Annotated in this window: 48 protein-coding genes (1 of these 48 only partly in view); 22 read left to right on the top strand and 26 right to left on the bottom strand. The window is 57.1% G+C overall.

The window, feature by feature from the left end; all coding sequences use genetic code 11:
- Nucleotides 1-34: 34 nt before the first annotated feature.
- Nucleotides 35-307 (bottom strand): type II toxin-antitoxin system RelE/ParE family toxin, encoded by a 273-nt coding sequence (locus A8710_RS05260; protein ID WP_068858445.1) that lies wholly within the window; start codon nt 305-307, stop codon nt 35-37.
- A gap of 5 nt (nt 308-312) precedes the next feature.
- Nucleotides 313-594, bottom strand: coding sequence for a CopG family ribbon-helix-helix protein (locus tag A8710_RS05265; RefSeq protein ID WP_068858446.1), 282 nt, complete (start codon nt 592-594; stop codon nt 313-315).
- 60 nt (nt 595-654) lie between these two features.
- Between A8710_RS05265 and A8710_RS05270 the strand changes: the two genes are divergently transcribed.
- Complete coding sequence (locus tag A8710_RS05270; RefSeq protein ID WP_068858447.1) at nt 655-1,848, top strand: glutathione S-transferase family protein; 1,194 nt, start codon at nt 655-657, stop codon at nt 1,846-1,848.
- 10 nt (nt 1,849-1,858) lie between these two features.
- Here A8710_RS05270 and A8710_RS05275 read toward each other — a convergent pair whose 3' ends face one another.
- Genes A8710_RS05275 through A8710_RS05285 form a run of 3 tightly spaced genes read right to left on the bottom strand, consistent with a single transcriptional unit; the run spans nt 1,859 to nt 5,439 of the window.
- Nucleotides 1,859-3,037, bottom strand: a complete 1,179-nt coding sequence (locus tag A8710_RS05275) for a MalY/PatB family protein (RefSeq protein ID WP_068858448.1) — start codon at nt 3,035-3,037, stop codon at nt 1,859-1,861.
- Entirely contained in the window at nt 3,037-5,181 is a 2,145-nt protein-coding gene (gene ovoA, locus A8710_RS05280) for a 5-histidylcysteine sulfoxide synthase (RefSeq protein WP_068860604.1), read from the bottom strand. The genes A8710_RS05275 and ovoA overlap by 1 nt, the downstream gene beginning before the upstream one ends.
- A 42-nt stretch (nt 5,182-5,223) precedes the next feature.
- Nucleotides 5,224-5,439 carry a DUF2970 domain-containing protein gene (locus tag A8710_RS05285; RefSeq protein ID WP_068858449.1) on the bottom strand — a complete coding sequence of 72 codons (216 nt, stop codon included), beginning with the start codon at nt 5,437-5,439 and terminating at the stop codon, nt 5,224-5,226.
- Nucleotides 5,440-5,561: 122 nt separating this feature from the next.
- Here A8710_RS05285 and recC point away from each other — a divergent pair, with 122 nt between their 5' ends.
- The 4 genes from recC (at nt 5,562) to A8710_RS05305 (ending at nt 16,155) form a co-directional block, all read left to right on the top strand.
- A complete protein-coding gene (recC, locus tag A8710_RS05290) occupies nt 5,562-9,158 on the top strand; it encodes an exodeoxyribonuclease V subunit gamma (RefSeq protein WP_319822945.1) in 3,597 nt (1,198 codons plus the stop codon).
- Nucleotides 9,155-12,916: an exodeoxyribonuclease V subunit beta gene (recB, locus tag A8710_RS05295; RefSeq protein WP_068858451.1), complete on the top strand. Its 3,762-nt coding sequence runs from the start codon at nt 9,155-9,157 to the stop codon at nt 12,914-12,916. Before recC ends, recB begins: the two co-directional genes overlap by 4 nt.
- Entirely contained in the window at nt 12,913-15,021 is a 2,109-nt protein-coding gene (gene recD, locus A8710_RS05300) for an exodeoxyribonuclease V subunit alpha (protein ID WP_094078673.1), read from the top strand. Before recB ends, recD begins: the two co-directional genes overlap by 4 nt.
- Nucleotides 15,022-15,147: 126 nt before the next feature.
- Entirely contained in the window at nt 15,148-16,155 is a 1,008-nt protein-coding gene (locus A8710_RS05305) for a 3-oxoacyl-ACP synthase III family protein (protein WP_068858453.1), read from the top strand.
- Here the strand turns inward: A8710_RS05305 and A8710_RS05310 are convergent.
- The 4 genes from A8710_RS05310 to A8710_RS05325 are packed head-to-tail and all read right to left on the bottom strand — an operon-like array spanning nt 16,124 to nt 19,956.
- Complete coding sequence (locus A8710_RS05310; RefSeq protein ID WP_068858454.1) at nt 16,124-17,317, bottom strand: NAD(P)/FAD-dependent oxidoreductase; 1,194 nt, start codon at nt 17,315-17,317, stop codon at nt 16,124-16,126. The genes A8710_RS05305 and A8710_RS05310 overlap by 32 nt on opposite strands.
- Nucleotides 17,314-18,219 carry a fatty acid desaturase family protein gene (locus tag A8710_RS05315; RefSeq protein ID WP_068858455.1) on the bottom strand — a complete coding sequence of 302 codons (906 nt, stop codon included), beginning with the start codon at nt 18,217-18,219 and terminating at the stop codon, nt 17,314-17,316. Before A8710_RS05315 ends, A8710_RS05310 begins: the two co-directional genes overlap by 4 nt.
- Nucleotides 18,216-19,604: a cytochrome P450 gene (locus A8710_RS05320; RefSeq protein WP_068858456.1), complete on the bottom strand. Its 1,389-nt coding sequence runs from the start codon at nt 19,602-19,604 to the stop codon at nt 18,216-18,218. The genes A8710_RS05315 and A8710_RS05320 overlap by 4 nt, the downstream gene beginning before the upstream one ends.
- Nucleotides 19,605-19,635: 31 nt before the next feature.
- A complete protein-coding gene (locus A8710_RS05325; protein WP_068858457.1) occupies nt 19,636-19,956 on the bottom strand; it encodes a 2Fe-2S iron-sulfur cluster-binding protein in 321 nt (106 codons plus the stop codon).
- 104 nt (nt 19,957-20,060) lie between these two features.
- Between A8710_RS05325 and A8710_RS05330 the strand changes: the two genes are divergently transcribed.
- Nucleotides 20,061-21,074 carry a helix-turn-helix domain-containing protein gene (locus A8710_RS05330; RefSeq protein WP_068860606.1) on the top strand — a complete coding sequence of 338 codons (1,014 nt, stop codon included), beginning with the start codon at nt 20,061-20,063 and terminating at the stop codon, nt 21,072-21,074.
- Nucleotides 21,075-21,132: 58 nt separating this feature from the next.
- On the opposite strand, the gene A8710_RS05335 is transcribed toward A8710_RS05330, so the two are convergent.
- Nucleotides 21,133-22,317 carry a pyridoxal phosphate-dependent aminotransferase gene (locus tag A8710_RS05335; RefSeq protein ID WP_068858458.1) on the bottom strand — a complete coding sequence of 395 codons (1,185 nt, stop codon included), beginning with the start codon at nt 22,315-22,317 and terminating at the stop codon, nt 21,133-21,135.
- Nucleotides 22,318-22,389: 72 nt separating this feature from the next.
- Nucleotides 22,390-23,265: an MBL fold metallo-hydrolase gene (locus A8710_RS05340; RefSeq protein WP_068858459.1), complete on the bottom strand. Its 876-nt coding sequence runs from the start codon at nt 23,263-23,265 to the stop codon at nt 22,390-22,392.
- 98 nt (nt 23,266-23,363) lie between these two features.
- Between A8710_RS05340 and uvrB the strand changes: the two genes are divergently transcribed.
- Entirely contained in the window at nt 23,364-25,394 is a 2,031-nt protein-coding gene (uvrB, locus tag A8710_RS05345; RefSeq protein ID WP_068858460.1) for an excinuclease ABC subunit UvrB, read from the top strand.
- Between the two features lie 332 nt (nt 25,395-25,726).
- Here the strand turns inward: uvrB and A8710_RS05350 are convergent, their stop codons facing one another.
- The 6 genes from A8710_RS05350 to A8710_RS05375 form a co-directional block, all read right to left on the bottom strand.
- Nucleotides 25,727-26,803, bottom strand: coding sequence for an SMP-30/gluconolactonase/LRE family protein (locus tag A8710_RS05350; protein ID WP_068858461.1), 1,077 nt, complete (start codon nt 26,801-26,803; stop codon nt 25,727-25,729).
- Nucleotide 26,804: 1 nt separating this feature from the next.
- Nucleotides 26,805-27,554, bottom strand: a complete 750-nt coding sequence (locus A8710_RS05355) for an SDR family oxidoreductase (protein ID WP_068858462.1) — start codon at nt 27,552-27,554, stop codon at nt 26,805-26,807.
- Between the two features lie 25 nt (nt 27,555-27,579).
- Nucleotides 27,580-28,272 carry a histidine phosphatase family protein gene (locus tag A8710_RS05360; protein ID WP_068858463.1) on the bottom strand — a complete coding sequence of 231 codons (693 nt, stop codon included), beginning with the start codon at nt 28,270-28,272 and terminating at the stop codon, nt 27,580-27,582.
- Nucleotides 28,273-28,274: 2 nt separating this feature from the next.
- Complete coding sequence (locus A8710_RS12315; RefSeq protein WP_068858464.1) at nt 28,275-29,363, bottom strand: phosphotransferase family protein; 1,089 nt, start codon at nt 29,361-29,363, stop codon at nt 28,275-28,277.
- A 6-nt stretch (nt 29,364-29,369) separates the two neighbouring features.
- The gene (locus tag A8710_RS12320) at nt 29,370-30,191 is read right to left on the bottom strand and encodes an SDR family oxidoreductase (protein ID WP_068858465.1); all 822 of its coding nucleotides are present in this window, start codon (nt 30,189-30,191) and stop codon (nt 29,370-29,372) included.
- Nucleotides 30,192-30,287: 96 nt separating this feature from the next.
- Entirely contained in the window at nt 30,288-31,520 is a 1,233-nt protein-coding gene (locus A8710_RS05375) for an acyl-CoA dehydrogenase family protein (RefSeq protein WP_068858466.1), read from the bottom strand.
- An 89-nt stretch (nt 31,521-31,609) separates the two neighbouring features.
- On the opposite strand from A8710_RS05375, the gene A8710_RS05380 reads away from it, so the two are divergent.
- Entirely contained in the window at nt 31,610-32,572 is a 963-nt protein-coding gene (locus A8710_RS05380; RefSeq protein ID WP_068858467.1) for a LysR family transcriptional regulator, read from the top strand.
- Nucleotides 32,573-32,589: 17 nt separating this feature from the next.
- Here A8710_RS05380 and A8710_RS05385 read toward each other — a convergent pair whose 3' ends face one another.
- The 4 genes from A8710_RS05385 to fabA all read right to left on the bottom strand — a co-directional run bounded on the left by A8710_RS05385 (nt 32,590) and on the right by fabA (nt 37,160).
- Nucleotides 32,590-33,564: a sulfite exporter TauE/SafE family protein gene (locus tag A8710_RS05385; protein WP_068858468.1), complete on the bottom strand. Its 975-nt coding sequence runs from the start codon at nt 33,562-33,564 to the stop codon at nt 32,590-32,592.
- Nucleotides 33,565-33,751: 187 nt separating this feature from the next.
- Nucleotides 33,752-35,272 (bottom strand): flavin-containing monooxygenase, encoded by a 1,521-nt coding sequence (locus A8710_RS05390; protein WP_068858470.1) that lies wholly within the window; start codon nt 35,270-35,272, stop codon nt 33,752-33,754.
- 136 nt (nt 35,273-35,408) lie between these two features.
- Nucleotides 35,409-36,623: a beta-ketoacyl-ACP synthase I gene (gene fabB, locus A8710_RS05395; RefSeq protein WP_068858472.1), complete on the bottom strand. Its 1,215-nt coding sequence runs from the start codon at nt 36,621-36,623 to the stop codon at nt 35,409-35,411.
- A gap of 12 nt (nt 36,624-36,635) precedes the next feature.
- Nucleotides 36,636-37,160 (bottom strand): bifunctional 3-hydroxydecanoyl-ACP dehydratase/trans-2-decenoyl-ACP isomerase, encoded by a 525-nt coding sequence (gene fabA / locus A8710_RS05400; protein ID WP_068858474.1) that lies wholly within the window; start codon nt 37,158-37,160, stop codon nt 36,636-36,638.
- 211 nt (nt 37,161-37,371) lie between these two features.
- Here fabA and A8710_RS05405 point away from each other — a divergent pair, with 211 nt between their 5' ends.
- The 6 genes from A8710_RS05405 (at nt 37,372) to hemH (ending at nt 43,547) form a co-directional block, all read left to right on the top strand.
- On the top strand, nt 37,372-39,315 hold the full coding sequence (locus A8710_RS05405; protein ID WP_068858476.1) for a heme lyase CcmF/NrfE family subunit: 1,944 nt from the start codon (nt 37,372-37,374) through the stop codon (nt 39,313-39,315).
- 1 nt (nt 39,316) lies between these two features.
- A complete protein-coding gene (locus tag A8710_RS05410; RefSeq protein WP_082968682.1) occupies nt 39,317-39,877 on the top strand; it encodes a DsbE family thiol:disulfide interchange protein in 561 nt (186 codons plus the stop codon).
- Nucleotides 39,874-40,356 carry a cytochrome c-type biogenesis protein gene (locus tag A8710_RS05415; RefSeq protein ID WP_227512992.1) on the top strand — a complete coding sequence of 161 codons (483 nt, stop codon included), beginning with the start codon at nt 39,874-39,876 and terminating at the stop codon, nt 40,354-40,356. Before A8710_RS05410 ends, A8710_RS05415 begins: the two co-directional genes overlap by 4 nt.
- On the top strand, nt 40,353-41,630 hold the full coding sequence (gene ccmI / locus A8710_RS05420; RefSeq protein WP_068858480.1) for a c-type cytochrome biogenesis protein CcmI: 1,278 nt from the start codon (nt 40,353-40,355) through the stop codon (nt 41,628-41,630). Before A8710_RS05415 ends, ccmI begins: the two co-directional genes overlap by 4 nt.
- A gap of 105 nt (nt 41,631-41,735) precedes the next feature.
- Nucleotides 41,736-42,383, top strand: a complete 648-nt coding sequence (gene adk / locus A8710_RS05425; RefSeq protein ID WP_068858482.1) for an adenylate kinase — start codon at nt 41,736-41,738, stop codon at nt 42,381-42,383.
- A gap of 105 nt (nt 42,384-42,488) precedes the next feature.
- A complete protein-coding gene (hemH, locus tag A8710_RS05430) occupies nt 42,489-43,547 on the top strand; it encodes a ferrochelatase (RefSeq protein ID WP_068858484.1) in 1,059 nt (352 codons plus the stop codon).
- On the opposite strand, the gene mobA is transcribed toward hemH, so the two are convergent.
- Nucleotides 43,513-44,154 (bottom strand): molybdenum cofactor guanylyltransferase MobA, encoded by a 642-nt coding sequence (gene mobA, locus A8710_RS05435; protein ID WP_068858486.1) that lies wholly within the window; start codon nt 44,152-44,154, stop codon nt 43,513-43,515. The two genes, hemH and mobA, sit on opposite strands and share 35 nt — an antisense overlap.
- Before the next feature lie 114 nt (nt 44,155-44,268).
- Between mobA and A8710_RS05440 the strand changes: the two genes are divergently transcribed.
- From A8710_RS05440 to A8710_RS05460, 5 genes are read left to right on the top strand one after another with little or no spacing between them, the layout of a single operon-like run.
- The gene (locus A8710_RS05440; protein ID WP_068858488.1) at nt 44,269-46,230 is read left to right on the top strand and encodes an ATP-dependent DNA helicase; all 1,962 of its coding nucleotides are present in this window, start codon (nt 44,269-44,271) and stop codon (nt 46,228-46,230) included.
- Nucleotides 46,227-46,967: a tRNA (adenosine(37)-N6)-threonylcarbamoyltransferase complex dimerization subunit type 1 TsaB gene (gene tsaB, locus A8710_RS05445; RefSeq protein ID WP_227512993.1), complete on the top strand. Its 741-nt coding sequence runs from the start codon at nt 46,227-46,229 to the stop codon at nt 46,965-46,967. Before A8710_RS05440 ends, tsaB begins: the two co-directional genes overlap by 4 nt.
- Before the next feature lie 2 nt (nt 46,968-46,969).
- Nucleotides 46,970-47,437: an acyl-CoA thioesterase gene (locus A8710_RS05450; protein ID WP_082968683.1), complete on the top strand. Its 468-nt coding sequence runs from the start codon at nt 46,970-46,972 to the stop codon at nt 47,435-47,437.
- Nucleotides 47,437-48,249 (top strand): undecaprenyl-diphosphate phosphatase, encoded by an 813-nt coding sequence (locus A8710_RS05455; RefSeq protein WP_068858490.1) that lies wholly within the window; start codon nt 47,437-47,439, stop codon nt 48,247-48,249. Before A8710_RS05450 ends, A8710_RS05455 begins: the two co-directional genes overlap by 1 nt.
- The gene (locus A8710_RS05460) at nt 48,240-49,073 is read left to right on the top strand and encodes a class I SAM-dependent methyltransferase (RefSeq protein WP_157686310.1); all 834 of its coding nucleotides are present in this window, start codon (nt 48,240-48,242) and stop codon (nt 49,071-49,073) included. The genes A8710_RS05455 and A8710_RS05460 overlap by 10 nt, the downstream gene beginning before the upstream one ends.
- Nucleotides 49,074-49,084: 11 nt before the next feature.
- Here the strand turns inward: A8710_RS05460 and plsB are convergent, their stop codons facing one another.
- Complete coding sequence (plsB, locus tag A8710_RS05465; protein ID WP_068858492.1) at nt 49,085-51,613, bottom strand: glycerol-3-phosphate 1-O-acyltransferase PlsB; 2,529 nt, start codon at nt 51,611-51,613, stop codon at nt 49,085-49,087.
- Nucleotides 51,614-51,748: 135 nt separating this feature from the next.
- On the opposite strand from plsB, the gene tesB reads away from it, so the two are divergent.
- Nucleotides 51,749-52,618, top strand: coding sequence for an acyl-CoA thioesterase II (gene tesB / locus A8710_RS05470; protein ID WP_068858494.1), 870 nt, complete (start codon nt 51,749-51,751; stop codon nt 52,616-52,618).
- Between the two features lie 2 nt (nt 52,619-52,620).
- Here tesB and A8710_RS05475 read toward each other — a convergent pair whose 3' ends face one another.
- Nucleotides 52,621-53,865, bottom strand: a complete 1,245-nt coding sequence (locus A8710_RS05475) for a patatin-like phospholipase family protein (protein WP_068858496.1) — start codon at nt 53,863-53,865, stop codon at nt 52,621-52,623.
- A gap of 157 nt (nt 53,866-54,022) precedes the next feature.
- Here A8710_RS05475 and A8710_RS05480 point away from each other — a divergent pair, with 157 nt between their 5' ends.
- Nucleotides 54,023-54,967: a FecCD family ABC transporter permease gene (locus A8710_RS05480; protein WP_068858498.1), complete on the top strand. Its 945-nt coding sequence runs from the start codon at nt 54,023-54,025 to the stop codon at nt 54,965-54,967.
- A complete protein-coding gene (locus tag A8710_RS05485) occupies nt 54,964-55,761 on the top strand; it encodes an ABC transporter ATP-binding protein (protein WP_082968685.1) in 798 nt (265 codons plus the stop codon). The genes A8710_RS05480 and A8710_RS05485 overlap by 4 nt, the downstream gene beginning before the upstream one ends.
- Nucleotides 55,762-55,774: 13 nt before the next feature.
- On the opposite strand, the gene A8710_RS05490 is transcribed toward A8710_RS05485, so the two are convergent.
- Nucleotides 55,775-56,650, bottom strand: a complete 876-nt coding sequence (locus A8710_RS05490; protein WP_068858502.1) for a MaoC family dehydratase — start codon at nt 56,648-56,650, stop codon at nt 55,775-55,777.
- A gap of 16 nt (nt 56,651-56,666) precedes the next feature.
- On the bottom strand, nt 56,667-57,671 hold the 3' portion of the coding sequence (locus tag A8710_RS05495; RefSeq protein ID WP_068858504.1) for a 3-oxoacyl-ACP reductase. The gene runs 402 nt beyond the window's last position; only the last 1,005 of its 1,407 coding nucleotides appear in the window; its start codon lies off the right edge, out of view — the gene reads right to left on this strand; the stop codon is at nt 56,667-56,669.

Raw genomic sequence — 57,671 nt, forward strand, 5'->3', positions numbered from 1 at the left:
CGGATCTCTTTGGAGGGTGGATTCAGGGGAGCGTTCACGGCCATTGTCGGGTGCTATGCAGTATTCGCAACACTCTCACCTCGGCATTCGTGAGATCGTAAATCACGACATAGTTCTTGTGTACGACCAGCTCTCGTGTGCTGACAAGCCGTCCCGCTCGGCCTGACTCAGGGTGATCGACCAGTCGAGCCAGTTGCGCGGAGAACAACTCATCGAGTACGAGTGCAGCGCCTGCATTTCTGTGAGCGATGTAATCGTAGATGGTGCGGCGATCTTCAAGGGATTGTGGCGTCCATGCCAGTTTCATGAGACTTATGACCTCAGTTTTCGACGGGTTGCGTCACGCCGTGCGGCAAACTCAGCCTCCACGACCTCGGCAGAGATCAACTGGCCCGCATTGGCAGAGTCCAGACCTGCTTGAACCTGGCGCTTGAACCAAGCATCGTATTCAGCATCGGCCCGCTTGCTGCTGACGAAGTCACGCATGAATTCGCGGAGCAGCTGAGCGCCCGTGCGATCATTGGATTTGGCAGCCTCGGCAAACTGTGTTTTAAGGTCGTTATCAACACGAAAAGTGAAGGTAGCTTCGGTCATGCTTTTACTCATGTGTTACAGGATAAGTGCAAAATAACACGAGCTTACAAGGATAACCACATGCCCCGCCTCATGAAAACCCACGCTCCTTGGATCGTCTGGACCTCCGAGCTGTCACCCTTCGGGCTCAAGGTTATCCTGCTTTGCCGATATTACGGCTTGCCGTTTCGGGTGCTGCCGGAGCAGGGCACGACGGCAGAACGCATTCGCTATTCTCTGCGCCGCGAGCTGCTCACCCGCGGCGTATTGCCGCTCACCTGGCCACGCATGACCTCCGACGACGAATTCCCGCTAGTGCCTTTCCTGTTCGGGCCTGATGGCGGAAATCTGTACGACTCCACGGCCATCGCCGAGTGGTTTGATCAGCAAACTGAAGCAGCGCGCCGTTTATTGCCCGACGACCCGGTGGCACGTTTTGTGACCGCGCTGATTGACGATTATGCCGATGAGTTCGGCTTGTATATGGTGCATCACAACCGCTGGAAGGTGTCGGCGCTGGATAACGATGCCAGCGAACGGCTGGTGCGCGAGCTGGGCATTCCTGGGCTGCTGAAGCGGCCGGTGATGGCGCGCTGGCAGCGCCGGCAGACCGAGCGTCTGCCGTATCTGTTCAGCGTGGCCCCCGAGGGCTTTCAGCTGGCGGGCATGCCGGCCGGTGTGCAGCCGCCGTCACGACCGGGCTTTCCGGCCACACATGCCTTGCTGGAAGATGCCTTCGAGCGGCTTATCACTATTCTCGACACGCTGTTGAGCCAGCGCCGTTTCATCCTTGGCGAGCGCATGACGCTGGCGGATGCAGCGCTGTACGGTCAACTCGGCATGAACCTGAGCGACCCGTCGGCGTGCCGCTGGATGCAGTCGCGTGCACCGGCGCTGCATGCTTGGCTGCAGCGCCTCCATCGCGGCGATGTGACGCTGCTGCAAGCCGGCGGCGAGCTGCAGATTGATGCGGCACTGGCACCGCTGCTGGCCGAGATCAGTCGCGTATTTGTACCGCTGATGCAGCAGAATCTATTGTCTTATGAGCGCTGGCGGGCACAGGGCGAGGTGATGTTTAACGAGCGCGCTTTTGATGCTGGTCGGGCGCTGTATTTTGGCGAGATTGACGGTCATGAGTTTTGTCATGTGGCCAAATCCTTTCAGGCTAAAGTCTGGCGGCAGCGGGTAGAGGAGTGGCGGGCGTTGTCGGAGGTGGCGCGTCATCATGTTGCACTTCAGGGTATTGCAGAGGCAATGCTCACCTCAGTGAGGTGAGACGTCAGGCTCAGCGCTGCTGCCAGGCTGCCACCAACTTCCGCATCGCCGCCATAATTTCCGATCGTGGTGCCCCAATATTTAAGCGCATATAGCCACTACCGCCATGCCCGAAGACGGTGCCGGCGCTAAGGCCCAAGCCTGCCTCATGAGCAAAAAAGCGCTGCAACTCACCATCGTCTAAGCCCAGCCCGCGACAATCAAGCCAAAGCAAATAGGTGCCTTCAGGGGGAACGACCCTAATTTTGGGTAGCTCGATGGTCAGTAGCTGCGTTACAGCCTGCTGGGTCTCGTGCAGATAGGCCATGAGCTGATCCAGCCAGTCGCCGGCATGACGATAGGCGGCTTCGGCCGCCGTCAGACTGAAAGGGTTGCTGTTGCCGACATGAAGCCCTGCAAGTACCTCGCGCAGTTCATTGCGCAGGATGGGGTCGCTGCTGATCAGGTAGGACAAGCCAAGGCCAGGCAGGTTGAAGGTTTTGCTCGGCGCCATGGCGGTGACAATACGATCGCCGGGCAGTGCCAGAGTTGCCAGCGGGATATGACGCTGATGCGGGTAGATCAGGTCGGCATGGATTTCATCACTGAAGATGACCAGATTGTGGCGGCGGGCAATGTCGAGGATGTGTTCCAGCTCCTCACGCCGCCAGACGCGGCCGACGGGATTATGCGGCGAGCAGAAAAGCAGGGCCTTAGCACCATCGGAAGCACAGTGTTCGAGATGCTCGAAGTCGATTTGCCAGTGGCCGTCCTGTTCTATCAAGGGATTGAGCAGGAGGCGTCGATCGCTACGTGTCACGGCCGAGAAGAAGGGGAAGTAAACCGGCGGCTGCACGATGACACCTTCACCGGAACCCGCAAAAGCGAGTGCCGCCGCATGCAGCGAACCGACCACGCCAGCAGTCAGCAGGATATCTTCGCGCGCTACAGACCACTGGTGGCGCTGTTGCAACCACTGCTGAATCGCCTCATAGAGGCTGTGGGGCGCATCGGTGTAACCGTAAATCGGGTGCTGCGCACGGGCAATCAGTGCGGCGGTCACGGCGGGCGGCGCGGCAAAGTCCATGTCGGCTACCCACAGAGGTTGCACCGCGTCGGTACCAAAGATGCGCGCACGGCCTTCGTATTTTTCGCTATGCGTGCCTGCGCGCGAAATCGGGGTATCGAAGTCGACGCGCTGGTCGTTCATTAAGCAATGCGCTCCCAGAGTGTTACTTCGGCCAACGTGTGCTGATGCTTTCGGCGTGTTTCACGAATCACAAAAGGCACGTCTTGAGCGGGTTGCATCAAACGGAAGTGCTTTCCAAGCAACGCGTGCAGGCCATCCAGCGTGGTGAAACTTTCACCGTCCTTTTTGAAGCCGCCAACCCAGGCTTCACGAGGCGTGTGATCGGCCAGCCAGGTGTAGGGCGAAGTCAGCATGAGCACGCCACCGAGTTGCAGGCGCTCGTGCACATGGCTCAAGAACAGCGCGGGGTCGTAGAGGCGGTCAATGAGGTTGGCGGCCAAAATCAGGTCATAACCGCTGTGCTGTGGCTTCAGGTTACAGGCATCGCCTTGGCTGAAGCTGACCTTGTTCCGGATAGCATCTAAGCCGAGGTCGCTGAGCTGACGTGTCTTGTAACTGACCAGTTCACCTTCATCGGGCAGGGTATAGCGGGTAACGCCTTGTTCAGCGAGCTGAACCCCGAGGCCAATGAACCGCGCTGAGAAATCAATGCCGGTCACTTGGTCGAATTCGCGAGCCAGCTCAAAGGTGGCGCGACCGGTCGCACAGCCGAGATCTAGGGCGCTGCGGCGTGGCTTTCCTTGAGTGGCCGCGAGTGCGATTTGGGCAAGGGCCTTGGGGAAGTTCGGCACGCCAAAGTATTCGTCGCCGTAGTGAAACTCAGCGTATTCCGAGAGTTGTTTGTCAGTTTCGTAGTAAGCAGCGGTTTGAGTCATGGGGGTCTCGGATACAACATAACGGAAGCCGGCATGTTGAAAGAAATGTCGGCGGAAAGCATAGCGGGCGCTGCGGCGGGTTTCGTTACCGCAGGATATCCACGAGCCACCCATTAAGAGATTGTGGCGCTCATCAAAGGTGGGTGTGGTGAAGTCATCATAAATGGGGTGTACATCAAACCCGTCAAAGGGGTAGGTCGGCGTTTCTGTCCATTGCCAGACATTGCCCGTGACATCATAAAAGTCGCCCTGGCGGAACTGCGTCACGGGGCAAGACGATGCGTAGTGATCGAGATGGCGATTGCTGTCTGCGGCTCTGGTGCGGCAGACCTCTGTTGCTCCCGAAACCGAATAGAGTCGCTGCCATTCGTCTTCGGTGGGCAAGCGCACCGAACGACCAAGCTGTTCGCTTTGCCATTGGCAAAATGCTTTCGCTTCCAGATAGTTCACTTCTACAGGCCAGTCCCAGGGCATATCAACCACTTCGGCCATTAACCTGAGTTGCCATGTCATGCCGGTAGCGGTGGGGTGACGTAGCCAGAACGTGGGATGTTCAGCGCGGGAATAGCGGCGCCAATTCAAGCCTTCCTCGCTCCAAAAACGATCTTCTTGGTAGCCACCGGCTTCTACAAAGGCCAGAAATTCCTGATTGCTGACCAGATACTGCGCTGCCTCAAACGAGGCGACGCTTGCACGATGCTGGCCGTACTCGTTATCCCAACCGTAGATTGGGTCGTTGAAAGCTTTTCCCAAAACAACGTCGCCAGCTGCAACCGGAATCAGTTGGTTTAACGGCGCCAAACCCGATTCGCGACAGGGCTGCCAAGCGGCGTGCGGTTTTACAAACGCTAAGGCATGCTGGCGCATGAGTACAGACGAGGTTTCCAAATGAATGCGCTCGTGCTCGATACCCATGATGACCGCCCACCACGGATTCTGCCAATCAATGGGCAGGCTCAATGCGGCGGTATCAATAACCTCCAGAACAGTTTTGCGTACCGCATCGCGATAGGCTTTTACTTCCGCCACGCTCGGCCAGTCGTAGTGGGCATCGTTCAGATCGTCCCAGCTCATTTCATCCACGCCGACAGCAAAAATGGATTCGAAGCGGGCGTTAATGCGCTGGCTCACTAGGTGAGCTAGCAAGAGCTTATTAATGAAAAAGGTCGCTGTGTGGCCGAAGTAAAAAATGAGCGGATGACGCAACGAAATGGGCTTTTTGTAATATGACTCGTCGCAGGACAGCACTTCGAACAGTTGCTCGTAGCGGTCAAAGGTGTCGATAAAGTATTGACGAATTTCCGCACGCACGACATCCGGTGAAGCGCCTTGAAGGGCGGGTGTGCGCGTGAAGAAAGTCGCAGTGTGCGGGAAGCGTTCGGCCAACATGGCGGTCATCCAAGAATAAACTGATGACATCGTATACAGAACTTAAGTGGGATTTGTAGCGGACAAAACTATGTTAACGACCACAATCACCGCAATGACCATGGCGATAGCAAAAATAATGCCCGCTGCGATGAACGGTTTGGCATCTGTGCTGGCAAAGTCACGCTGGCGATTGGCTTCGCTTTGCACGCCAAACCAAGCCCGAAAGACGCTGGCAAAAGCATTCAATGGGGTGGTTTTTGGAGCTTCATTACTCATGTGGCGACTCCGCGTTAATCCGGATGATAAAAAGACTGCCGTTGAAACGCTGTGACTTTTATACGCTATCTTTCGGGTTAGTGGTGACTTTCGAAGAATAAGGGATGCTTATGAGGCAGGCAGTGGACATTGCCCCAGGATTATTGGTGCTGCATGGCAATCAGCTGGAGCACTTACGTCAGTTGGTGACGTCGTGGGTAGCCAGTCATCCGCTGCGACCGCTGGAGTCGGATGTGATGGTTGTGCAGAGCAACGGCATCGCCCAATGGCTGCGCATGGCGCTGGCCGCTGACCCCGAGTTTGCTGCTGATGGCACTCAGATTGGGGGCGGCTGCGGTATCGCAGCGGCGGTGGATGTGCAGTTGCCGGCGCGCTTTCTCTGGCAGGTCTACCGTGCGGTGCTCGGTGCCGACGCTATTCCAACCGAGTCGCCGCTAGACAAGCAACCACTAACCTGGCGATTGCTGCGCCTGCTGCCGCAGGTATTAACACAGCCCGATTTTGCTCCGTTGGCGCGCTACCTAAGCGATGACGCCTTGGGCCGCCGACGCTATCAGCTTGCGGAACGATTGGCCGATTTGTACGACCAGTATCAGGTCTATCGTGCCGATTGGCTCAACGATTGGGCGCAAGGCGAAGACCAAGTCCGGCTCAGTCGGGGCGGAACGCAAGCCTTGCCCCCGCATCAGCGCTGGCAAGCGGCGTTGTGGCGAGCCTTGTTGAATGACTTGCGCGCTGACGGCTTGGCTACTGCCGGTAGCCGCGCACTGGTGCATCCGCAGTTTTTGCAGGCCGTGAGCCAGCGGAGAGAGCGACCGTCAGCTTTGCCGCGCCGAGTGGTGATTTTTGGGCTGTCGGCATTGCCCGCTCAGGCCTTGGAAGTACTCGCCGCGATTGCGCCTTGGTGCCAAGTGATTCTCGCGGTACTAAATCCTTGCCAGTATTACTGGGGCGATATCGTTGAGGATCGCGACCTGCTGCGCCAAGCTTACCGACGCCAAGCACAAAAGCCGGGCATGCCCGCAACCGGGTTAAGTGCGGAGGATTGGCATCAGCATGCGCATCCATTGCTGGCGGCCTGGGGACGCCAAGGTCGCGATTTTCTGAGCCTGCTCGATAACACCGAGGCGAATAAATTTATCTCGCCGTTGTTGGCCGCTTTTCAAGAGAATCGTCACGACTTTTTTACCGAGCCGGTCACGCAGACGCTGCTCGGACAGCTTCAAGATGATGTGCTGAATTTAAGGCCGCTAGCCGAAACGCGGGATCTCTGGCCGGCGGTAAAAGCCACACAAGATGTCTCGCTGCGCTGTCATATCGCCCATAGCGCCCGCCGCGAGGTGGAAATTCTGCACGACCAGCTACTGGCCCGTTTTGCCGCTGACCCCACGCTGCGTCCGCGCGATGTCATCGTCATGGTGCCCGATGTGAATACCTATGCCGCGTTGGTGCAGGCGGTGTTTGGGCAGTTCGAGCGGGGTCATCCGCGCCATCTTCCGTTTGCGCTTGCCGATCAGCGGCAACGTGGCGTGCAACCCCTGCTCATTGCGCTGGAGTATTTGTTGGCGTTGCCTGAGCAACGCATTACTGCCACTGAAATCATGGATCTGCTCGATGTGCCAGCGCTGCGCCTGCGTTTTGGCTTAGCGCTGAGCGACTTGCCCTTGTTACGACGCTGGATCAGCCAAGCGGGCATTCGCTGGGGTATTGATGGCGCGCAGCGCGCTACGCAGGGCATGTCGGCGCAATGGGATGCGAATACGTGGCAGTTTGGTTTAGACCGATTGCTTCTGGGCTATGCCGTTGGCGATAGGCCATTGACCACATCAGACGGCGCAACGCTAATCCCCTGCGATGAAGCAGCGGGCTTGTCCGCCGCTTTGTTGGGCCCGTTGAGCGACCTCTTAGCGGCGTTATCAATCACCCTAAATGAGCTACAGCAGCCAGCGACGCCAGCGCAGTGGCAGGCCCGACTGCAGCAGCTGATGGCGCGTTTTTTCAGTACCGAAGCGCGCTCCGGCAATGCGGATCAAATCGCGGCCGATACCGCCTTGCTGGGGCAGCTACAAACGGCATTGGCGTCTTGGCAGGGGCATTGCCAACAGGCCGGGGTGGTCGAGGCATTGCCCTTGGTGCTGGTGCGCGAAGCCTGGTTAGCGGGTCTCGATGCCGGTGGTTTGCAACAGCGCTTTCTCGCCGGTTCCATCAACTTTTGCACGCTCATGCCCATGCGCGCCATCCCATTCCGTGTGGTCTGTTTGCTCGGCATGAACGAAGCCGATTACCCCCGCCGGCAGCCGCCACTGGATTTTGATTTGATGGCCAGCGACTACCGCCCTGGTGATCGCTCGCGTCGCGAGGATGATCGCTATCTTATGCTGGAAGCGTTGTTGTCGGCGCGTGAGCAGCTTTACATCAGCTGGATTGGCCGCCATGTGCGCGACAACAGCGAACGCGCCCCGTCGGTTTTGGTCGGCCAGTTACGTGAGCATATTGCTCAAGGCTGGACGCTAGCGGGTGGCGGCGATTTGCTAGCGGCGCTAACCACGGTGCATCCGCTGCAGCCGTTTAGCCCTCGCTATTTCACACCGGGCAGCGGCGTTTTCAGCTATGCCGGCGAATGGCTGGCGCAGCATCAGCAGAAGCTAGACGAGCCATCGATTGAGTTGTTACCGGCCATGGAACCTGCGCTGCCGATCACCGTCGAGGGCTTGCAGCGTTTGCTCAATGACCCCGTCGGGCAGTTCTTTAAGACGCGCCTCAAGGTTCAGCTCGATCGTGAAGAGCAGACACTGGAAGACCATGAACCTTTCGATCTGCGGGGGCTCAATCACTATGCCGCCTTGCAGCAGGTGCTGGATGGTGCGCGCTTGAGCGTTGAGCATCAGCCCTTAACGGATGCGTTGGCCGCTTTGCCGGCAGCACTGGCCGAGACCACGCAGCGCCTGCAGGGTGAGGGCCGCTTGCCGTTGGCAGGGTTCGGAACGCGTTGGCAAACCGCTTTGCAAGCGGATGCCCTGAATCAGTTGCAACGCTGGTTGCACGTGCAGGCGCAGTGGCCGCAGGCCGTGGCGGGGGGGCTGAGTGTGAGCTTGGCTGAGTGGGCCTCTGCCAGTGAGCCCTTACGCTTGCCGTCGCTCTATCGTGGTGATGCCGGGCTGGCACTGATCAGCCTCAATGCCAGCCGTTTCTGCAACAAGGGCACAGCGAAACTGAATGGCAAGGATGGGCTGAATCTGAGCAGGCTCAGATTCGACAAGCTGCTCAACAGCTGGGTGCTGGCTTCGCTCGCGGCCTTGCAGCCAGAGCCGGTGCAGGTGGTCGTGGTGGCCCGCGATGTCACACTGACCTGGCAGCCGCGTGCTCGCGACGAAGCCATCAGCACACTGACTGCCTGGCTGCAGGCCTGGGCCTTACACACCCAGCGACCGCTGCCGATTGCCGTCAATACCGCCCTGACGTTCTTGGCTTTGCGGGATGAAAAAGGTGAAGCGGTGGCCTACACCAAGGCCGCTGAAACCTACCACGGCGTCTTCAAAATGGATGGCGAAAAAGACCGGCGGCCTAGCCTGTCACGGCAGTTTCCCGATTTCGACACGCTCTGGCAGAGCGGTGATTTCGCACACTGGGCCAGCGTGCTTTATCAGCCGATGCTAACGGCACTGCAGTCCGGTGCACTCACCGCTATTTCGGCCGAAGACCAAGGGGATGACGCATGACCCGCGCCCTAGAGACGCAACCGCGCTTGCCGCCTTTGGCACTTCGCTTTCCCTTGCATGGCTCGCGCCTGATCGAAGCCAGCGCGGGCACCGGCAAGACCTACACTATCGCGGCGCTGTATGTGCGCCTCGTGCTCGGCCACGGCCCTGACAACACCGCCTTCAGTCGCGCCTTGCTGCCCTCCGAGATACTCGTGGTGACCTTTACCGAGGCCGCCACGCAGGAGCTGCGCGACCGTATCCGCCGACGGCTGGTCGAGAGCGCCCGCGCGTTTCGCGGCGAGCTGCCGAGCAAGCCAGATGACTTCCTGCAAGGCCTGCTCGATGACTATCCTGCCGAGCACCATGCCGCACTGGCACGTCAGCTCGACCTCGCTGCGCAGAGCATGGACGATGCCGCCATCGCCACCATCCACGGCTGGTGCCAGCGCATGCTGCGCGAGCATGCCTTCGACAGTGGCAGCCTGTTCACCGAGGTGCTGGAGCCCGACCTCAGCGAATTGCAGACCGAAGCGGTGCGCGACTATTGGCGCGCCGAGGCTTATCCCTTGTCGCAGGATGCGCTGGCGCTGATCGAATCGGCCTGGCAATCGCCGGATGCCATGCTGCCAACCCTGCGCCAGCTTTTTGCCAGCAGCGATGCTGTGCCAGCGGGCAGCTTGCAGGATGCACTGCAGAAGGCGCTGGCGCAGTGGCAGGCGTTGAAAGCGCCGTGGCTGGAGAGGGCAGATCATATCGAGGCGGTATTGTCTGCCGCGATTGATGCCGGTCAGTTCCTCGGCAACAAGCTCAGTCAGAAGTATCTGACTTCGCGTCTGAAAACCTTGCGCGACTGGGCTGCATCACCGACTGCAACCATTTTTGACAAGCCGGAAAACTTAGCCAAGCTGTCGCTGCCGTATTTGCACGAGGCGCTAAATGCTAAGACCCCCATGCCCGACAGCCTCAGCCAGGACTCGGTCTTGCAGGCTCTGGCCGATCTGCCCGAGCAAGTCGCGGCCTTACCCAAACCCATCGATGCCGCCTGGCATCACGCCGCGCAATCCGTCAGTCAACGCTTCACCGCCGCCAAGCAAGCACGCGCCTTACTGGGTTTCGATGACCTGCTCACACGCCTTGATGCTGCCCTGCAAGGCGAGCGCGGCGATACCCTACGTGCACTGATTCGTCAGCAGTTTCCGGTCGCGCTCATTGATGAGTTCCAGGACACCGACCCGCTGCAATACCGTCTCTTCGATGCCCTCTACGAGCTTGCCGCCAACCATCGCGAGCGTGGCATTTTCCTGATCGGCGACCCTAAGCAGGCCATCTACAGTTTTCGTGGTGCGGACATCAATGCCTACCTGAAGGCGCGTCAGGACACCGCCGGACGCTTGTCGGCGCTGAACACCAATTTCCGCTCCAGCGGCGCGCTGGTTGCATCGGTCAACGCGCTGTTCGAGCAGGCCGAGGCGCGTGAAGGAGAGCCAACTTTTGCCGGCGCCTTTGGCTATAAGCAGGCGGCTGAAAATCCCATGCCCTTTGTGCCGGTGCAAGCCAACCGCCTGTCACGGCAATGGACGGTGCTGGATGCACCTGCGCCCGCGTTGACACTGTGGACCTTGTCTGGCGAAAGCATGTCCAGCGAAAGCATGTTGAGCAAAACCGCCTACATTCAGGAAATGGCCACGCGCTGTGCCAGCGAAATGGTGCGCCTGCTCAACCTCGGTCAGCAGGGCCGCGCCGGCTTCCGTGCGGCGGATGGCGATCTGACCGCCGTCACCGCCGCCGACTTGGCGGTGCTGGTGCGCGACTTCACTGAAGCTTCAGCGATTCGCACGGCACTAGCTGCACGCGGTGTGCGCAGTGTCTATTTGTCGGATCGCGACTCGCTGTTTGACAGCGCAGAAGCACCGGATGTGCTGCGTCTGCTCATGGCCTGCGCAGCTCCAGAAAACGAGACGCTGATCCGCACGGCATTGGCCAGTGCCAGCCTGGCACAGTCGCTGACCACGCTCGATACCTTGCAGCGCGATGACCGCGCCCGCGAAGCCGCCTGCCTGCGTTTTGCCGATTACCAGCGCTGCTGGCGCGAGCGCGGCGTATTGCCGCTGCTGCGTCGCGTGCTCTTTGACTACGACCTGCCGGCGCGCTGGCAGGTGGCGGTGGATGGCGAGCGCCGTCTCACCAACTGGCTACATCTGGCCGATCTACTGCAACAGGCCAGCCGCGAACTGGATGGCGAGCAGGCGCTGATCCGCTGGCTGCGCGAACACATCGCCAGCGAAAACCGCTCCGAGGGCGAAGACACGCTGCGCTTAGAAAGCGACGAAGGGCTGGTCAAGGTCATCACCATCCACAAGTCCAAAGGCCTGGAATATCCGCTGGTGTTCTTGCCGTTTATTTGTGGCTTCAAGGATGCCAGCAGCACAAAGAAACCCGTGATGTTCTGGCATGACGGTGAGCGCCGTCGCGCCGAGCTGAATCCCGATGTCCGCATGCGAGAGGAGGCTGAAGCTCAGCGTCTGCGCGAAGACATGCGCCTGCTCTATGTCGCGCTGACGCGTGCGCAGCATGCCTGTTGGCTGGGGCTGGCGCATCGGGGTCATGGCAAGGCGTCGTACTTGCAGGAGTCGGCCATTGGTGTGCTGCTTTGGGGCAAGACACCACTGGTGGACCCGGCGAGCTGGGCCGATCAGCTGGCGGTGAACTTGGCTGCGTCTGCAAGCTTGGCACCTGCCACGGGCATGCAAATACTGCCGGCGCCAGACGCCGTAGACACCCTTTTCAGCGCTCCCGTGCCCGACACACAAACGCTGGCCGTGCGGCCGCTCGCGCGTCGGCAAGAGCAGCCGTGGTGGATTGCGTCCTACAGCGCTATTCGCTATCAGCCGCAGGCAGCTACCTCTCTCGTTGCAGCGCAGACGCGACACGATGATGCCGCGCCGCAATCCGCGCGCGAGCAGCAGCAACTTGATGACGAACCGCTGAGCCCAGCGTGGGTGATGTCCGGACCCACTGCTCTGGCAGAAATAGCGGAAGGCGACCAAGCCATTCAGCAGTTCCCGCGCGGTGCCCGCTGGGGCGACTTCCTCCACGGCCTATTTGAGGTTGCGGCCGAGCAGGGTTTTGCCTCGGTTGTGCGCGATCCATCCGCACTGAATGATGTGATTGAGGCACGTTGCGCCAGTGCCGGCATCAGCGAGCAAGCCCGCGTGGTGCAGCGCTGGATTTTGCGTTGCCTGACGCATCCGCTGCCACTGCCGGACGGTACTCAGACGGCATTGGCCGATGCGGAAGACTGGAAGGCCGAGCTGGAGTTTCTGCTGCCGGCACAGGGTGTTGAAATCACCGATCTCGATGCGCTCGCACAGGCAGAGACCTTGCCTGGCTATGCAAAAGCCGCCGCACAACCGGGCTTGCTGAATGGCTTATTCAAGGGCTTTATCGACCTCGTGTTCGTGCACGCGGATCGCTATTACGTACTCGATTACAAATCCAACGCGCTGGGTGGCACGGCTGGCGACTACCACCCAGAGGCGATCGCCGAAGCCATGGCCAAGCATCGCTATGACCTGCAATACCTGTGCTATGTGCTCGCGCTGCATCGACAGTTACGCGTGCGCCTACCCGGCTATGACTACGATCGTGATATCGGCGGCGTGGTGTACTTTTTCCTGCGCGGAATTGACGGCCCAGCCAGCGGCGTCTTTAGTCATAAGCCTTCACGCGCGGTGATTGAGGCTATGGATACCTTATTTCAAGGAGGCCAGGCATGAGCTTATTCAACGCCGCTAGCCTCTCTGTGGATGCTTTGCTGACCACGTTAGATCATTGGGTCAGTTGGGGCTGGTTGCGCAGTGTGGATCGCGCCTTAGTGCACTGGCAGATGCGACAGCAACCGAACTCGCCAGCATCGGTCTTGCTACTAACGGCGCTGGCCAGTCACCAAGTCGGTCGAGGCCATGTCTGTCTCGACCTGACGGCTTTACTGCGCGACGCCTCCGCGACGTTGGCTATACCACCCGAGCGCACACGTCTGACGGTAGACCATCAAGCGTATTTGCCACAGCAGCTGCTCGCCCAAAGCCTAGGCACACACGATTTACAGCAATATTTACTGACTTCATTGCCGAGTCTGGCTGAGCCGCTGGCGCGATACTCCAGCATTTTGTTGTTGGATGAAGCAAGGCTTTATCTGCGTCGCTATTTTGATAGCGAACAGCGCGTTGCGGCAGCGATTCATGTGCGTATGCAGTCTCAGGATCAGGCGATGGATGCAGCTCTGCTAAACGCCTCCGATACAGATTTGCGCCAAGGTCTGCAAACGCTCTTTACGGTGAGCGACGTCGCAGTGCCCGCGGCTGCACCCGATTGGCAACGTGCCGCCTGCGCCATCGCGGCTCGCCGTCGATTCAGTATCATTACCGGCGGCCCCGGCACCGGCAAAACTACCACGGTGGTGCGTTTGTTGGCCCTCTTGCAAACACAGGCGTTGCAGCTCGGTGCGCCCTTGCGTATTAAGCTTGCTGCTCCTACCGGTAAGGCGGCGGCACGACTGACCGAATCCATCGGGCGTCAGCGTGCTGCCTTAGCAGTGTCCTCTGCCGTTCGCGAGGCTATTCCTAGCCAAGTCAGCACGCTGCATCGTTTGCTGGGCAGCTTGCCGGATACACGACATTTTCGGCATCACGCGGGCAATCGACTGGCTTTGGATGTCTTGGTTATCGACGAAGCTTCGATGATTGATCTCGACCTCATGGACAGCGTACTCGCCGCCTTGCCGTCTTCGGCACGACTCATTTTGCTCGGTGACAAGGATCAGCTCGCGTCAGTAGAGGCGGGGGCCGTGCTCGGTGAGCTTTGCTTGCACGCGGAACAGGGCTATTACGATCCCGCGACGTTAAGCTGGCTCAGTGCGGTCACCGGTCAAGCGTTTAATCAGGAGGCCAGTCACGCGGGTTTAATGCCCGGCTCAGTCCTAACGCAGCCGCTGGCTCAGCACACGGTGATGTTGCGACAATCTCGACGATTCGGACCCGACAGCGGAATTGGTCGCCTCGCGCAAGCGGTGAATCGAGGCGATGTGGTCGCCGCGAAAGCTGTGTTAGCGAGCCAGCAGCCCGACGTTCAGGCCTTAGCACTGACTGAGACCGCGCTCACGCAGTGGTTGCTGGAGGGCGATGCGTCGCGAGCTGCTGTGGGCTATCGCGCCTATCTGCACGTCTTGCAGACGCAACGTCCCGCACTGCACGGGCTATCCGCTCAAGCGGCGGAGCAGGCCCTGAATCTGTGGGCGCAGGCGGTACTCCTGGCCTTTGATCGATTCCGCTTACTGTGCGCGGTGCATGCTGGTCCTGCGGGCGTTGACATGCTCAATCTGCGCATCGCACAGGCATTGCAGCGCGAAGGATTGTTAACGGCAGCCACGGCTTGGTATGAAGGCCGCCCGGTGATGATGACGCGCAATGATTACGCGCTGGGCTTAATGAATGGCGATATTGGCATTGCCCTGCACGTGCCCTCCGATGATCCGGATCAGCCGGATCGATTACGCGTGGTATTTCCTCGGCAGGGTGGGGGTGAGGGAGAGTCTGCCTCGTTGCACTGGGTGTTACCGAGCCGACTCGACGAAGCGGTCACGGTCTTCGCCATGACAGTACATAAAGCTCAAGGTTCGGAGTTCGAGCACACCGCGCTGTTGCTGCCGCCGCAGCGCAGTCCGGTGTTGACCCGAGAATGGATTTACACCGGTATCACCCGCGCGCAGAAGGTGTTTACCTTGTTGACCAGCAGTGACGGTATATGGGAAATGGCGATGACACAGCGGGTGCAACGTGCGAGTGGGTTACGTCAGGCGTTAGACCGATTAGTGGGTACTTGAATCCGCTGGATGGCCCGTTGAATCTCGATTTTCCGATCTGCGTCAGACGAGAATTCGTTTTAGCGCGTTACAATAGTTGAACCAGCAGCTATGGCATGCAGATGAGTTAGCGTTAAGGGAATTTTCATGAGTACACCACGCGCACGTATTTTAGGCTTGGGCACGTTTGTGCCGGCTCGCACGGTCACCAATCACGACCTGTCTGGGGTGATGGAAACCAGTCACGAATGGATTGTTGAGCGCTCGGGTATTGAGGAGCGTCATTGGGTTGAGCCCGAAGACGGCAACTACACCATGGGCGTTAAAGCGGCGCGGGCGGCGTTGGCCGATGCCCAGATGGACGCGAGTGAGATTGATTGCATCATTTACGCCACGTTATCGCCGGATTATTTCTTCCCGGGTTGTGGCGTTCTCGTTCAGCGTGAGTTGGGTATCGGTCACGTGCCGGCTTTTGACATTCGTCAGCAATGCTCGGGTTTTATCTACGGCTTGCAAATGGCCGATGTGTTTATTCGCGCCGGCCAGTATAAACATGTGTTGGTGATTGGCGGTGAAGTGCACTCCCGTGGACTCGATAAGACGACGCGTGGCCGCACGGTCAGTGTGCTCTTTGGCGATGCGGCCGGTGCCGCCATTGTCGGTATCAGTGATGATCCCGATAGCGGTATTTTGATTAGCCGTGTGCACTCCGATGGCAGCGATGCCGAGTGCCTTGCCATGCAGTACCCGGGTATGGCGGCAGGTCGTGAGCAATACGTCACGCACGACGATATTGATGAAGGTCGCATCTTCCCCAACATGGAAGGCCAAAAGGTCTTTAAAAATGCGGTTAAGCGTATGCCTGAAGTGATTCAGGAAGTGCTAGAAGCGCAAGGCATGACGGTGGCCGACATTGACATGCTCATTCCGCATCAAGCCAATTTGCGCATCAATGAGATGGTCGCCAAGCAACTGGGTATTGATGCCACCCGCGTTCACAACAATATTCAGAAGTATGGAAATACCACGGCGGCTACCATCCCACTATGTCTGTCGGAAGCTCGCGATTTGGGCAAGGTCAAAAAAGGCGACTTGGTTTGCCTCGTGGCCTTCGGTTCCGGCTTTACCTGGGGTTCGGTGCTGATGCGCTGGTAAGTAGGCTCTCGGTTAGCGCCATTTTACGGCGCATAAACTCTTGTGGGCTGTTGATGCAATCCGCCGCAATTAAGCGACTTTCGCGGAAATACAGGCAGGTGAAGCTCCGCCCGGTGGTCGGATCGCCGATGACTTCGACTGCATCGTAGCCCGTGTTTAAGCCAGCAATTTGAAGCTTGAGATCGTATTGATCTGACCAGAACCATGGCAACGCGCTAATTTGCTTGGTTTTGCCGCAGAGGGTGGCCGCTGCCACCTTGGCGTGTTCGGCGGCATTGGGCACGGACTCTAGCCGCATCTGCCGGCCATACCGAGGGCAGGTGAAGCTGGCGCAGTCGCCCGCGGCAACAATGTCAGGATCGCTGCTGACCGCATGCGCATTGATCACAATGCCATTATCCACGGCCAATCCAGCGTCAGCTGCGAGTTCACTATTGGGAATGACGCCAATACCCACGATCACCAAGTCAGCCGCAATAATTTCGCCAGAGGTTAATGCAACCCCCTCGACGCGTTGCGCACCCAGAATTGCAGAAACACTGCATTGGGTTCGAAGTGTCACGCCTTCTTCGCGATGCACACGGGCATAAAACTCGGACACAACAGGGGCTGTCACACGCGCTAAGACCCGCTCGGCGGCCTCGAGTACGGTCACCGCAATGCCGAGCTTACGCAGTGACGCGGCCGTTTCTAAACCGATGTAACCGGCCCCTAGGATGACCGCGTGGCGCGTTACGCTCAGGTCGGCACGAATCGCGTTGATGTCAGCCAGGGTGCGCAGTAAATGAACGCCGGGCAGGTCAATTCCCGGTAGGGTTAGCCGGCGAGGGCGAGCGCCTAAGCAGAGCGCCAGTTTGCTGTAGGCCAGCGTGCTACCGTTCGCCATCGTGATGCGGTGGGCCTCACGGTGAATGGCGGTGACGCGGCCAGTCTGCAAGGTGATGCCTTGTTTGGTGTAAAAATCAGGGGCGCGAATGAGCAGGTCATCTAAGGTGGCATGGCCCGTCAGAAAGGTTTTGGACAGGGGGGGGTGGTGGTAGGGCGGCTCAGGCTCATCGCCAATCAGCACGATGTCTTCACTCCAGCCCTCCTGACGCAGGCTGGCGCAAAGTTGAGCACCTGCATGACTGGACCCCACCACAATTATCCGGCCTTGGCTCACGATTTAACCTCACGATTCGCTGCTACAGGTTGGCGGCTAAACACACCAATCACCGGCCCACCGTGGGCGCGAAGCACCGGCTCCACTTCGCGGAACAACGCGTGATAGCGGTAAAACGGGACGCGCGGAAAAGCATGGTGAATGGAATGTAGATTTTGGCCTAACCAGAACCACTCCAATGGACGCATCCACGTGGGCATAATCAGACTGCTCGTGTTCCGGTAGCGTGTCGTTTCTGCATAAGGATGATGCGGGCGGTAGGCAAACCAATAGGCCGTGAACAAGCCGCCAGTGAACCAGGCAGCGACGATGAGTATCAAGCCGGTTTGCAGGGGTAGCCAAGTCAGGAGCGCAAAGCGCCAGCCAAGTGCCACGGTGAACTCCAGAATAAACGTGAGCTTTTCTCGACGCGGTGCCGTGGACCAATAGCCGTGGAACAGATAAGTCCACTGTGACCAAATGAACGCTAGGGCTGATTTTATAAAGCCCCACAACCCAGCGGACATGCCGTTAATGAGGTGGTCGGGATCACGATCGGGTTGATTGGTATAGCGATGGTGCGCGAAGTGTTCCACTCGGTGCGTGACGTAGGGCAAGAGCATCATTTGTGCTGAGACATACCCACACAGGTCGTTAAGCCATGCTAACGACGCGCGCTCGCCATGGATATTGCCATGGGCTGCCTCGTGCAGTGGGGTATAGGAAAAGTAGGTAAAAATAGCCAATAGCAGGAAAGCCGGCAGCAGCGGCAGCGAGCCTTGTGTCGCCAGCGTTAGCGTGACGATGTACGCGATGGCTACGGCCCCCGTGAGAGCCACCGTTCCCCACGCTGGACGACCCATGTAGCGTTTTGCCGCGGTGATGGCCTGCCGATTCAGTAGCGCTAAGTTCTGGCTACTCATGTCGCCTGCTTCCGAGTCAGTTCTACCATCATCTTCGCGTAGCCTCTTACAAAGTTGGATTGCACAATTTCCGGCTCTGACAGCACGCGGATGTCTTCGAAGCGGGTCAGCAGCTCTTCCCATAGGATACGCAGCTGCAATTCGGCGAGGCGATTGCCCATGCAACGGTGCACGCCAAAACCGAATGACATGTGGTTACGAGCGTTCTCACGGTCAATGATGAAGTCATTGGCGTGTTCGAATTGGCGCTCATCTCGGTTGCCGGAGACGTACCACATGACGACTTTATCGCCTTTGCGGATGAACTGGCCGTTGAGCATGGTGTCGTGTTTGGCTACACGGCGCATGTAAGCCAAGGGCGTTTGCCAGCGGATGATCTCGGACACCATGTTGGGGATCAGCTTGGGGTCTGCCTTGAGCTTGGCAAATTGATCTGGGTAACGGTTTAACGCTAAGACACCACCGGTCATGGAGTTGCGCGTTGTGTCGTTGCCGCCCACGATGAGCAAGGCGAGGTTACCGAGGAATTCCATCGGGCGAGAGACCAAATCCTTGGTGCTATCGTGCATTTGCAGGAGGCTGATGAGGTCATAGCCGGGGGCTTCACCAGCAGCCGTTCGTGCAGCCTTGTCATGCCAAAGTGCGGTGAAATGGCGAGCCATGTCTGCCACGCCGAGGAAGGTCTCGTCCATCTTGGCTGAACCGCCCGTGGTTTCGGGGCTAGCCGCCGCTAAGTCTGACCAGTACACCAGCTTATGGCGCTGCTCGTAGGGGAAGTCGAGCAGGGTGGCCAACATGCGCGCAGTCAACTCCACCGAGACGCGCTCAACCCAATCGAAGGGTTGATCCACCGGCAGATGATCCAGCACTTCTTGAACGCGCTGACGAATCAGGCCTTCCATTTCTTTGAGGTTTTTGGGGGCGACTACGCCTTGCACGGCTTGACGCTGAATGTCGTGCTTGGGCGGGTCCATGGCAATGAACATTTCGACGCTCAAGCCCTCAGGCGCATCGCCGAGCACGATGAAAGGCTCGGCTGAAAAGCGCTCATGGTCCTTGTCGACGGCCAGAATGTCTTCGTAGCGGGTAACCGACCAGAAAGGCCCAAAGGGACTGTGCGGTTGATAGTGTACCGGGGCTTCGTCGCGCAGCCGTTGGAAGTATGACTGCCACTGACCTTGGCGGAACAGGAAGGGGTTACTAACGTCAATCTCGGCCAGCGCCACATCGGCGACGTCTGGAATTTTGCGCTCGATAAACACGGGTGATCGCGCACTGGGCAGCGCAGCGCGCTTAACCTTTTGGTACAAGTGCGCTCCCCGAATCTGCAAATCAATGGGAATAGTGGCTTGTGCTTTCTGGATGATCTGATCGATGGCTTTCATGTGTTTACCTGAGTGAGAACGGTGATAAGGGTCACATTTGGAATTCGGGCAGATGGACCGTGAAACCATCCATGGCCGAGCTGACTTTGATTTGGCAGGCCAAGCGAGAATTCGCTTGCCGTTCGGGAGTCATGCTCAGCATCTGAGCTTCTTCACTATTGATGGGTTGGATCGCGTGAGTCCATCCGCCATCAACGATGACATGGCAGGTGCCGCAAGCGCATACGCCGCCACAGTCGCCATCGATGCCGGGTACGCCGTTGCGTGTGGCAATGTGCATCAGCGACTGGCCATCCGCGAGTGCGGCTTCATGTGATTCGCCGTCATGCGAAATAAAAAAGATGCTACCCATACCTGACTCCCTAAGTACCTAAACGTTTTGTGGTTTAGATCTTGCGCCTGAGTTTCGGCATGCACTATGTTCGCTCAGCTCGATTTTTTGTGAGATTAGCTCAAATGCGTTTTCCGGTTTTAGACCTAGAGCCGAGCATGCCGGCGCATGTTTTTGCCCAAATCTTGGAGTCAGATGCTCTGGATGCCGACGCCGTGGCAACGTTTCGGGCCATTATTGAGCGCGAAGGCATCATTCTTGCGAACCTGTTGAGCCCAGGCGCGCAATTGCCGATTCGTTGGTTTCGCGAGGCCTATCCCACCCTGGATGCGGATCAAGCTGCCTGTATTGGTTATTTGGCGGGAGAGCAAGCTCGATTAACCTCTTACAGTGTGCTCAGCTTGCCCTTGGTGAGTGCCGGCTCGGTCAGTGAAGTGCTGCGTCTACTGACTTTTTTGCCGCTCATTTCTAATGTGGTGCAGGCACACTTTTTGGAGCGTGAAGAAGCGGTATTTGTCATGTTGTTGGCAACCTCCGGCGATTCCGTGCTAGATCAGATTCCACTTTTTTATTGTGCGTCGGCACTGACGCACTTGCTCAGTTTGTTGTCGAGTGAAACGCTCGATCTCACGATTAACATTCCGGGCCCCGCACCGGCGCTGCTCGCAAATCATGCTGAATGCCAGTCGGGGCGTCTGCGATTTAATGCCCCGGTGTTTTATATCCGCCTGCCTCGTGCCACCCTCGATGCTGTCTGCCGGTTTTCTGACCCCATGGTGTATGACAACGCAGTGGCGCAGCTGCAGTCATTGTTGGATGCCCGGAGTCAGCCCGATGATTTAATCAGCCGGGTGAGGCGTATTTTGGAAGCGGGTTCAGCTCAACTGCGCATGGAGTCTGTGGCGGCGACGCTGAATGTGTCAGTGAGCACGTTTAAGCGACGTTTAGCCGAGTTGAATACGAGTTTCAGTACGTTGCAGGAAGAAATTTTGAATCATCGCGCTCGGCTCATGCTCATGGACGCGACATTGTCATTGGAATGTATCGCCACGACCTTGGGTTATAGCGATTTATCCAATTTCTCTCACGCCTTTAAGCGATGGACGGGGCATTCGCCCGGCGCATTTCGCAGGCTGTAATTGCTATAAAAAAGGCCGCTACGGTAGCGGCCCTTTTTATCTCAACGCGCTGAGAGCCTCAGCCCTCAATCGCCTTGCGAATACGCCCCAGCGCATCCTCCAGTACTTTCGGCGCGGTCGCATACGAGATGCGCATATGGCCATCCAGACCAAAGGCCGAACCCGGCACCACGGCAACGCCGACAGTGTTGAGCAGGTATTCGGAGAACTCCAGATCGTTCTTCAGGCCCAGCTTGGCAATCGCACCCTCGACATTGGCAAACGCATAGAACGCGCCATCGGCCGGCGAGCAGGACACGCCTTCAATGGTGTTCAGCGTGGCCACCACATAGTCATGACGCTCCTTGAACGCCTTGACCATGGGCACCAGCACGTCCTGCGGGCCGTTCAGCGCGGCTTCGGCAGCGACCTGCGAGATCGAGGTCGGGTTCGAGGTCGACTGCGACTGCACATTGGTCATGGCAGCGATGAGCTTCTGCGGGCCGGCACAGTAGCCGATGCGCCAGCCGGTCATGGCATAGGCCTTGGACACGCCGTTGAGCACGATGGTGCGGTCGTAGAGATCCGGCGCCACGGTGACGATGTTCTCGTACTTCTCGGCGGTCCAGATGATGTGCTCGTACATGTCATCGGTGGCGATCATGACGTGCGGGTGCTTGCGCAGCACCTCGACCAGCGCCAGCAGCTCGGCCTTGCTGTAGACCATGCCGGTCGGGTTCGACGGCGAGTTCAGCACCAGCAGACGCGTCTTCGGCGTGATCGCGGCGTCGAGCTGGGCGGCAGTGATCTTGTAGCCCTGCGACTGCGGGCACTCGACGATCACCGGGGTGCCGTCGGCAATGATCACCATGTCCGGGTAGGAGACCCAGAACGGGGCCGGGATGATGACTTCATCGCCCTTGTTGAGCAGCGCCAGCGACAGGTTGAAGAAGCTCTGCTTGCCGCCGCAGGACACGAGAATCTGGTTGGCCGCGTAGTCGAGGCCCTGATCGCGCTTGAACTTGGCGATGATGGCCTGCTTCAGGCCCGGGGTGCCGTCGACGGCGGTGTACTTGGTGAAGCCCTTGCCGATGGCGGCAACGGCAGCAGCTTTTACGTGCTCTGGCGTGTCAAAGTCAGGCTCGCCAGCGCCAAGGCCAATAATATCTTTACCGGCGGCTTTCAGTTCCGCGGCCTTTTTGGTCACGGCCAAGGTTGGCGAAGGCTTGATGCTGAGAACGCGTTGCGAGAGCTGAATATCCACGGATGACTCCTCGTGCGCCGGGCACGGTCAGGCTGGGGGCAAAAACCGGCGAATCATACCGGAACACCGCTCTTACGAAAACCGCTGATGGCCGAGAATCGGTGTCAACAAGGGTATGGCTCCGGCGGCCTGGATTTCCGCGATGAAGCCAGGCAAGTCCACGCCTGGCAGCAGGTCGGGTTCGGCCTCGATTGGCGTGATCATGGTGTCCCAGTGGCAGGGGATGATCCAGCGCGGTTTCAGGAGCCTGACCACATCGCGCACATAGTTCGGTCGCGACTGTCGGCCAATGGCGCACAGGCAAACAATGTCGCAGGCATGGCCCTGCAGTTCTTCGTCGATGAAATCGGCAGAGTCGATGTGCATGACCTTGAGCTTGCCGGTATCGACCAGCCAGTTCAGCACCAGGCCGTGGCGGAGCTGGTGCATGCGTGCCGGCCACGGTGGCGGCGCGGTGAGGTCGCCGGGGAAGGGGATGCGCCCGAAGATCTTGCCATGTCGCGACGGGAAGCCGCGCACGGTCCAATCCCCGGAGGCGATGTCCTCGCGGCCTTCGGTGCTGACCAGCTGCTCCGGCGGCAGGCCGGCGGCGATGCCAACCTGCATCGTCGATGACGAGCCGATCAGGCGGGCACCGGTCTGCTTGCAGAGATCGGGGCCGTCGAGAATATGGTCGTGATGCGCGTGGCCGATGAGCACGTCGTTGGCGTGCGGGATCAGGCGCTGGATCAGCGGCGCATTCGGCACCAGCGGCTGCATCAGCGAGGTACTCAGGTCGGGGCGCGTGACATAGGGGTCGAGCACCACATGGTGGCCATCCTGACTGATGACAAAGCCGGCCGTACCGAGGTACTGGATGCAGAGATCGCCTTCGCGGGCCGGTGCGCTCAGTACATAGGTGTTGGCATCGGGGCTTTTCACGCCCAGCCAGTGGGTCCATCGCTTCATTGCAGTGTCCTCGTTATGTCGTGCAGGCCGACTTGTGCAGTCGCTTAAGGTTACACTTGCCGGTTACTGTTTGATGGCTTTTTAACCGAGCATACGCAATGAGTGAAGGTCAGTTTCAGGTCGTATCGAAATATCAGCCCGCCGGCGACCAGCCAACGGCCATCGAGGCACTGGTGCAGGGGGTGGAAGACGGCCTCAGCCATCAGACGCTGCTGGGCGTGACCGGCTCGGGCAAGACCTTCACCATGGCCAATGTCATTGCCCGGCTCGGCCGTCCGGCCATCATTATGGCCCCGAACAAGACGCTGGCAGCGCAGCTCTACGGCGAGTTCAAGGAATTCTTCCCGAACAATGCCGTCGAGTATTTTGTCAGCTACTACGACTACTACCAGCCGGAAGCCTATGTGCCGTCGTCGGACACCTTCATCGAGAAGGACGCCGCCATCAATGAGCATATCGAGCAGATGCGTCTTTCAGCCACGCGGGCGCTGCTGGAGCGGCGCGATGCCATCATCGTCGCCACGGTATCGGCGATCTATGGTCTCGGCGACCCCGAGGCCTATATGAAGATGCTGCTGCATGTGGCGCGCGGCGACCGCATCGACCAGCGCGGCCTGCTGCGGCGGCTGGCCGAGTTGCAGTACACGCGCAACGACATCGAGTTCTATCGCGGCCATTACCGGGTGCGCGGCGATGTGATTGATGTCTATCCGGCGGAGTCGGAAATGGATGCGGTGCGTATCGAGCTGTTCGATGAGGAAGTCGAATCAATTTATTGGTTTGACCCACTCACCGGCGAGGTCCGTAAACGCGTGGCGCGCGTCACCATCTACCCGAAAACACACTATGTGACGCCGCAAGATCGTATTCAGGGTGCCATCGAGCAGATTCAGGTAGATCTGAAGGAGCGTCTGGAGTGGTTCCGTGCCAACGATAAGCTTCTGGAAGCTCAGCGCCTCGATCAGCGCACCAAATTCGATCTGGAGATGCTGCAGCAGCTCGGCTATTGCCAGGGCATTGAAAACTACTCGCGCTATTTGTCCGGTCGTCCGCCGGACTCACCGCCCCCGACGCTGTTTGACTATGTGCCGGCGGATGCCTTGCTGCTGGTGGACGAGTCGCACGTGACCATCCCGCAGATCGGCGGCATGTACAACGGCGACCGCTCGCGCAAGGAAAACCTGGTCAATTATGGTTTCCGTCTGCCGTCCGCTATGGACAACCGGCCAATGAAGTTCGAGGAGTTCGAGCGCATTTCGCCGCAGACCATCTTTGTCTCGGCCACGCCGGGTAATTACGAGGCTGAGAAGGCGCAGGCTGTAGTCGAGCAGCTGGTGCGCCCGACCGGTCTGGTGGACCCCGAGTTGGAAGTTCGGCCGGCTGCCACACAGGTGGATGATCTTTTATCGCAAATCAAAGCGCGCGTGGCTGTCGAGGAGCGCGTGCTAGTGACGACGCTGACCAAGCGCATGGCCGAGGATCTCAGTGAGTACCTGAGCGAGCACGGCGTGAAAGTGCGCTATCTGCATTCGGACATCAACACCGTGGAGCGCGTCGAGATCATCCGCGACCTGCGCCTCGGCGTGTTCGATGTGCTGGTCGGCATCAACCTGCTGCGCGAGGGGCTGGACATGCCCGAGGTGTCGCTGGTGGCGATTCTCGATGCCGACAAGGAGGGTTTCCTGCGCTCCGAACGCTCGCTGATCCAGACCATCGGCCGTGCGGCTCGCCATCTCAACGGCAAGGCCATTCTCTATGCCGACCGCATGACCGGCTCCATGCAGCGTGCCATTGGTGAGACGGAGCGTCGCCGAGCCAAGCAGATTGCCTTTAACTTGGCGCAGGGCATCACCCCCGTGGGCGTGGCGCGTTCGGTCAGCGATATTTTGGAGACCTATGCTGGGGCGTCGGCAGCTAACGGGGGCGGGAGCCCAAGCCGGGGTAATAAACGCAGCAGTGTGCGGCCAGGCAGCAAGCCGGTGGCGATGGATCCGAAGGCGATGGCTCAAGAAATTGTCTTGTTAGAAAAGTCCATGATGGAGAAGGCGCGAAACTTGGAATTTGAGGAAGCCAGCCGTTTGCGTGATCAGATGCTGGAGCTGCGCAAAATGCTGATCAAGCTCGAATAAACCCTATTTTTCGGTTGAGAGGGACCTGTCAACCCTTGCGCGCCCGATTTTTGTGCACATGAAGAAATCAATCGTGTGCATTTTGAACGAATGGGTGCGAGCGACGCCCAAAAACCGAGCAAATAATATAAGTTGTTGTTTTTGAATGTAAAAATTAATTGAATAAAAAAGCAGCGAACGATCGAAAGCCGCTTGTCTGGCGGAATTAGCCGCTTATCCAATTACTTGTCCACGAAGTTATCCACAGGAATTGGGGATAACTTCGTGGGCCCATTCGTCGGCATAAAAAAGGCCTCTGACGAGGCCTGTTTCAGGGTTTGTACTTGTGGAAATCAAGGGTTTAGTTTGATTTTCCCGATACTCCGTTCATTCAATGAGCCAAAGTAAAGCGTATCGCCCACTTGTCGGACGCTAGTGATGGGGGAATAGTTGCCTTTCCCACTGTCTTGCAGATTAGCCACAATGCCGCCACCCGTATTTAAACCCAAAGCCATGGCGCGATGCTCTACGAGCTTAGGGATGACGCGTAGCGCCCGCGCAAAGACCTTACGCATAAACGGATTATCGGCAAATGCGTCTAGGAAGTAGTTCCTTGGAGTGAAAATGGCGAGCCAGAAGCGATCTTGATCATTAAAGGTGATGTTGTCGGGAAGGCCTGGCAGATTGTCACGGAAGATATCTTGGCGGCCCGCCTTGGGGCCTTTAAGCCACAGTCGGGTAATGCGGTAGGCTCCTGTTTCGGTGACCAGGACGTAATCTTCGTTTGGCCCGAGAGCGACACCGTTAGCAAACTCTAGACCAGCAACTAAGGTTTTCGTCTCACCGCTGTGAAAGTCGTAGACCATTAAGCGACCATCACCCCGATGCTCCATCACGGCTTCGCCATCTTGACCGTAATGCCAACGAATGGAGGCATCACTGAAATAGGCATACTGGCCATCGGCCGAAATATCGACATCATCAGCAAAACCAAAGGGTACGCCGTCCGACTCGGTTGTGAGTAATTTCAACTCACTGTTCGCCATATTCAGCGCCATGAGGCCCTTAATACCGTCAGCAATAATGAGTCGGCCATCAGGATGCCACGCTAGACCTAAAGGCCTACCGCCGGTATTCACTAGCGTTTGTAGCGATTTCCCATCGGGACTGACGCGCACAATCCGGCCGTCTTGCAGACCCGTGAGGATATGTTCGTGTTCGTCTGCCAGAATCGCTTCGGGGCCGTAGAGTTCAAGGTTGCTGCCAATACGTTCAATGCCTGCCAGACGATTGTTTTCTTTGAACTCACCTTCGCTCAGTGAGGGTGCAGGCGGAGGCATCCAGCTCACAGGTTCGATAGGGGTTGGTGCAAACAACAAATAACCGGCGACAACAGCTAGGGTGAGTCCAGCCCAGTAACGCTTTTTCAAATTAGCCCCCTAGTTTTGCCACCCAAGGTAGCGGTAAATGTTGCATAAAAAAGCCAATCAGTGTCCAAGGGTACTTCGGCACGCAGGCGCTGGCCGGTTCACGATTAATGGCTTTGACCAGCGCGCGAGCGCCCACTTCAGCACTGACCTCGAAGGGGAGCTTACCAGCGCCTTCATTTAATTCCGTTCGAATATAACCCGGAAATAGGGTGGTGACTTTTATCGGAGTGTTAAGCAATTCGGCTCGAATACCTTCGCTGAGTAAAGCCAGTCCCGCTTTAGAGGCGGCATACGTCGTGAGGTGCTTAGGTAATCCGCGTTTGGCGCTCATGGAGGACACGGTGACCAAATGCCCCGCATTTTGCCGGCGGAAGATGCCGACGGCGGCCTCACATTGAGCAAGCGCCGCCACGAAGTTGGTTTCTGCGGTTTGCCTATTTATCTCGAAGTTGCCTTTGCCGATTCGTCTCCCATTACCAATACCGGCATTCACAATCACGCGATCCAGAGACCCAAACTCAGCTGCAAAGGCCTCGAAGACCTCGAAGACTTGAGCGTAGTCGGTAACATCTAAGGCGCGGACGGAGACGCGAACGCCATGGGCGCTTTGCAGTTCAACGCGAAGGGCTTCTAGGCGTTCAGTGCGTCGTGCGCATAAGGCGAGATCGTGACCTTGGGCAGCAAATTCGCGGGCCATGCCAGCGCCAATGCCTGAACTGGCGCCAGTAATTAAGATGGTTTTACGTTTCATTGTTTCAGCATCCGTAGGCAGGAAATTAGCGGTAAGTCAGTAGGTCGCGATGGCGGCCACTGAAATGGCTGTGTTCATTGAGGCTGATTAAGTTGCGCTGCGAGCTGCCCTGGCTTATGCGGCTGAGGCCGGCATTGGCGAGCGTTAGATTGACGCGGAACGTGGCGTCATCATTGAGGCCAAGCAGGCCTTGGCTGATCACCGAGATACAGCCGCCAGAGGTAAACACCAGTGCGCGACCACGCTTAGGCAGGGCGCTCAGCGCTTCGTCCAATGCTGCACGGGAACGCTGTTGGAAGTGTTGCCAAGATTCGTCGTAATCAGTGTCGTGAGTTCCGCCGACCCAACGCGCAATGGCTTGCCGGAACATCTGGCCGAACAGCTCGCCGGGGTTAGCGTGTTTCGCCATCTCGGCTACCAGCCAGTCGCGGTCACGGTAGCGTGGTTCGTAGCGCTCGATGACTTGTTCGTGATTAAACTCATTGAAGCCTGGCAGTACCTGCAAAGGCAGGTCTACGCCCGCCGCTTCCAAGCACGCCTCCGCCGTTTGCCGATGGCGCTTCATGGCACCAATAAAGACGGTATCCACGGGTTCTTCACGTTCACGCAGCACCGTGCCGAGGTGGCGTGCCTGTTCGTAGCCTAGCTCCGACAGCTGGTCATAGTCTGCTTTGCCAAAAGAAGCTTGGCCGTGACGAATCAGGGTAATGGCGGCCATGATCAGTGGGCTCCTTGTTTGGCAGCACGTTGGTCTGCGGCAATGACTTGCCGGCAACGACGCCAGATGGCCCAGTTGATGATCCAGAAGTTCTTAAAGGCGGGATTGTCGGTCTGCTTGTGGTGATAGCGGTAGTAAATTTGCTGCAAAATGGCCGCGACGCGGAACAGGCCAAAGACCTCGTAATACGCCCAGTGCTGAATGCTTACACCGGTTTTCTCTTGGTAATAAGCCACCACTTCGTTGCGCGTCAGCATGCCTTTCAGGTGGGTTGGTTGGCGACGTGTTTGACGCAGAATGCGGTTGTCGTCGGCTTGAATCCAGTAGGCCAGCACATTGCCCAGCTCCATCAACGGGTCGCCGAGCGTGGCCATTTCCCAGTCCAGCACGCCAATCACGCCTGACGGCTCATTGGCATCCAGCACCACATTGTCGAAGCGCCAGTCGTTGTGCACCACGCAGGTCGCCGAATCTTCCGGCGTATGCTGCTTCAGCCAGGCGCGGATGTCGGTGTAGCGCGGCACATTCCAGGTCTGCGCCTTCTCGTAGCGATCGCTCCAGCCATCGACCTGGCGCTTGCAGAAGCCGCTGCCCTTACCCAGCCGCTCTAAACCTGCCGCGCGCACATCGACCTGATGCAGAGCAATCAGCTGGTCCAGCGTGTTGGTGCAGAGTTGACGTACTTCTGCCTCGCTTAAAGTCAGTTCTTTCGGCAGATTGGCGCGCGGAATAATGCCTTCGATGCGGCGCATGACATAGAAGTCGCAACCGATCACCGACGGGTCCGTGCACAGGCCAATCATGTCTGACACCACCGGGTACACCGGCTTTAATGCATCTTGCACGGTGTATTCGCGCACCATGTCGTGCGCTGATTTGGCTTTCGTTCCCGCCGGCGGGCGGCGCAAAATGAGGTCATGGCTGGCGTACTTCAAACGGTAGGTCCAGTTCGATGCGCCACCGCTGTATTGCGTTACCTCGGGTAACCCCGGTGATAGCTGCGGTAATAGGGCACGCAGCCAGGTGTCGACTTTTTCTACGTCCAGTTCTTCACCGTGGCGGACAGTGCCGCCCACATCAATCAAGGCCATCTCGGGTTACCTCTCGCTACGCGGTTTCATGCCCTTCATGCTCTTTTGGAACATGCGGCTGTACAGAGCGTGAGGTAGGTAGCGCTTAGCCAGCCACAGGCGTTCACCCGCGACGTGGGGCAGGATATGCACCTGCTTTTTGGCGACCCCAGCTACGATGGCATCGGCGACTTGTTCGGCACTGAGTTTGCCGCTGGCGAGGAGCTTACTCATCATTTTGATCAAGCCCGGATCAGTGGCGCGCATGGTCTCGCCGAGATTGGTTTGAAAGAACGAGGGGCAGACCACACTGACATGAATGCCGTCGGCCATGAGTTCTTGTTCTAGGGTGGTGGTGAGTGCCACCACGGCAGCTTTCGACACGTTGTATGAGGCCATGCGCGGCACATCGAGTAAGCCGGCCATGGAAGCAATATTGACGATATGGCCGCTGCCTTGTTGCTTAAAAATCGGGGTGAATACTTTGCAGCCGCGTACCACGCCCAGCAGGTTAATGTTCAGAATCCATTCCCAATCACTCAGGGAAACGGTATCGATAGCGCCAGCCTGCGCGACGCCCGCGTTATTGATCAGCACGTCCAGCCCACCCCAAGCCTGCGCCAGCTCATCGGCAATCGCCTGTAAATCGGCCTCGCAAGTAACATCGGCATGGCGATAAAGCGCCTCAGCTGCGCCTGCGGTGGCGAGCTCCGTACGCGTGTTGTTGCCGCGCTCGTCATTGAGATCGGCGATGCACACGCGCCAGCCATCACGGGCATAGCGCAAGGCGAGGGCACGGCCAAGGCCACTGGCCCCGCCGGTAATAAAAACGCGGTTTTGCTGAGTCATGTCGAGGGTGCTTCTATTCATTATTTTCGGAAGAAAAAGCGTGATGACAACAAGTACACAGCTTGTGACCCTGCAGTCATAACTTCATGAGCGAGCTTATTTGCTGAAGCCGCGCTTAGCCAGCTCAATTTTGGCAATCACGCCTTTGTGAACTTCATCCGGGCCATCCGCCAAACGCAAGCTGCGCGCCTGCGCAAAGAAGGCCGTTAGCGGGGTATCCCGAGAGACGCCTGCGCCGCCGTGAATTTGTATCGCCATGTCCACCACCTGCTGCAGCACATTGGGCGCCACCACCTTGATCGCGGAAATTTCGGTCATGGCGGCAAAAGTCCCCACGGCATCCATCTTCCAAGCGGCATAGAGTGTGAGCAAGCGCGCTTGATCGATGGCGATGCGGGCTTCGGCAATGCGCTCGCGATTGCCGCCGAGATTGACCAGTGGTTTGCCAAAAGCGGTGCGCGAAATACCACGATCAATCATCAGCTCTAGCGCCTTTTCGGCAGCCCCGATGCAGCGCATGCAGTGATGAATGCGGCCTGGGCCTAGGCGGCCTTGGGCAATCGAAAAGCCCTGACCCGGCCCACCGATGAAGTTGCTCACCGGCACGCGCACATTGGTAAACAGCACCTCGCCGTGGCCGTGCGGCGCATCGTAATCGCCGAACACTGGCAGCATGCGCTGGATTTCTATGCCCGGCGTGTCCAGCGGCACCAGCACCATGGAGTGTTGGCTGTGACGACCCTTCTCCGCATCCGGCGTATGCGCCATGAAGATGGCGATTTTGCAGTCGGGATCGCCAATACCGCTGGACCACCACTTACGGCCATTGAGCACGATTTCATCGCCCTCGATGATGGCGGTGGCTTGCATATTCGTCGCATCCGAGGAGGCGACATCGGGTTCAGTCATGCAGAAGACGGAGCGGATTTCGCCAGCCAGCAGTGGCATCAGCCAATGAGCTTTCTGTGCCTCTGTGCCATAGCGCCAGAGCACTTCCATGTTGCCGGTGTCGGGGGCGTTGCAGTTGAAAACCGTCGGGGCAAGCAGGCTGCGCCCGGTCTGCTCCGCGATGTGTGCATATTCGGCAATGGATAGGCCGGCACCCAGCTCCTCGCTGGGCATCCACAGATTCCACAGGCCTTGTGCCTTGGCTTTGCGCTTGAGCTCCTCCAGCATCGCTGGATGCTTCCACGTGCGCCAGTCGCCATCGGGGTTGCTGGCATGCACCTCGGCCCAAAATGCGGGTTCGACGGGCTCGATGTGCTCGCGCATAAACGCTTTCACACGGGATACATAGTCTTGGCCGCGCTCGCTGAGTTCGAAATGCATAATGAAAATCCTGAATTGAGGAAATAACCAGTGACCGATCCTAGAGCCTGGCATACGATGCAGGAAATGATGATTTCTCATGGCGGGTCATGAATCAAATTAATAATATGGACTGGCCAGAACGCGCAGACAGGGGTCGTCCCGATATCGGTCGACTCGATCTCAATTTGTTCCGTGTCTTCGACACCATTTATCGCGAACGCAACCTTACGAGAGCGGCCGCGATTTTGTGCCTGAGTCAGTCTGCGGTCAGTCATGCCATTGGGCGTTTGCGTACGCAGCTAGGGGATCCCTTGTTTGTGCGCGAAGGGCAGGGCGTGTTGCCAACACCGCTGGCCGATCGACTCTGGCCAGATATCCAGGGAGCGCTGGCGCTGTTACGTCAAGCGGTACATCGCAGCCAAGTCTTCGAGCCGGCACGGGATATCAGTCAGATCACCTTGGCGATGAACGATGAGCTGGAGCCTAGCATCCTGCCGTTGTTGGTGTGGAAATTGCGCGCTCTTGTACCGACCCTACGCATCGCCAGTGTGCGACTGGATCGCGCCAGCCTGCGTGCCGACCTTGCCGCGGGTCGTCTCGATTGCGCTATTGATATTGCGCAACCAGTATCCGCCGACCTCTGTCATACCCTGCTATTGCAGGATGAATTTGTGGTGGTCAGTAGCGCCTCAGCGAACGCGGCACGCCCGCTGGATATCCAATCGTATTTGGCGGCACAGCATGTGACGGTGTCTTCGCGGCGAACAGGGCGAGCGGTTGAAGATCTGGGGCTGGCGAAATTAGGCTTAGAGCGGCAGGTGGTCATGCGTTGTCAGCACTACGAGGCGGCCTGCCGGGTTGTCGCTGCCTCGGACTTGTTGCTGACTCTGCCTAGGCGTCAGGCTGAGGCTATTCATGCCTCGGTGAAGAATGCCATTCTGACTTTGCCGGTTGAACTGCCCAAAATGGAGCTACACCTGTATTGGCATCGTCAGCGGGAGGCAGACCCTGCAAATCACTGGCTGCGTAAGCAGGTTCTTGCGGTCATGACACCGCCAAGGGCGTTATGACCGCGCGATGGGACGGCTTAGAACAGTTTGCTCAAATTCACCACGCTGACCACGCTGATTAACGTGCCCACCAGCATGAGCAGGGTACGTGTTTGCAAATGGCGGGTAATAAAGGCAGCAAAAGGTGCCGCAAATAAGCCCCCCACGGTTAGGCCCGCCACGAAAATCCACACGCTGCTGTCTAGAATGGTAAAGAACGTTGCGGCAACGGTTACGGTCAGAAAAAACTCCGCAAAATTAACCGAACCAATGGTGGTGCGCGGGTCGTGACCTGCACCAACGAGGGACGTAGTGACAATAGGGCCCCAACCGCCACCGCCAGTGGTGTCCATAAAGCCGCCAAATAAGGCGAGGGGAGCGACTTTTTTAGCCTCGATATCTCGTTTTAATTTAATGACCTTGAAGGCTTTGCTAAACACGTAAAGGCCCATCAGCAGGAGGTAGGCACTAATAAACGGTTTTAGCACCTGGCCATCCACATTCGTGAGGACATAAGCACCCAGCAAGGCACCGATGATGCCTGGCAAAAGCAGGCTCAACACCAGTCGTTTGTTCACATTGCCAAGCTTGAGGTGGGAAATGCCAGACACTCCAGTGGTGAACACTTCCGCGAGATGGGTCGCGCCACTGGCCATGGCCGGAGGTGCGCCGGCGGCTAGCAGAAAAGTGGTCGCTGTGATGCCGTAAGCCATGCCCAATGCGCCATCAATAATTTGCGCCAGCAGACCTACGCCCACCGCCGTCCAAAATAAGGGGTTATTTAGCGCCCCTTCAATGAGTTCCAGGCCAGACGCTGGGCCGCCGCCCCAAAAAAGGCGGTAGATAAAGTAGCCGACTAAACTGACCAGAATCGCGACGATCAAATAGCTGGCGAGGCGCAGCACCGGATGTTCTTGCGCGTGGGTGACCGCGTATTCCACGGGGGGCAGCCCCAGTGCTTCGTGCTCAGGGTTGATGGTTTGATCGTTTAGGTCGGGATGACGGATTTTCATGATTCAACTAATCGCAGAAGGGGCAGATGCGTATTGTAGGCAAGTCATTTGCGATCTAATAAGAATATTATTCTATAACTAAAGATCATTTGGTTATTACGGGTGGGCTACGCCGCATCGCTCATAAAAATGCCCCGGCACTTGCGTTACCGGGGCATTTATAGATTGGCCTTAACCGCAGAAGAACTTAGCGACCCAAAGCGGCTCGCAAGGGTGCAGTAAAGCGTTCTACCGAGCTTTTGCCTCTGACTTTGCCGTCAAATGCCAGCACATCATCCTCAATGGCGCTAAAGCGTAATTGCGGAATATCGCGCAGGTAATTTTGATCAACCAGCCAAGGTGCAGCACTACCTTGGCGTGGGAGTTGATCTGCAGCGCGGCGGATATAGCCGGATGACAGGCCGCCCAGCACGGTGTCTTCACTGAGCGGGTGGTTATTGGCGCGCGGTTCAACGGTGCTGTAGCCGTTACGATCCATATGCTTCAGCAAGCGACAGACGTACTCGGCAGCGAGATCGGCTTTCAGGGTCCAAGAGGCGTTGGTGTAGCCAAAAACAATGGCGGCATTCGGCACGCCATCAATCATTAAGCCTTTATAGGTCAGCTTTTCCTTCACCACGATGGGGGCGTTGTCTACAGTCGTTTTCACGCCGCCCAGTAGCTGCACGTTCAAGCCCGTTGCCGTCACGATGATATCGGCTTCCAGCGTTTCACCCGATTTCAGCAAAATGCCGTTAGCGGTAAAGCGCTCGATTTGCTCGGTATGGATAGAGGCTTTGCCGTTGCGCAGCACCTTAAACAGATCGCCATTGGGCACGACGCACAGGCGTTGATCCCACGGGGCATAGTCTGGTGTGAAGTGACGCATTTCAATGTTAGTGCCCACCAGTTGGCGCTTAACCATGCTCAGAATGAAGCGGCGAACAGAATCTGGGCGTGAACGAGAGGCCTTATACAGAGTGCGTTGAATGGCGATATTGCGGCCGCGATTCAGCTGATAAGCCAGTTTGGCTGGCAGCGTTTTCTGCAGCAGCTTGCTGACGGGGTCTACTGAGGGCACGGACAAAATATAGGTCGGCGAGCGCTGCAGCATGGACACATGAGCTGCTTTATCGGTCATGTTAGGGACCAGCGTGATCGCCGTGGCACCGGAGCCAATAATCACGACTTTCTTGCCCGCGTAGTCCAAATTCTCTGGCCAGAATTGTGGGTGCACGATCTGACCTTGGAAGTCAGCTTCGCCCGGAAACTCGGGGCGGAAACCTTCATCGTAGTTATAGTACCCGGAGCAACCGAGCAAGAAGTTAGCGGTGTACTCTTCGGTTTCGCCGGTTTCATCATTCACGGCGGCCACATGCCAGCGCTTATCGCTGGATGACCAATTAGCGGTGACCACTTTACGGCCAAAACGAATTTTCTGGTCTACGCCATACTCTTCAGCGGTTTTGCGAACATAGCCGCGGATCGATTCGCCATCAGCGAGAACGCGGGCTTCGGTCCAGGGCTTGAAGTTAAAGCCGAAGGTATACATGTCGGAGTCGGAGCGGATACCGGGGTAGCGGAACAAGTCCCAGGTGCCACCAATGGCATGACGACGCTCTAGGATGGCGATGGACTTGTTTGGGCATTCACGCTTGAGATGGCAGGCGGCACCAATACCAGAAATGCCGGCGCCGATAATCAAAACATCTTGGTGTTGAACAGACATAAAACAACCTCGGTTAAATAAGCCGAGGTAAAACTAAGACGAAAATGCGACGTCGTCAACTAATTTGACAATGCACGTTGTATCAATTGTCATTTCAGGTCGGCACTGGCGTGCTGTCGACCTGAAATGACAAGCCTTAGAGCTTGCGCAGGACCAGCGAGGCGTTTGTGCCACCAAAACCAAAACTATTCGACATCACTGTTTTTAGGCCGGCGTTATCGATGCGTTGCAGTGCGATAGGCAGACCAATCGCTTCTGGATCCAAGGTTTCGATGTTAGCGGAGGCGGTCACAAAGTCGTGTTGCAGCATGAGCAAGCAGTAGATGGCTTCCTGAACACCCGCAGCACCTAAGGAGTGGCCGGACAAGGATTTGGTGGAGCTGATGTGCGGCGCGGTATCGCCAAAGACAGCACGGATAGCGCGTAATTCAGCCAGATCACCCACCGGCGTGGAGGTACCATGGGTATTCAGGTAGTCCACCGGCGTATCGACTGTGGCCAGGGCCATGCGCATGCAACGCTCAGCACCTTCGCCGCTAGGGGCAACCATGTCAAAGCCATCTGAAGTGGCACCATAACCCACGATTTCAGCCAAAATTGGGGCGCCGCGCGCCACCGCATGGTCATAAGATTCCACCACGACCATGCCACCGCCACCGGCAATGACGAAGCCGTCTCGGTTCGCATCATAGGCGCGCGAGGCTTTTGTCGGCGTATCGTTATATTTGCTCGACATGGCGCCCATGGCGTCAAACATGCAGGACTCTTCCCAGCTTTCTTCTTCGCCACCACCGGCAAAAACAATGTCTTGTTTGCCGAGCTGGATCAGCTCCGAGGCATGACCGATGCAATGCGCACTGGTGGCACAGGCAGAGGCGATGGAGTAATTCACGCCTTTAATTTGATAGGCAGTAGCTAGGCAGGCCGAAATCGTGGATGCCATGGTCCGGGGTACCATGTAGGGACCGACGCGTTTCACCCCTTTTTCGCGCGCGATATCCGCTGCGAGCACCTGATTGATACTGGATGCGCCTCCAGAGCCAGCCACTAAACCGGTACGCGGATTAATGACTTGCTCTGGCGTCAACCCTGCCATGGCAATGGCTTTGCCCATGGCGATATAGGCATAGGCGGCGGCATCGCCCATGAAACGCAGCAGCTTTCGATCAATCAGCGCTTCCAAGTCCAGATCTCGAATACTACCGCTGACTTGGCTGCGAAAACCCATTTCAGCGTACTTGGTATTAGCTGAAATGCCTGAGCGACCATGGTAAAGACTGTCTTTAACGGTTTCTGGTTCTAAGCCGAGGCAAGAGGTAATTCCAAAACCGGTGATGACGACGCGACGCATTGCGTTCTCCGCTTAGAAATGATCGGTGCTAGTGAACAGGCCGACTTTCAGGTCGGTGGCCGTATAGATTTCGCGGCCATCAACGAGTACGCGACCATCGGCGATCCCCATGACCAGCTTGCGTTCAATCAGCCGCTTAATTTGAATTTCGTAGGTGATTTTTTGGTGATGCGGCAGCACTTGGCCAAAGAACTTGATTTCACCGGCACCGAGCGCGCGGCCCCGGCCCGGGTTACCGCGCCAGCCCAAAAAGAAACCCAACAATTGCCAAAGCGCATCCACACCCAAACAGCCTGGCATGACGGGATCGGTCTCAAAGTGACATTGGAAAAACCAGAGTGATGGATTGATGTCGAGCTCAGCAATAATCGACCCTTTTCCGTGCTCGCCACCTTCTCCGCTGATGTGGGTGATGCGATCCATCATGAGCATATTGGGCTGGGGTAGGCGCGCGTTGTTTTCGCCAAAGAGTTCGCCGCGGCCGCAGGCGAGCAGGTCTTCACGGCTAAAACTGGTGCGTTGGGTCGGGTCGCTCATAACATCCTTCAGTCAAGTCATTGATTGCGCTGCATCATAGCAAGCGGCTTTTGACAGAACGCTTACACAGTTGGCACTGAGTTGTTTCCAAGTGTTTCGAACGTATGTCAGCAAGATGACTGTTTTGTCGGCGTTCTGACGCTGGACAGCACTTAATGGGTGCGTATGATGCCCACTGCCTAAACCGGGTCTTTTGTTGCGAGGAATCATCATGTGGGTTGAGCTGGGTCAGTATGCACTGGTGCTCGCGTTTATTGTGGCCATTGTGCAGGGTACGTTGCCTTGGTGGGGCGTGGTGCGTGGGGACACACGCGTACAAGCCATGGCGCGAACCGCAGCCTTTACTCAGTTGGGCTTGTTGGTGCTGTCGTTTGCCTTGCTCACGCTGGCCTTCCTGCAAAATGACTTCAGCGTGGATTACATTGCCCGTCAGTCCAATACCTTATTGCCCTGGTGGTACAAGATTTCCGCCGTTTGGGGTGGTCATGAAGGTTCCCTGCTGCTATGGGCGCTCGTGCTGGCACTATGGACGGCCGCAGTGGCGCGCTTTTCGCAAGCCTTGCCTTTAGGCATGACGGCTCGAGTGTTGGCGATTTTGGGGCTCGTCAGCACGGCTATTATTAGTTTTATTCTATTCACGTCGAACCCGTTCAATCGCTTATTCCCCGACTTTCCGATTGAGGGCAATGACCTCAATCCGTTGCTGCAAGACCCTGGCCTCATCTTTCACCCCCCCATGCTGTACATGGGCTATGTTGGCTTTGCCGTGCCCTTTGCCTTTGCCATGGCGGGTCTAATCACCGGTCGCCTGGATAGCGCTTGGGCGCGTTGGTCGCGCCCGTGGGCATTAGCCGCATGGAGCTTCCTCACCGTGGGTATTGCGCTGGGTTCGTGGTGGGCGTATTACGAATTGGGTTGGGGCGGATGGTGGTTCTGGGATCCGGTAGAAAATGCGTCCTTTATGCCGTGGCTGGCAGGCACGGCACTTTTGCACTCTCTCGCCGTCAGTGAAAAGCGTGGTGTCTTTAAGGCCTGGACGGTGTTGCTGGCCATTATTGCTTTCTCGTTAAGTTTGCTCGGTACCTTCTTGGTGCGCTCCGGTGTGCTCACCTCTGTGCATGCGTTCGCCGCGGACCCCACGCGCGGATTGTATATTTTGGGCATCTTGATGGTGGTGGTGGGCGGCTCGTTAAGCCTGTTTGCCTGGCGAGGAGCGGCTTTGCAACGCGAAAGCAATCATGGCCCGTTTTCGCGGGAGATGTTCCTGCTGCTGAATAACTTGTTCTTGCTAACGGCCACTGTCATTGTGTTGTTAGGCACTTTATTCCCCCTGATCGCGGATGCACTCGAACTTGGTAAGTTCTCGGTGGGTCCACCCTATTTCAATCTGCTGTTCGTGCCGCTCACCCTGCTATTGCTGGTGTTTTTGGGCGTGGGGCCATCCACTAATTGGAAGAAGCAATCAGCCGATGTGATCTTACTGCCGCTGCGTAAGGTGCTATTGGCGGCGATAGTGATTGCGATCGGCCTGCCATTGATTTTCTTTGGCGATTGGCCGTGGCATGTTGGCGTCACCGTTGGCCTTTGCGCTTGGGTTTTGGGCAGCCAGTTGGTGGATATTGCGCGCAAGACGCAGCACGCCAGCACGCGTCGACAGGGTTTAAAGAAGCTCACCCGTAGCTACTGGGGCATGCAGTTGGCGCATCTGGGGCTGCTAGTCATGGTGCTGGGCATTGCTTTCACCACAACGTATAGCGTCGAAAAGGATGTACGTTTGGCACCGGGCGAAAGCATCACGGTGAACAATTACACGTTCCATTTTGAGGGTGTAGCAGATCACCAAGGTCCCAATTATGTGGCTCAGCGCGGTACGTTAATTGTCAGCCATGATGGGTTTGTAGAAACGTTGCACCCGGAAAAGCGCATTTATCGCGTGCAGCAAAACCCAATGACCGAAGCGGCGATCTCAGGCAATGCCTTCCGAGATTTGTATGTGGCCTTAGGTGAGCCTTTAGATGCCGGTGCTTGGGCCGTGCGTATTTATCATAAGCCCATGATTCGCTGGATCTGGTTCGGCGCTTTGATGATGGCGTTGGGTGCCCTGTTATCCATGCTGGATAAGCGTTATCGCTTGAAAGCGGCGGGAGGGCGTTGAGATGAAACCCTCACTGCGCAAAGGCTTTATCTTCGGCTTGCCCTTGGTGCTGTTTCTGGCTTTGGCCGTGTTACTGGCGAGCAGAAATGGGGAAGACCCGTCTTATCTACCGTCTGCCCGTTTACAGCAACCTGTACCGGCCTTTAGTTTGTCTAGCCTGGAAGATCCCGAACGCATGCTGGACCCTTCGATTTTTCAGGGTCAGGTTTCCTTGTTAAATGTGTGGGCCACCTGGTGTGTGTCCTGTCTGGTTGAGCATCCGGTCCTGCTCAATATTGCGGCTGACGGCGTTCGCATCATCGGCGTGAATTACAAAGATGACCGCCAAGCCGCTCAGGCTTATTTACGTGAGCGCGGCAACCCGTTTGCTGACACGGTATTTGATGAGCGCGGTGACCTAGGTCTGGACCTCGGCGTTTATGGCGCACCAGAAACCTATCTGATCGATGCGCAAGGCCGTATTCGATATCGCGCCGTGGGAGTTCTTGATGCTAAAGCCTGGCTGCAGGAGTTAAAGCCACGCTATGACGCCGTGCGGGCGGAATCCGCAGGAGCGAAATGATGAAGTATTTAGGGATTGTTCTAGGGCTTTTACTGACCGTCACTGCACAGGCGGCGATTGATGTGCGTGAGTTTCGTAGCCCTGTCGATGAGGCTCGCTATCGTGCGCTGATCGATGAGTTGCGTTGCCCAAAATGTCAAAACACCAACTTAGCCGGATCAGATGCCGGCTTGGCTGATGACCTTAAGGAGCGGGTATTCGAGCAAATCCAAGCGGGCAAAAGCGACAGCGAAATTCGCGACTATTTAGTCGCTCGCTATGGTGACTTCATCAGCTACAAACCCCCGATGAAAGCCAGCACCTTACTGTTGTGGTGGGGCCCTGCTTTATTGCTGGTGAGTGTGGGCTTTCTCCTCTGGCGTCGTAGCTTGCGTAAGCCGGCTCGCGTTAATCCGTTAAATGCCGATGAGCAGGCGCATTTACAGCGCCTGTTAACCGGTAGTGCTCAGCCTCCGATTGATAGCGAGCCCCGCGCATGATGAATTCTGTTTTAGTGCTTTCGCCCATGCTGCTCGTGGCGCTTTTACTGACCTTGCTGGTGGTATTTGCCCTGCTGTGGCCATTGCGTGGCCGCAACGTGAATGCCGGTCACTCCGTACGTCAACTGAGTGCGCAGGTCTATCGCGATCGTCTCGATGAGCTGAATGCCGATTTGTCCACGGGGCGACTCGAGGCCGAGACCTATGCTCAGTTAAAACTGGAGCTGGATCGCGGTGTTTTGGCTGACACAACGGCGGATGCTCGGATTCCGGTGGCGCAGCATTCGTCGGTGAAGCCGCTGGCATTTGTTTTGTTAGTGTCGGTGCCGGTGCTCACTCTAGCGCTGTACTTGGGTTATTTCTTGAATCCGCAGGTCGCGCCCGATTTGAAGAATCAAGCGTTATTGGCCCCCAGCATTGATGCCATTCTGGCCGGCAAAGAGCCGGAGGCCGAGGCTAAAAACACTAGCCTGCAGGACTTCATGCGTGCCTTGCAGCGTCGCGTTCAGGCCGAGCCACACAATGCCGATGCCTGGATGACGCTGGGTTTAGGCTTCCTGCAAGCTAAAGATTATGAGCCGGCAAAAGTCGCGCTTGCGCGTGCCGCGGAATTGCGACCGGAAGATATTCAAGTCGTGATGACCTATGTGCAGGCCACCATCATGACGCAAGACGGCGCCATGGACCCGGTGGCACGAGGCCTGTTGGGGCGCATTCTGCGCGAGCAGCCCGACCATCAGGGCGCGTTGCTCATGTTGGGTATGGGCAATTTGCGCGCCGGTGAGCGTGAGCAAGCCTTAGCTGTGTTGACGCAATTGCAGATGCTGCGGGCAGCAGAAGTGGCGGCCAATAACGGTCAGCGCGACAGCGAAGCCGATCAGCGCATCGAACGCTTAATCCTTGAGGCGCAGCAGGGGCCTCAGGTCGCCGCTGCCGGTATTCAGATTGAAGTCGCCCTTGATCCTGAGTTGGCCCGTCAGCTGCCTGCTGAGGCCGCGCTGTTTATTTTTGCGCGTACGCCCTCGGGTCCGCCCATGCCGGTCGCGGTGCTGAAGCGTCCGATTGCGCAGTTCCCGCTGCGGGTGACATTGACCAATGCCGACAGCCTGCAACCCACACGCTTACTGTCGGATCAGAAAGAGTTAGTGCTTCAGGCCAAGATATCCATGACCGGCAATGCCACGCCAGCAGCGGACGATTGGCAAGCCGTGCCAGTGCCTGTCACAGAGGCTAATACCGGTATGGTTCGCTTGCGTATTACGAAGACCCGCTAGTCACCGGGGTTTCGTCGCATTTTGACGGTGGCATCAGGCGTCAAGTCTTGTGAAAACAGGGTGTTGGCGAGTATTCTTGCCACCTTGTTTTTGGGAGTGTGTTGGATGCGTATTATTCTTCTCGGCGCGCCGGGTGCAGGTAAAGGCACTCAGGCTCAGCTCATCATGAACCGTTATGGCATCCCGCAGATCTCCACGGGCGATATGTTGCGTGCAGCCGTTAAGGCTGGCACCCCGCTTGGTGTTGCCGCTAAGCAAGTCATGGATGCCGGTGGTTTGGTGTCTGACGACATTATTATTGGCTTGGTTAAAGAGCGCATCGCGCAAGCTGACTGTGCCCAAGGTTTCCTCTTTGATGGCTTCCCGCGCACGATTCCACAGGCTCAGGCCATGATTGATGCCGGCGTGAAGATTGATCATGTGGTGGAAATTCGCGTTGAAGACAGCGAAATCATTTCTCGCTTGTCGGGTCGCCGCGTTCACCCGGGCTCGGGCCGTGTCTATCATTTGCAATACAACCCGCCCCAAGTGGCTGGCAAAGATGATGTGAGCGGTGAAGATTTGGTACAGCGCCCAGACGACAGTGAAGAAACTGTGCGTAAGCGTCTCGACATTTACCACAGCCAGACACAGCCCTTGGTTGGATTTTACCAGTCCTTGGCTCATCAACCGGGCGCAGCGAAGTACAGCTTAGTTCCGGGTGTGGGCTCGGTAGACGAAATTACTGAGCGTATGTTTGCTGCTCTTGCCTAAGAAAGAGTGCGATAGAAGCAACCTACGTTGCAGTCTTGTCAGCTTTCGCCGCGCTAGTCGCGGCGTTATGCTTTTTGGTCTTTCATAAATGGATTGGGGTCACTAATGTCTTCGTGTTCTGCGAGCGCACCACGTCAACGCATCGGCATTATTCTGGCCAATTTAGGCACACCCGATGAGCCTACCGCAGCGGCGGTGAGAAGCTATTTGCGTGAGTTTCTGAGTGATACCCGCGTTATTGAAGTGCCTCGGATTATCTGGTTTTTTATTCTGCGCTTGTTTATTTTGCCCTTGCGCCCCCGTCGAGTCGCCGAGGCCTATGCCAGTATTTGGGCGAATGAGTCGCCCATGCGGACGACTTTGTTGGCGCAAGTTGCGGCGGTGCAGGCACGTTTGCAGGAACATTACCCCGACCTCGATATCACCGTGCTGCCGGGCATGAGCTACGGCAAGCCGAGCTTTAAAGCTGCCTTGGACCAATTCAGTGCGGCCGGCATTGAGCGGTTTATTGTCTTGCCGTTGTTTCCACAGTATTCCGCAACATCAACCGGGCCGCTCTACGACCAGCTCGGCACCTGGGTTAAGCAGCAGCGCAACTTGCCCAGCTTGCATGTGGTGCGCGATTACCACACGCATCCCGCCTATGTAACGGCGTTGGCAAACAGCATTCGAGCCCATTGGCAGGCCCATGGCCGAGCCGACAAATTACTGTTTTCGTTTCATGGCATTCCACAGCCCTACGCCGACAAAGGCGATCCCTATCCGGCGCAATGCCGAGCGACAGCCAGCGCCGTGGCCGCAGAGTTAGCGCTAAAAGAGGGCGAGTGGGCGCAGAGTTTTCAGTCTCGCTTTGGACTGCAGGAATGGGTCAAGCCATACACCGATAAGCTGCTGGAAAGTTGGGGCCACGACGGTGTGGGTTCAGTGCAGGTGCTGTGTCCCGCATTCTCGGCGGACTGCTTAGAGACACTGGAAGAGATTGCCGTAGAGAATCACGACGCATTCATTGAGGCGGGTGGCAAACGCTATGAATACATTCCGGCGCTCAATGCGAGTGCCGCGCACATCGACTTGTTTGTGTCTTTATTGCAAGGGCCGATTCAGGCGGTGAGTTGTAGCGGCTGCCGCGTCAGTGCGGTGCCGTGTAGTCGCTGTCAGTGTTGAGGTTGGCAAAGCTGCTGGCCTCGGCATCGAGGATGACCTGCACCGCGTGTTCGGCCTGACACCAATCGCGCACCCGACGCTGTCCTGCGTGTAAGCGTTCGCTAAGCCCTGTCGCTAAGTCCGTATGCACGAGCATGTGCAGCCAGTGCGTCTCTTCAGTCCCATCCGGCAGGCGTAAAGCGGCGACGGCCATCTTGAGCTCAGGTTGAGCATTCAGTGCCTGCCCACGCTGCAGGCCTTGCCACAGCTGCTGGCCCAAATCGCGAGGGAGTTGCGGCGTATCGACCGGGGTGATCAGTACCCAGCCCGCAGGCATCCGAGTTAGGCAGCTGGCAATGCCGGCTAATGGTCCGGGATAGTCTGGCCATGTATCGCTGACCACCTGTGTGAGTGAGCATCCTGGTATATCCGCATAACGCGCCTTGTTGCGGTTGGCACTAATCCACAGCTGCGCCACTTGCGGCAATAATCTGTCGGCGACATGCGCGATTAAGGGCTGGCCCTGCCATGGCAGCCAGGCTTTATCGGCACCCTGCACGCGACGACCCGCACCGCCGGCGAGAATGAGGCCAGTCAATGGTGGGCAGGCGAGGCTGGGTGTCTTCATGTCGGCACAGTGGGGAGAAAGAGGCGCTATGCTAACGCGGATTTACATGGTCGTCGTCAGCGAAACCAGCAAGGCTTTGCTACACTCCTAGCCCTATCCGTGTGAGTCGCTGTTATGCCTATCGCTGTGCCTATTGCAACCTCCGCTGTGCGCACAGCACTCGGCCCTGACGGCGCATTTGCTCAGCAGATTCCTGGCTATCAACCCCGTGAACCGCAAATCGCCATGGCCGAGGCCGTGGAGCAAGCGCTGAGCGAGCGCAGCTTGTTATTGGTAGAGGCCGGAACTGGCACGGGTAAGACCTATGCGTATCTCGTGCCAGCGATTTTGTCGGGTAAAAAGGCCATTGTGTCTACGGGCACGCGTAACTTGCAGGATCAGCTCTTTCATCGCGACCTGCCCATGGTGCGTAAGCTGCTCGGACGACCGGTGCGTACGGCCTTGCTCAAAGGGCGCAGCAATTACTTGTGCCCGTATCGATTGCAACAACACCTCGATGAAGGGGAGTTTGAGTCCAAGCAAATCGTGCATGACTTGCATCGCGTGGCCGCCTGGGCGGGCAAGACCGAGCAGGGCGACATTGCTGAGCTGCTAGACATTGCCGAAGACTCTATGGTCTGGCCATTGGTGACCAGTACGGCAGATAACTGCCTCGGTCAGGAATGCCCTAAGGTCGACGATTGCCCCTTAATGAAAGCGCGGGCTAAAGCCACTGAGGCCGACCTGATCGTGGTCAACCATCATCTCTTCTTTGCCGACAAAGCCTTGAAAGATCGCGGATTTGGCGAGCTGCTGCCGGAAGTGGATGCGGTCATTTTTGATGAAGCGCATCAGCTGCCGGAAACGGCGGCGATGTTCTTTGGTCGCAGCCTGTCATCGCGCCAGATTCACGATTTGCTCGCCGACTCCCTGCGTGAAGTATTAGCCGCGGGCGGCGATCTGCGCGGCATGAATGACTTGGTGTCGAATTTGGAAGTGCGTCTCGCACACTTCCGCTTGCTGATGGGTGAGGAGTCGCGAAAAGGCGTGTGGGCAGACATTTCTGAGCATCCAGAATTACCGGCTGCCATCACGGCAGTGGAAATGGCCATGGCCTGCATCACTGAAGCGCTATCGCCACTCAAGGACAAGAGCAAGGGACTGGAGAGCTGCCATCGCCGGGCTGAAGAGCTGGCCGAGGCATTTACCGAGCTGACCGGTGAGACGCCGGAGAACCAAGTGCATTGGTTCGAGACGTTCCGCAAAGGCTTTATTTTGCAATGGACGCCGCTGGAAGTGTCGCAGCCCTTTCGTGAACTGCTCGATCGCGAGCCGATGGCGTGGATTTTGACCTCGGCGACGCTGGCCGTGCGTGAAGATTTCCGTCACATCAGCGCGCAATTGGGGCTGCCAGCGGATGTGGCCACGTTGCAATTGCCCAGTCCGTTTGCCTATGAGCAGCAAGCCTTATTTTATGTACCGCGCGGGCTGCCAGATCCGGGGGCTATGGACTACACCCGTGCCTCCTTAGAGGCTGCCCTGCCGATATTGCGCGCTAGTCAAGGCCGTGCCTTTTTCCTGTTCACTTCGCATCGCGCCCTGAAAGAAGCCGCCGAGTGGTTGCCGCGCCAGTTGGACTACACGTTTTTGGTGCAGGGCACTCAGCCTAAAGCCGAGCTATTGCGCCGCTTTGCCAACACGCCCGACTGCGTCTTGCTCGCCACCGGCGCGTTCTGGGAAGGGGTGGATGTGCGCGGTCAGGCATTGTCGCTGGTTATCATCGATAAACTTCCGTTTGCGTCGCCGGGTGAGCCAGTTGTGGCTGCGCGTTTAGATGCGTATAAAGCGCGAGGTCGCAACCCGTTCACGGCCTATCAGCTCCCGTCGGCTATTATTGCGATGAAGCAAGGCGCCGGGCGCTTGATTCGCGATGTGATGGATACCGGCGTGCTCATGGTTTGCGATCCGCGTTTAGTGGGGCGGCCGTATGGCCAGCTTTTCGTACAAAGCCTGCCACCCATGCGGCGCACACGAAGTCAGCAAGAAGTTGAAGCTTTCTTTAAATTTATTAATAGCTTGGAGCCTGTGTCAGCATGATGACTGGCATCACCCTATTGGCGTTAGAAACGGCCACTGAACATTGCTCTGTGGCCATTTGGCAGCGCAACGCTAACGGTCAGCTCAGCGTTTTGGCGCGTCGTCAGCATGCGCCGCGTCAGCAAACTGAACTCATTCTGCCCATGGTCGATGAACTGCTGGCGGAGTCTGGCCTCGCATTGGGGCAGCTCACCGCAATTGCCTACTCCTGCGGTCCGGGCGCATTTACTGGCGTTCGCATTGCGGCGGCAGTGGCGCAAGGCCTGGCCTTTGGTGCGGATTTGCCGGTGGTGCCGGTGGGCAGCTTACAAACACTCGCGCAGGCTACCCACCGACAGTTTGGGGCTCGTTTGGCGTTGGCTGCCTTTGATGCGCGTATGCAAGAAGTCTATGCCGGTGCTTATGCGGCGGATGCCGCCGGCTTAATGCAACCTCTGACTGGCGATGTGGCCGGTGCGGCCGCGCAGCTGCCAGAAACCTTCCTGCACGCTTGGCGGGATGCGGTTAGCACGAGTGATGGCTTAGCTGTTGCTGTCGGTTCGGGATGGGAAAGTTACCGTGACTCGCTAGAGCAGGCCTTGCCGGTACAGCACGTCTATGCTGAGCTCGCGCCAGATGCGGAAGATGTAGCCTTGCTCGCCAGTGTCTCGGTAGATGCCGGTTTGGCGGTCGCGCCTGAGTTAGCGTTACCGGTGTACCTTCGCAACGATGTCTGGAAAAAACTACCAGGGCGCTAAGTATGAGCATGGCATTGGCGTGGGACTATCCTCAACCGCATACCGTGGCGTTAACGGTATTGCCTGAGCACATCGATGTGATGCGCCACACCAATAACGTGGTCTACCAACAGTGGATGGAGGCCGCAGCGTGGTCTCACTCACAGGCCCACGGTCTCGGCCCTGAAGAGTATGAGGCGTGTGGACACGGCATGGTGGTGCGCCGTCATGAACTGGACTACTTAGCCGCGAGTCATCTCCATGAAGAGCTGGTGATGGCTACCTGGCTGTTAAAAGTCGATAAGCTGTCCACCCATCGTGTGTATCAAATCATTCGCCTGAGTGATGGCCTGACGATTTTTCGCGGCTCCACTCATTTGGTGTGTATTGAAATTGCCAGCGGGCGACTCAAGCGCATGCCAGCTCATTTTTATGAAACATACTCTCGCCTGGTGATATCGCCAGCGAGTCAACCTGAAGAGATTGCGTGATGGATTGGACGTTAGCGTGGCAAGCCGTGGTCATGGGTGTTGTGGAAGGGATCACCGAATTCTTGCCGATTTCCAGTACAGGTCATTTGATTTTAACGGCCGCTTGGCTGGACTTTTGGACAGAGGAAAAGCGCGGGGTTTTTGAGGTCGCCATTCAGCTCGGTGCTATTTTGTCCGTCTGCTACCAATACCGTGAGCGTTTGTGGGGCGTGGTGACGCAGCTCGGTCAGGCCGGACCTCAGCGCTTTGTATTGAATGTGTTGGTGGCCTTTATGCCTGCCGCGCTGTTGGGATTTTTCTTCTTATCCACACTCAAGTTGTATTTCTTTAACCCAGCCTCAGTGGCAATCGCACTGGTAGTGGGTGGCGTGGTCATACTCTGGGCAGAGCGTCGTCAAACTCCGATTCGCGTGCATACCGTGGATGATATGCGTTGGCAGGACGCGCTTAAGATTGGTCTTGCGCAGTGTTTGGCATTGATTCCAGGCACCTCCCGCAGTGGCGCGACGATTATTGGCGGCTTGCTCTTTGGCCTCTCGCGTACCGCAGCGGCGGAGTTTTCCTTTTTCCTCGCCATCCCCACCATGTTTGCGGCCACGCTTTACGACAGCTACAAGCACCGTGAGCTGTTTGCCTTGGCGGACCTCCCGATTTTTGCCATCGGCTTTGTGGTGTCTTTTCTGGTGGCTTTGCTGGTGATTCGGGCCTTGATGCGCTTTATTTCACAGCATGACTTCACCGTTTTTGCGTGGTATCGCATTGCCTTTGGTCTAGCCATTTTGCTGGGCGTTGGCGGCAGCGCGTGGGCCTAACACGGCTTTGCGTTGATGCTGCGCTGACGCTTGAGCGTCAGCAACTGGCGCAGGCGTTGGCTGTTCAGCTTGGTTTATCGCTAGCGCTACTCACGGATCGTCGTGAACTGCTGCCCTCGCGCCATGAGCGTCAAGACACAGACGCATTGGTGTTGTGGCTAGATGCGCAAGGCTTAGGCTTGCAAGCCATTGAGAAGCCACTGCCAGCTCCTGTGAGAGTCGATTTTGCTTCAGATGCCCTGCGCTGGCGAACGGCGCAAGGCGGCGGTGGTGGTGAGGCGGTGGTTAAGGCCTGTGGCGTTAAACCACATATGACAGGCTCGGCGCGATTACGGGTGCTGGATGCTACGGCGGGCTGGGGGCGTGATAGCTGGCTCTTGGCTCATGTAGGTGCCGACGTGCAGAGCTGTGAACGCTCACCCATTGTGCAAGCCTTGCTCCGCGATGGCTTGTCACGCGCATTAGCCAACCCTGAAACCTGCGCAACCGCGTCACGATTGCAGCTTCATGCGGGCAGTGCGCAATCCGTATTAATGCAGTTACGCGAGTTGCCCAGCCAGGATCGTCCAGAGACGGTTTACCTAGATCCCATGTTCCCGCACCGCGACAAATCTGCGCTGGTTAAGTTGGATATGCGTTTGTTTCGGCAGGTGGTGGGAAGTGATGATGATGCCGATGAGTTGTTGTTGCTGGCTCGGCAGGTCGCGACTCGGCGCATCGTCGTAAAACGACCACGCCACGCCCCTGACTTAGCGGGTGTGGCGCCGCATCAGCGCATGGAAGGTCAGAGCAATCGCTTTGACCTGTATGCACCATTACTTTAAGCCGCTTTTGTTTAAGCCGCTTTAGCCTTTTTGCGTTCTTTGCTTTGCTCCAGTGCGAGCAACGCGCTCGCCACTTCCTCATCGGTAATGAGGGTGACCTGCAATACCGCCTGACGGATACCGCTGGGTAGCATTTGCAGGGCATCGTTAGCCAGCGAACTCAAGCGTTCGTCAAAGACTAGGCGCTTGTCATCGCTAACGCAGAGATAGCCCAAGCCTTTCAGCGTATCGAGGAAGTTTTTGAACAAGGCCTTGTCGAAGAACTCAGGCGCACTGAACTCACGAACGAAGGACAGGCGCTGCGCCAGCAGATGGCAAAGCTCTTCGAGTTGTTGCTGCGTGAGCTTGTCGGAGCCACGCTGATTCAGCACGGTGACGGTCATGTGGTAACGCACCAGGGTCTGTCGCAGCGCTCGGCTAAGGATGTGCAAACGGGCGTAATCGGCGGTATTCGAACCTGGCACGACCCAGGTGTCATCCTGCGTGCGCTGCACGAGGTTTTGCTCCGCCATCGCGGCTAAGGTTTTGGCGACGATGGCAGGCAACTCATCATCTTGCCAAATCAGGAAGAGCTCTGAGCGCAGGAAGGGATAAATGGATCGCACCATTTTCAGCAACTGCTCCATGCTGGCGTGATTATTTTGCAGTAACAAAATAGCCAGCAGCGAGGGCAGAGCGAACAGGTGCAGGGTGTTATTTCGGAAGTAGGTCATCAACACCGCTTCTTCTTCTTGCAGGTAGAGCAAGTCACCCAGCGGATGCTTTCGGCGCTGAAGGATTTTCAGCTCTTCGCCATAAGCGACCATTTCGCTTCCCGTCATTTCCGTAATCACAATTTTGTCGTGATAGGGCACGGCTTGAAGCAGTGCTTTATTGAGTTCGAGTTGCTCAGCGAGTTGCTCTTCGTCGATGGCGTGCTTGGGCGTGGATAGCAGCACCAAGCTAAGCAAATTCACCGGATTGACCACCGCACTCGCGTTGATTTGCGTGGTGATGGCATCGCCGATGGCTTTCGAGGTAGTCACAAACTCAGGGCTTTCGGCTGCATTGGGGTTGTCACGCCAGCCCGGCATGTTGGCATCCAATACATCATTGAGATAAATCGGGGTGCCGAAGCTCAAGTGCACGCGACCAAAGACTTTTTGTAGCTTACGAACCGACATGGCTAAAGCAAACAGGTTTTCTTTCTGCTTGGGCTTACCTTGTAGCTCGCCAATATAGGTGCCGCCTTCCATGAGTTTTTCATAGCCAATATAGGCGGGCAGAAAAACCAAGGGGCGCTTGTGATCACGCAAGTAGCTGCGCAACGTCATGTTCACCATGCCCAGCTTGGCATTGAGCAAACGCCCTGTGCGGCTGCGGCCGCCCTCAACAAAGTACTTGATGGGGAAGCCGCGACTCATGATCTGGTGCAGGTACTCATGAAACACCGTGCCGTAGAGAAAATTGTCGCGGAAAGTGCGGCGCAGGAAGAATGCGCCCGAGCGACGTAAAATGCCGCCAACAATGGGCATGTTTAAGTTAGCGCCTGCTGCAATGTGCGGCGTGGTGTAGCCGCGCGTGAAAATGACATAGGCCAGCAGCAGGTAATCAATGTGGCTGCGATGGCAGGGCACATAAATCACCTCGTGGTCAGCGGTATGCTTCTCCACAGTATCGAAATGATGCACCTCAACGCCGTTGTATAAGCGCGTCCACATCCACGTCAAAAAGGATTTCAGTGCGTTGACGACCGGGAAAGAGTAGTCGGCGGCAATTTCGTTGCAGTAGATACGCGCTCGTGATTCAGCGACTTCGCGGGTCACGCCGCGCTCACTCACCTCACGATCAATACTGGCCTGAACCGGTGCGGAATTGATGATTTCATTAAACAGCGTGCGACGGTGCGATAAGTCCGGGCCAATCACAGCGGTGCGCTGACGACGGAAATGCACGCGCAGGACTCGGGAGACTTTGCGTAGCGTGAGCTCACTATTCTGGCCTTCATCACAGAGGTGGCGCAGTGAAATCGGCGCATTGACGCGCAGCATCGTGGTGCGACCTTGTACGAGCACCGTAATGAATTGTTTTAAGGCTGATGGGGTCGCCCAGGAGTCAGCAAATAAGACTTTTAACAGCGAGCTTTCTTTATCTGGCGAGCGGCCCCACAAAATGGTGACTGGAACCAGTTGCACGTCCAGCGTGCTATCCGCTTTAACCGCTTCGATGAGTGACTGAAGTCGGGGCGAATGCTGATGGCGCGGTTTGATCAGTGGATTCGGCTGTTCACCACGGGTTAAGCACAGAATCGAGTGCTTTTCGCGCAGACCGTGCTGGCGCATGGACGCCAAGGGGCGGGGCATGCCCAGATTCATTGCTTCGCTTTCCAGCACCAACACGTTCGAGAGCAGGCGGCTTTGCAGGACGTAACAAATTGGCTTATTTGGGTCTATGCCTAAGCTGCGCCAATCGTGCGGCATGACTTGAGTGCGTACCCAAAGCATCATGGTTTTACGAATAACCAGACGAATCAGACGATCCAGACCAAACAATCGAAACATAGTGCAACCTCAAGGCAACGACGCAGAAAAATGAAATAGCGCCAAACAGTTTCGCGAGTGTAACAAAAGCCTGACAATAAACGCCTAAGCAGTCAGCCTATCTGTCTGGAAATTGCCACAACCTGAGGTGTGCCCATGTCCGCTGTTATGCAAGAGTTGTTGCAGTTACTTGATTTGGAACCCATTGAGATCAATCTTTTTCGCGGCCAAAGCATTAATTTATTTGGAAAAAATGTATTTGGCGGGCAGGTTTTAGGGCAGGCGTTGATGGCTGCCGGACGCACAGTGGAAGATCGCTTAGCGCATTCGCTGCATGCGTATTTTTTGCGTCCCGGCGACGCCACAACACCGATTGTGTATTCCGTAGAGCGTGTACGAGACGGCAAGAGCTTTACCACCCGCACGGTCAAAGCGATTCAGCATGGCGAAATCATTTTCACCATGATGGCGTCTTTTTCCATTGCAGAAGATGGCCTAGACCACCAAATGCCCATGCCGACAGTTCCCGCACCTGAGGAGCTAAAGAGCGAGCTGGAACTGCGTCGTTTGGTGGCGCCATTCGTACCGGAGAAAATGCGCGCCATGATGGAACGAGACCGTCCCATTGAGTTACGCCCGATTGATCCCGTGAATCCTTTCGCGCTGAGCCCTAAACCACCGCATCGAGCACATTGGATGCGATCCCAAATGGCGCTGCCTGATGACCCCTTCTTGCATCAGTGTTTGTTAGCGTTTGCTTCTGATTTTGCTCTAATGGGAACAGCCATGCTGCCGCATGCGGTGCACTTTATGCAGCCCTCCATGCAGTGCGCCAGCATAGACCATGCTATGTGGTTCCATCGCCCAGTGCGCATGGATGAATGGCTGCTCTACAGCATGGATGCACCCTCAGCATCGTCTGCAAAGGGGATTAATCGCGGCCTGATTTATGACCGTGATGGCGTGCTTATCGCTTCAACGGCTCAGGAGGGTCTGATGCGTCAGCATGAGTTGCTGGCGCGGTAATATCAGGCGCCGGTCTCTTGCTGGGGAGACCGGCGAAAGTTGAGAATCGTACTCGTCGCGCTCTCTTCGCTCGCCAGAGTGGGCGGGCATAAAAAGGCTTTCAACTCCACTTCCCGTTCTTTCGCTTCGCTATAGCCCAACTCGATTAATGCTTTCGTGAAGGGTGCTTCAAAAATTAGGTAGCTCAGTAAGTTAGAGCCTGATTTCTTGAACATGCCGGAGCCGCGTACAAAGAGCTGAATGGAAGCGGGCAGGGTGTGGGCATATTGCGCCGCGAGCACCTCAAGTTTGTCGAGCTGAGGGGAGATCACCATATAGTTCACGGGCTTGAGTGACGTCGTGGCCAGTCGCTCGGGCGGTAGAATGCTGACCGTATGGTTAATACGGTGCATGCGCTCTAAGTCCATTTCCAAACTGTCCACAAAAGAACTGCTCATGATGTGGCCAATGATTTGAGCCAAGCTGGGGTAGCTCATGACCGGCGATTTAGCGGCACTGCCTGCACCCGTTCCAGCACCGATGACCAAGATGCGGCTCGCACCCAAATGCAGCGCTGGGCTGATCGGTGCAAGCTGACGCAACGCGCCATCACCGTAGTATTCGCCGGCGACATCCACGGCGGGAAAAATCAACGGTATAGCACTTGAGGCCATCAAATGTTCGTGGCTGAGGAGGGTGCGACGTCCGCGACGCCGTGCGCGATGCCAATCGGTTAGGTGCGGAGCGCCTTGGTAGAAATTCACCGAATCGCCACGGCTATAGCTGCAGGCAGTGATACACAAGGCCTGAAGATGTCCGGCATCGATCATGCGTGGCAGTTGTTTGAGATCAATAATTTCGCGCAACAGTTCACCCAGTGGCGAATTGTTCAGCAGGGACACCGGTACGGTTTTGTTGAACATGCCTAAGGCCAAATTGCTAATCCAGCGGAAGGCGCTGCCTAGCACGCCTTGCCAGTCAGTGCGATACACTTGCGAGCTCGAAAAATTCGCCCACACCTCATGCAACTTATCAACGCCGGTGCCAAACGAGTCGGCACAAGTGGCTAGCGCTGCTGCATTGAGTGCACCTGCAGACGTGCCACAAATAATCGGAAACGGGGTGCTGTGACGGTTCGGCAGCATTTCGGAAATAGCGCGCAGTACGCCAATTTGATAAGCCGCGCGAGCACCTCCGCCAGACAAAACCAGTGCAGCCGGTCCAGTAGAAGTATCGATTTCCAGATGGCTTTGATCGGGTCCATTCATGACTACAATTCCTATACCGAGTTTGATTTTATCGTCTGCTTGCTTTTTCAGCGATGCAAGATCAATTCGTCTGTGTTTTGCAGGCTTTTTGCTGTCCGCCTGTAGTCGACCTCGGCCATGCGTTAAGCTGTCAACGAACAGATAAAAGGGGGATGGCATGGCGGATGGCAGGCGGCAATGGCGCTGGCGACTGGGGTTCGTTGTCGTAGCGATAGTTCTTTTTGCGCTGCAATTTCGTGACCTGCCCGACGGTGTATTAGGTCAAGAAATTTTCTGGCAGCTGCGCCTGCCAAGGCTGTTGTTGGCGGCATTCGCGGGTGCAGCATTGGCATTGGCCGGGCTATGGCTGCAAACACTGTTCCGAACGGCATTGGTCGAGCCTGGATTGCTCGGTGTGTCTTCTGGATCTGCCTTGACCGCGATTATTTTTCTCGTGCTTTGGCCGGCTGCCTGGGTGTGGATGCCCTTAGCTGCCATGGTGGGTGGAAGCTTGGCGCTGTTTATGGTGCTCGCGCTGGCCAAGCGTTTTCAGCTCCAGGGAGAGGCCTTGTTGTTGCTCGGCATCGCGCTCAATGCCCTATTAGCGGCAGCGATGCAAATGCTGCTGCTGATCAGCCCAGATCAAGCCTTGCGCGCCAGTAGCTTCTGGCTAATGGGCAGTTTCGCCTATGGTGAAGCGCGATTATTGTTGCCGGCGATAGCCTTGCTGGTGGTGTTTACGGTGTGGGGTATGCGCCGCGCCAGTGCTTTTGATCTCTGGTTGCTGGGTGAGCGCGAAGCGGGCCACTTAGGTCTGCCCGTTGCCCAGTTTCGACGTCAAATTATGTGGGCCAGTTCCGCCCTAGTCGCGCTGGTTGTCGTGCAGTCAGGTAGCATTGCGTTTATTGGCCTGATGGCGCCGCACATGGCCAGTCGCTGGGTGGGTTGTAGTCATCGTGTGCTTACCCCCGCCGTACTGCTCATTGGCGCAATGTTGGCGGTGTTTGCCGATGCCTTGGCGCAAACCTTGCTGAGCCCGCTGGAAATCCCGGTCGGCATTCTGACTGCGCTGCTGGGCGCTCCCTTCTTTCTTGCGCTGCTGCGCTTGCGGTGGCAGCGATGATGCAAATTTCAGCTCAGTCCTTGTGCAGTCCAGATGGCCGTGTGGTGCTGGAGCTACCAGACCTCCACTTGCAGGCAGGTGAATGTTGGCTGGTGTTAGGGCCCAATGGCGCGGGTAAAAGTACGTTCTTACGACATGCCGCAGGTCAATCCGCGGCGAATTCGCTTGTGCTGACTCAGCATTGGCGCTGGCAGGGCAAGCCCTTACCCAAGTGGCACGATAATGCCTGGGCGCAACAGCGCGCGTATTTGCCTCAGCAGCACCACTTGCGTTCTGCCTTGAGCGTTGAAGCGATCGTGCGCATGGGGGCTTTCCCGTGGCAGGGTGTGCATGCGCAGCTGACTCATGCCTTGGTTGGCATCATCGAGGAATGGGATTTACAGCATCTACGTCATCGGTCATGGACCACGCTGTCGGGTGGTGAGCAGCAGCGGGTTCAGCTCGCGCGAACCGCTTTGCAATTGGCGTTAGCCGAAACCGATAAACCACGGCTCTGGCTGTTAGACGAACCCTTAGCGGCGCTTGATTTGCGTCATCAAGCGGTGGCGTTGTCCGCCATGCATCAAGCCGCCAAGAAAGGGGCTTTGGTGGTGGCGAGCGTGCACGACATGAATGCTGCCCTAGCGATTGCTAGCCATATCTTGGTGTTAGGAAACGGGGCTGTACTGTGGCAGGGCGCGGTACAGGCAGAACCTGTTCGTGAGGCACTTGCCGAGGCATTTTCGTTGCCCTTGGTGTGGGCGAGTTGGCAGGATGGAGAGACTTCAGGGCAATGGCTAGTGCCACGACCCTGAAGTGACTTGCCACTTACAGCGCGGTCACGGTACCCGCGAGATGCGGCTTTCCTTTGCGTGCATCGTTGACGGTAAATTGATAGCCCGTGCTCGTGGCTTCCGAACTGAAAGCGACTTTAGCGGGCAACAATATCGGCAACTTAAACTGCACATCCACGCGATAAGCATTTGGCAGGCGACCATCAAGCGCCGCTAAGCAGGCGGCTTTGCTCCACATGCCATGGGCAATAGCTTGTGGAAAGCCCAGCAGTTTGGCGGTGGCGGCATAGAGATGGATCGGGTTGCGATCGCCAGAAACAGCGCCGTAACGACGACCAATATCCCCTGGCACCGTCCAAATCGAGGAAGGCGTGGAGGATACAATGCGCGCAGGCTTTTCGGACTTCGCGGATTTTTCTGCGGGTTTAGCCTCTGCTTTTGGCGTGGCTTGGCGGCGCAGATAGGTGCTGATATCCACCCACACTTTCTCTTCGCCCACAAAGGCTTCGCTGATCAGGTCAAACGTCACGCCCTTATCGTGCGGCTGTAAATTGCCCACACGGGTACGGAAGGTGACTTGCTCGCGCACATTCACTGGGCGGAGCTGATCAATGGTGTTGCGAACATGGACGAGGCCGAGCAGCGCATAAGGGAACGCGGCGTCGGTCATCACTACTAACTGCAGGGGCGTGCTTAGCACATGCAGGTAGGTCGAAGGCACGGTATCGCGCAGAGTAAAACCGCAGGTGCGGTTGTACTCGGCGAGATGTGCGAGGTCGATGCTTTGATCACGCAGCACCACCTCTAAGTCGGGCAGCGTATGGCTGCCCTTTTTATTGAAGCCACCCAGCACCGCCTTGGCATAAAGGCTCAAGGCACCTGGGGCTTTTGCGATTTCACGAACTGTCATGGTCAAACTCCAGCGCTTAGGCGCCGATCAGGCTCTGGCCGCAGACGCGAACAATGTTGCCGTTGACGGCATTCGAAGCCGGGTTGGCGTACCAAGCAATGGTTTCTGCGACATCAACGGGCAGGCCACCTTGCGACATCGAGTTCATACGACGACCGGCTTCGCGGATGGCGAACGGAATCGCGGCTGTCATTTGCGTTTCAATGAAGCCCGGAGCCACGGCATTGATGGTGATGCCCTTGGCCTGCAGGCTTGGCAGCATGCTGTTAACCATGCCGATAACGCCGGCCTTGGACACGGCATAGTTGGTCTGACCCATGTTGCCGGCGATGCCCGAGATCGACGACACGCAGATTACGCGGCCATTGGCACGAATAGCGTTTTGAGCGATCAGCTCGTCGTTAATGCGCTCTTCCGAGGACAAGTTGATGTTAATCACCATGTTCCAGAGCTGCTCTTTCATGTTGGCCAGCGTCTTGTCGCGAGTCACACCCGCGTTATGCACGATGATGTCGAGACCGCCATGAGCATTCTTGACGTGGGCAGCAATGCTGGCTGGCGCTTCGGCCGACGTGATGTCCAAGGCTAGAACTGAACCACCAATTTCACCGGCAACCTTGTTCAGGTCGGCTTCTTGCTGGGGTACGTCAAGGCAGATTACGTGAGCGCCATCACGCGCCAAGGTTTGTGCAATGGCTTCGCCAATACCGCGCGAGGCGCCGGTAACGAGGGCAACTTTGCCAGCCAGTGGCTTGTTCCAATCCGGAGTTTCACCAGCGATGCCAGTGGCAGCAATACGCACGACTTGGCCAGACACATAGGCCGACTTTGGCGAGATGTAGAAACGCAGGGTCGATTCCAAACCGGCTTCTGCACCCGGAGCGACATACACAACCTGAGCGGTAGCACCCTTTTTAGCTTCTTTGCCGATGGCACGGGTAAAGCCTTCGAGGGCGCGCTGGGCAGTAGCGTGCTTGGGGTTGTCGCAAAGCTCAGGGGTGCGACCAATGACAACGATGCG

The sequence above is a fragment of the Perlucidibaca aquatica genome (genome assembly GCF_001676655.1).
GTDB classification, from domain to species: Bacteria; Pseudomonadota; Gammaproteobacteria; order Pseudomonadales; family Moraxellaceae; genus Perlucidibaca; species Perlucidibaca aquatica.

What these genes read in the sequence shown, in the direction of transcription:
- A8710_RS05265 (WP_068858446.1), bottom strand. Translation starts at nt 594, where the DNA reads ATGACCGAAGCTACCTTCACTTTTCGTGTTGATAACGACCTTAAAACA.
- A8710_RS05440 (WP_068858488.1), top strand. Translation starts at nt 44,269, where the DNA reads ATGCCTATCGCTGTGCCTATTGCAACCTCCGCTGTGCGCACAGCACTC.
- A8710_RS05485 (WP_082968685.1), top strand. Translation starts at nt 54,964, where the DNA reads ATGATGCAAATTTCAGCTCAGTCCTTGTGCAGTCCAGATGGCCGTGTG.
- A8710_RS05450 (WP_082968683.1), top strand. Translation starts at nt 46,970, where the DNA reads ATGAGCATGGCATTGGCGTGGGACTATCCTCAACCGCATACCGTGGCG.
- ccmI (WP_068858480.1), top strand. Translation starts at nt 40,353, where the DNA reads ATGATGAATTCTGTTTTAGTGCTTTCGCCCATGCTGCTCGTGGCGCTT.
- A8710_RS05260 (WP_068858445.1), bottom strand. Translation starts at nt 307, where the DNA reads ATGAAACTGGCATGGACGCCACAATCCCTTGAAGATCGCCGCACCATC.
- recD (WP_094078673.1), top strand. Translation starts at nt 12,913, where the DNA reads ATGAGCTTATTCAACGCCGCTAGCCTCTCTGTGGATGCTTTGCTGACC.
- A8710_RS05330 (WP_068860606.1), top strand. Translation starts at nt 20,061, where the DNA reads ATGCGTTTTCCGGTTTTAGACCTAGAGCCGAGCATGCCGGCGCATGTT.
- A8710_RS05315 (WP_068858455.1), bottom strand. Translation starts at nt 18,219, where the DNA reads ATGAGTAGCCAGAACTTAGCGCTACTGAATCGGCAGGCCATCACCGCG.
- A8710_RS12320 (WP_068858465.1), bottom strand. Translation starts at nt 30,191, where the DNA reads ATGACTCAGCAAAACCGCGTTTTTATTACCGGCGGGGCCAGTGGCCTT.
- tsaB (WP_227512993.1), top strand. Translation starts at nt 46,227, where the DNA reads ATGATGACTGGCATCACCCTATTGGCGTTAGAAACGGCCACTGAACAT.
- A8710_RS05455 (WP_068858490.1), top strand. Translation starts at nt 47,437, where the DNA reads ATGGATTGGACGTTAGCGTGGCAAGCCGTGGTCATGGGTGTTGTGGAA.
- tesB (WP_068858494.1), top strand. Translation starts at nt 51,749, where the DNA reads ATGTCCGCTGTTATGCAAGAGTTGTTGCAGTTACTTGATTTGGAACCC.
- uvrB (WP_068858460.1), top strand. Translation starts at nt 23,364, where the DNA reads ATGAGTGAAGGTCAGTTTCAGGTCGTATCGAAATATCAGCCCGCCGGC.
- A8710_RS05410 (WP_082968682.1), top strand. Translation starts at nt 39,317, where the DNA reads ATGAAACCCTCACTGCGCAAAGGCTTTATCTTCGGCTTGCCCTTGGTG.
- ovoA (WP_068860604.1), bottom strand. Translation starts at nt 5,181, where the DNA reads ATGTTGGCCGAACGCTTCCCGCACACTGCGACTTTCTTCACGCGCACA.
- mobA (WP_068858486.1), bottom strand. Translation starts at nt 44,154, where the DNA reads ATGAAGACACCCAGCCTCGCCTGCCCACCATTGACTGGCCTCATTCTC.
- fabA (WP_068858474.1), bottom strand. Translation starts at nt 37,160, where the DNA reads ATGAGCGACCCGACCCAACGCACCAGTTTTAGCCGTGAAGACCTGCTC.
- A8710_RS05360 (WP_068858463.1), bottom strand. Translation starts at nt 28,272, where the DNA reads ATGGCCGCCATTACCCTGATTCGTCACGGCCAAGCTTCTTTTGGCAAA.
- A8710_RS05375 (WP_068858466.1), bottom strand. Translation starts at nt 31,520, where the DNA reads ATGCATTTCGAACTCAGCGAGCGCGGCCAAGACTATGTATCCCGTGTG.
- A8710_RS12315 (WP_068858464.1), bottom strand. Translation starts at nt 29,363, where the DNA reads ATGGCCTTGATTGATGTGGGCGGCACTGTCCGCCACGGTGAAGAACTG.
- A8710_RS05285 (WP_068858449.1), bottom strand. Translation starts at nt 5,439, where the DNA reads ATGAGTAATGAAGCTCCAAAAACCACCCCATTGAATGCTTTTGCCAGC.
- hemH (WP_068858484.1), top strand. Translation starts at nt 42,489, where the DNA reads ATGTCTTCGTGTTCTGCGAGCGCACCACGTCAACGCATCGGCATTATT.
- plsB (WP_068858492.1), bottom strand. Translation starts at nt 51,613, where the DNA reads ATGTTTCGATTGTTTGGTCTGGATCGTCTGATTCGTCTGGTTATTCGT.
- A8710_RS05380 (WP_068858467.1), top strand. Translation starts at nt 31,610, where the DNA reads ATGAATCAAATTAATAATATGGACTGGCCAGAACGCGCAGACAGGGGT.
- A8710_RS05405 (WP_068858476.1), top strand. Translation starts at nt 37,372, where the DNA reads ATGTGGGTTGAGCTGGGTCAGTATGCACTGGTGCTCGCGTTTATTGTG.
- A8710_RS05415 (WP_227512992.1), top strand. Translation starts at nt 39,874, where the DNA reads ATGATGAAGTATTTAGGGATTGTTCTAGGGCTTTTACTGACCGTCACT.
- A8710_RS05385 (WP_068858468.1), bottom strand. Translation starts at nt 33,564, where the DNA reads ATGAAAATCCGTCATCCCGACCTAAACGATCAAACCATCAACCCTGAG.
- recB (WP_068858451.1), top strand. Translation starts at nt 9,155, where the DNA reads ATGACCCGCGCCCTAGAGACGCAACCGCGCTTGCCGCCTTTGGCACTT.
- A8710_RS05270 (WP_068858447.1), top strand. Translation starts at nt 655, where the DNA reads ATGCCCCGCCTCATGAAAACCCACGCTCCTTGGATCGTCTGGACCTCC.
- A8710_RS05355 (WP_068858462.1), bottom strand. Translation starts at nt 27,554, where the DNA reads ATGAAACGTAAAACCATCTTAATTACTGGCGCCAGTTCAGGCATTGGC.
- A8710_RS05320 (WP_068858456.1), bottom strand. Translation starts at nt 19,604, where the DNA reads ATGAAAGCCATCGATCAGATCATCCAGAAAGCACAAGCCACTATTCCC.
- A8710_RS05475 (WP_068858496.1), bottom strand. Translation starts at nt 53,865, where the DNA reads ATGAATGGACCCGATCAAAGCCATCTGGAAATCGATACTTCTACTGGA.
- fabB (WP_068858472.1), bottom strand. Translation starts at nt 36,623, where the DNA reads ATGCGTCGCGTCGTCATCACCGGTTTTGGAATTACCTCTTGCCTCGGC.
- A8710_RS05390 (WP_068858470.1), bottom strand. Translation starts at nt 35,272, where the DNA reads ATGTCTGTTCAACACCAAGATGTTTTGATTATCGGCGCCGGCATTTCT.
- A8710_RS05490 (WP_068858502.1), bottom strand. Translation starts at nt 56,650, where the DNA reads ATGACAGTTCGTGAAATCGCAAAAGCCCCAGGTGCCTTGAGCCTTTAT.
- adk (WP_068858482.1), top strand. Translation starts at nt 41,736, where the DNA reads ATGCGTATTATTCTTCTCGGCGCGCCGGGTGCAGGTAAAGGCACTCAG.
- A8710_RS05325 (WP_068858457.1), bottom strand. Translation starts at nt 19,956, where the DNA reads ATGGGTAGCATCTTTTTTATTTCGCATGACGGCGAATCACATGAAGCC.
- A8710_RS05305 (WP_068858453.1), top strand. Translation starts at nt 15,148, where the DNA reads ATGAGTACACCACGCGCACGTATTTTAGGCTTGGGCACGTTTGTGCCG.
- A8710_RS05340 (WP_068858459.1), bottom strand. Translation starts at nt 23,265, where the DNA reads ATGAAGCGATGGACCCACTGGCTGGGCGTGAAAAGCCCCGATGCCAAC.
- A8710_RS05275 (WP_068858448.1), bottom strand. Translation starts at nt 3,037, where the DNA reads ATGAACGACCAGCGCGTCGACTTCGATACCCCGATTTCGCGCGCAGGC.
- A8710_RS05480 (WP_068858498.1), top strand. Translation starts at nt 54,023, where the DNA reads ATGGCGGATGGCAGGCGGCAATGGCGCTGGCGACTGGGGTTCGTTGTC.